Raw genomic sequence first — 57,671 nt, forward strand, 5'->3', positions numbered from 1 at the left:
GGATCATTCCCGCCATTACGGTGCCCGACCGCAACGGCCATCCCGCCAATGTGGTGCTTGGGTTCCCCACTCTGGAGGAATATGAAACGGACAGCGCCCACGCCAACATCTATTTTGGCGCCCTGATTGGCCGTTACGCCAACCGATTGGCCAACGGAACCTTTCCGCTGGATGGCCAGACCATTCATACAACCGTCAACAACCCACCTAACACCCTGCACGGTGGCCTGAACGGGTTTGACAAGAAAATATGGCATGTGCGCCAACTCTCTGGCCTCCCCCATGCAGTGGGGGCCGAACTGACTCTGACTAGCCCGGATGGTGAAGAAGGCTTTCCCGGCACGCTGCACACCACGGTGGATTACATTCTGGATGACAGTAACCGCCTGAGCATTCGCTATCGCGCCACCACGGATCGGCCCACCGTGGTAAATCTCACCAACCACAGCTATTTCAACCTCGCAGGTGAAGGGGCCGGGTCCATTGAAAACCATACGCTCCAGATCAACGCGGACTCCTTCACGCCGGTTGATCACGCAGCCATTCCCACCGGGCAGATTGCGTCCGTCGGCAATACGCCGCTGGATTTCCGCACCCCTCATCGAATTGGCGACCATCTGCGGAGCAACCATCCTCAAATGCTGATCGGTCGCGGGTATGATCACAACTGGATCGTGAATGGATATGATGGCAAAACCCAGCGCCTTGCCGCTACGGTAACTGATCCGGTCTCAGGCCGAACGCTCTCGGTATTCACCACGCAGCCGGGCATACAGGTTTACACGTCAAATTCGCTGGATGGCACCTATGCTGGCCCCTCAGGCCACGCGTACCGCCAGACGGATGCCATTGCACTGGAAACCCAGCACTATCCTGACTCTCCCAACCATCCTGCTTTTCCAACCACCACCCTGCGCCCCGGCGAGCAGTTTGACCACACCACCAGCTTCCAGTTTGGCATAGCGGGCACCTCCACAACGCCATAAAACGGGGTGCGAGAAAGAGGGAAAGAAAGTCCGTCCGTCCCGGGAAACGGACGGCGGCTTTTCTCTTCTGCTTTCTGGTCTCCAGATTTCTTTGTGGAGAAAACACCCGATGCGCCCCTGGAAGAGCCTCTGGGGCGGGCTTCACCCTCGCTTCCCTCCAAGCACAGCACAAAAAAAAACGGGGCCTCCCGAAGAAGGCCCCGTTCCTATCCGCCAAAAGGTCTGAAAAGACTGATCAGACGGAGTAGTACATTTCAAATTCAACCGGGTGCGGCGTGTGTTCGAAGCGATACACGTCTTCCCACTTGATGTTGATGTAGCTTTCAATCTGGTCCTTGGTGAACACACCGCCAGCCAGCAGGAACTCGTGATCAGCCTGCAGCGCTTCCAGCGCTTCACGCAGGGAGCCTGCAACTGTCGGGATCTGCTTCAGTTCTTCCGGCGGAAGATCATACAGATCCTTGTCCATGGCATCGCCCGGGTGGATCTTGTTCTTGATACCATCCAGACCAGCCATCAGCATGGCAGCGAAGGCCAGATAGGGGTTAGCCGTGGGGTCCGGGAAGCGGACTTCAACGCGCTTTGCCTTGGGGTTGGTTGCGTAAGGAATACGGCAGGATGCAGACCGGTTGCGAGCGGAATAAGCCAGCAGCACAGGTGCTTCAAAGCCGGGAATCAGACGCTTGTAGGAGTTGGTGGAGGGGTTGGTGAACGCGTTCAGCGCCTTGGCGTGCTTGATGATGCCGCCGATGTAGTACAGCGCGGTATCAGACAGGTCAGCATAGCCATTGCCAGCAAAGGTCGGCTTGCCGTCTTTCCAGATGGACTGGTGAACATGCATGCCGGAGCCGTTATCCCCATAAATGGGCTTGGGCATGAACGTTGCGGTCTTGCCGTAGGACTGCGCGACGTTGTGGATACAGTATTTGTAGATCTGCATGAAGTCAGCAGAACGCACCAGCGTATCGAACTTGGTGCCCAGTTCGTGCTGGGACTGCGCCACTTCATGGTGGTGCTTTTCGATCGGCAGGCCCATTTCACCCATGGTTGCCAGCATTTCCGCACGCAGGTCGGATTCGCTGTCCACCGGAGCAACGGGGAAATAGCCGCCCTTCACGCCCGGACGATGGCCCATGTTGCCTTCCGGGTATTCCTTCAGGGAAGCGCCAGGCCCTTCAATGCTGTCCAGCTGGAACTTGCCGAAGTTGGGGCCGGTGCCAAAGAGCACGTTATCAAAGATAAAGAATTCGGCTTCCGGACCAAAGAACGCTGTATCACCCAGCCCGGTGGACTTCAGATACTGTTCTGCCAGTTTGGCGGTGGAGCGCGGGTCACGGTTATAGGGCTGCCCGGTGGACGGCTCGATAATGTCACAGAACAGGATCAACTGCGGACGGGCAGAGAACGGGTCCATTACTGCGGTTTCAGGGTCCGGCAGCAGAACCATGTCGCTTTCGTTGATGGCTTTCCAGCCAGCAATGGAAGACCCATCAAACATGAAGCCTTCGGTAAAGGTATCGTCCTCAATCGTGGTGACGTACTGCGTGGTGTGGTGCCACTTGCCGCGCGGATCTGTAAAGCGCAGGTCAACCAGTTCAACCGAATTCTCCTGAATCAGGTCAAACACCTTGGCAATTGCTGCGGCTTTGGCATCACTCGCAGACGTTGTCTTTTTCACCATTCTCTCTTCACCTACAACCTGTTGCGCACCGGAACTCTTCCAGCACAGCTAGGATTATCAAACGCACGCCATGCCCTGCGGCATATCCTGAACCCGCACAAGGGCCGGACAGCCATCAGATGGCATCTTCTCCTCTTTCCCCCGTGCGGATTCGCACCACGTCTTCCACCGGAAGGATAAAGATCTTGCCATCCCCGATTCGTCCTGTGCGGGCCGCGGCGGATATCGCCTCAACCGCCCGTTCCACCAGACTGGCGGGGCAGACAACCTCAATTTTCATCTTGGGCAGGAAATCAACAATATATTCCGCGCCACGATACAGTTCCGTGTGCCCTTTCTGCCGGCCAAAGCCCTTGGCTTCGATCACGGTAATACCCTGCAGGCCGAGTTCATGAAGGGCTTCCTTCACTTCATCCAGCTTGAACGGCTTTATGATGGCCTCGATCTTTCTCATGTCACGTCATCAATATATCACTGCTGTACCCTGTTTGAGGGGTCCGTCTTCACTGCTGCCGCACCCGTGAGGGCATGGACGCTCAAGCCGAACGCATCCAAACTTGCACGGGTTGGCCACCGGAGCAATCGGGCAGATAGGAAATAGTATCGATAAAGCACTGACCTCCCCACCCTGATGCAGGCATGGCACCAGTTTTTCCCCCTTAATTTACCCTAGACCTCAACAAGGAACCCAGACATGACAAAACCGCTGAACAGACAGTTAGCGGCGCTGCCAACCACCATTTTTACCGTTATGTCTGAACTGGCCCGCCAGCACGGAGCCATAAATCTCGGTCAGGGCTTTCCGGATACGGAAGGCCCGCACGATATTGTGCAGGCTGCGGCAGACGCCCTGCTTGACCAGCGCAATCAATATGCGCCTCTCACAGGTCTGCCAGAATTACGCGCAGCCGTAGCCCATTCAAACGCCCGGTTTCAGAGAATCGAGGTTGATCCCGAGTCTGAGGTGGTCGTGACCTCTGGTGCGACGGAAGCGCTTGCAGCATCCCTCATGGCGTTGATCGAACCGGGCGATGAGGTGGTTCTGATCGAACCCCTTTATGATACCTATCTGCCTATGGTCCGCCAGCTTGGCGGGGTCCCCCGTATCGTGCGGCTGGAACATCCCGGCTGGACCCTGCCCAGGCAAGCACTGGCGGAGGCCTTTTCCGCCCGCACCAAGGCGATTCTCCTCAACACCCCCATGAACCCCACTGGCAAAGTGTTCTCCCCCGATGAACTGACGTTCATCGCGGGGCTGCTGAAGCAGCACGATGCCTATGCCATCTGTGACGAAGTCTATGAGCACCTGACCTTCAATACCCCTCATCTCTCCCTTATGGCCCTGCCTGACATGCGGGAGCGCTGCCTGCGCATTGGCAGTGCCGGGAAAAGCTTCTCCCTGACCGGGTGGAAAGTGGGCTACGTTACCGCCCCTGCCCCGCTTGCGGCGGTGGTGGCCAAGGCTCATCAGAATCTGGTGTTCGCCACGCCCCCCAATCTTCAGCGCGCGGTGGCCTACGGCCTGAACAAGGACGAACGCTATTTTGTCGAACTCTCGGCCGATCTGGCCCACAAGCGCGATCTTCTCTCCGCCGGATTACGTGGGGTTGGGCTGGACGTCCTGCCCTGCCAAGGCAGCTACTTTGTCATGGCGGACATCACCCCGCTGGCGAATGGGCTGGATGACATGGCCTTCGCCCGCCTGCTGACAGAACAGGCCGGTGTGACCACAATCCCGGCCTCCGCCTTTTATGAACCCTCCAATGGTGCTCCCCCCACACATCTGCTGCGCTTTGCATTCTGCAAGCAGGAAAGCGTGTTGCAGGAAGCCGTAAACCGTATTGAAGCGTGGCATAAACGCATCTGAAAAAATTTTGCGCTCGTCCCTCACTCTTGCATTGACGGACGGAGCGCATTTCTCTAAACGACCCCTAGCTGTGTGGCGGACGTAGCTCAGTCGGTAGAGCGCCGGTTTGTGGTACCGGTTGTCGCGGGTTCGATCCCCGTCGTTCGCCCCAGCTATATATTTCCCTTGAAAATTAACATTTTTGTTTATGGGCCACTCAGGTTCCTCTGTTTGCAGCATGCTGTGCATGCGGCCAGCAGCCCCTGAAGCAACTGTTCTGACTGCTGCTCCGGCCTTTGCGCTTCTTTAAAAGAAGGAGAACCGGGCAAAGCCAGTCTCACTCCTCACCGCGGCATCATAAAATTCAAATCTCCTGAACTCTCAGGCCATGGTGGCGTTGTAACACCCGAACTGTAACCAGACGTGATGCAACCCGTTTTGACAGGAGATGAACAGTGCCCTTGAAGAAGGACTGCTCGCGAGACGCCCTCCAGCAAAAACGCAGACATGAACTCTGGCGTAACAGTTTTCTGTTCACACGACCGCCGATCTCCCCATCGCTCATGACACCCGAGACCAGCGCCTGTTGTTCCGCGTCCTTGCCCGCTTCTCCGGCAAAGCTTCTTGCCCCTTCCGTAGCGGACGCTTCTGGCGCGCTTTCCCTTCATGCTGCTCGCAGGAAGGCGCCCCACGGATCGTAAACAGGTCACGGCCTGGCCCCACAAGACCTTCCTGCTGCACGATTTTCCAAAAATATCAGCCATCATGAACTGGTGGCCGTTCTGCGCGTCTTCACTCATGCCGTGAACAGACGGCGAAAGGATTGCATTCCGATGCTCATTACGGACACAGACGCCCAGACCCATCAGCTCACTACTTTTCAGCCTCTCTCTTCATCCTATCTGCAACGATCACGTATTGTCGCCATTCCGGCCTGTAATGAGGCCGAACATATTGTGCCCTGCCTTATGGCCCTTGCCCGGCAGGAAGACTTCCTGCCCCACAAAGTAATTGTATGGGTCAACAACACACAGGATGACACCCGGCAACAGATTCACGCCTTGCAGGATGCCCTGCCTTTTGCGGTAGAAAGCGTTTCTGTTTCCTATTCACCAGATCAGGCGCATGCAGGCCGTGCCCGGCATGATGCCATGGCCCATGCAGCCCAACACGCACCACCCGATGCCCTTCTTTTTACCACAGATGCAGATGGAGAAGTTGCACCAGACTGGATGAAGCAGACCCTTGAAGCGTTCATCCGCTACAATGTCGCCGCCGTTTTTGGGCGAGCCCTTCTCCTTCCTTCCGAATTTCAGAAAATTCCTTTGCATCTGCATCAGGATGACGAGAAGGAGCAAGCCTACGCGGCTTTACTGGAACACATCAAAGCCCTTCTGGTACCAACCCCCTATGACCCATGGCCCCGCCATAACGAACGCTCGGGTGCCAGTATTGCTGTAACCCGCGAAGCATGGCAGCAGGTGGGCGGTATTCCGCCTGAACCTTTGAGTGAAGATCGGGCCTTTTACACCGCATTAAGGCAGGCGGCCCTCCCCGTACGCCACGCCCCAGACGTGAAAGTCTATGTCTCCGCGCGTCTGGTAGGGCGCGCCCGTGGGGGCATGGCTGATACCATTGCCCGACGCATCATGCAGCAGGATGATTATCTGGATGACGCACTGGAACCCGTTTCCATATGCATGCTGCGGACGAGGCGTCCACTCAAAGAGAATAAGAAATATCTTGATATAAAAAATATTCTTTCAAATTCCCCAAAAAAACCTGTTCGCGTAAAGCGTGCTGACCTGCACCTGCATCTCCGCAGAGCCCAACGCGTCATTGATTTTCTGCTTCACAAACAGGCCTACTCGTTTTTTACGGTGCCGCATACCGCAGGCGATCCAGCCGGTAGGTCTCGCCCCGCTCAGTATGGTCGGTCACCCAATGATATTGATGACAAGCCTGAATAAAGCATTCGGCAGCTTCATCTCCAGTGCAAGGCGTATCTGTTTCGCCGGTCCAGTTAACCGTCATTAACGTTGCAGCCTGTGACAGATTTTCCATAATGCGTTCAACAAGTTTTTTAATATCGCCCGGTGCCATGAAATACAGAACTTCTGAAATCACGATCATATCGCAGCCACCTACCGCAGATATGGGGTAATCTTCGGGTAAAAACCCTTCAAAAAATTTTACGTTTTTCAAATCAGAACATCTGTTCCGGGCTATATGTAAGGCCGTGGAAGACGCATCCACCGCCAGAACGCGCCCACACCGTGCAGCAAGAGCCTTGGTGCCCACCCCTACGGCACACCCGAGTTCAACACAGAAATTGATCTGCTGCTTTGGTAGGCATGACAGAAGACGAGACAGTTTTTCCTGTTCATACAGACTATTTTCAAAATTCCACGGATCAGGATTTTTCTGAAACAGGGCATCAAAAATATCGGGAGACCATGTTTTCTTGGTCATGACAAAAGATAGATTTCATATGTCTGAATGATCTTTTCCAACAGATTTTCCGGCATGACAAATCCATCTGGATCATCCTGTATCACTAGCCCGCGCTGGCTTTCATGAGCCTCCACCGCATGCCGTTTTGTGGCCAGATGCGCGCCTATGTCTAACCGCCACCCTGCTGGAAAAGGTTGATCAAGAACACCGTCAGACGGCAGGGTAAGACCCCAGACCGGATAAGCCAGCAAGCGCAGATGGGGCAACATGGCTTTCAAAACTTTCCCCATCAGCCACACAGCTTCATGATCACAATGCGGATCATGCCGCCATGGCACCAGAAGCGTATTGCAATCATAATGGAGGGCCAATTCGGCCAAACGATCCACAGTGCTCCTGAATTCCTGCCCTTCTGTTGGAACCGCCGTATCACGCAGGCCCAGAAAATAAAGGCGTTCCGGGGGAAGGCCCAGAATTCTTGCAGCCTCGCGCGCCTCTTTCTCTCTTTGCTGCGTCAGGCGCTCCTCCGGCCACTCTCGTGATGCTGGATGAGAGCCTGACCCATCTGAAACGATCACCACCACTGGCGGGCGGCCTCTGGCCACAGCTTCAGCAATAAAGCCGCCACATCCCAGACTTTCATCATCTGGGTGCGGAGCAAGAATCAACGCCGTTCCTGGCGCTATTTCTTCAATATCCCTTACCGGAAGGCGGAAAAGTTCTGAAATGAGCTCTCCATTTTTCATGATCTATCTTCCGGCCATTCACGGTCTGCAAACCACGCTGCCGCTTCTGTCAGGGTTTCATCAGGGGCCGGTTGGCGCAGATACGTGGCCAAATCCCGTAGTGTCTGTTCAACACGCTTACCGTGAATAAATGCGGAAAGCCCCAGCGCCTGCTGAACCAGCGTTATAAGCTGCACGCCCGCCTGCTCAACAGCAATACGGGCCAGATTCACCATGGCTGCGCACTCCTCTGGTTCAGCAGGCGTGCCATAAACAGATCGGGCTGCACGATGCACCCACAGGCTTGCCGTCTCGCGCAGAATAAGCGCTTCACCAATACGCCGCTGTTGATGCGGATTTTCCGCCCGCCCCCGCGCCTGAAGCTCTTGACGCATCAGGTCCACCAGCACATCCATGCCGCCCAGCGCTACGGCTGACCCACGCCATGCCCCGGCAGAAAATTCCGGTTGCCGCAAATAATCACCAGGCCGGCCGATAATCGCATCGGGTGAAATCTCCATTCCGGAAAAATTGTGGGCGCCAGTTCCACTCCCTGCCATACCTGTCAGGTGGCCGGGCCCTTTGCCAATCCGCTCAGGCTCATCGGTAGAGACCAGAACCATGACGTCCTGCCCCAGTGCATTCCGTGCAGTGATCAGGGCCATACCCACCTGGCGCACGCCACTACAGAACCCTTTAGCTCCCTTTAACTGATACCCGGTTGCCGTCAGTTCCAACGTGACCGGCTGGGCACCGTCAGTCACCCAGATTCCGCCCAGAACGCCTTGTTTCACAAAAGCAGCCAAAGCGTTCCGTTGGGTGTCCGAACCATACAGGGACACAAGCCGCACAACATTGATATGCCCTTCCAGACATCGCCCCAGAGACAGGCTCAGTCGCCCCGAAATGCGCAGCAGATCAATCAGCCCTTGCATTCCCTCAGGCGATTCATGCAGCCCTAATCCACCATTTTTGACAGGCAACGCAGCAGACAATGTCCCCAGTTGCGTCAGTTGATCCAACAATACCGAGGGAAACGCGCCTTCTTCCCCTCCTGAAATGGTCGAAGGATGAGCCGCGCAAAGCCGCTTTAACGCGCTGCGGAAAGCGGCAATATCCTGCGTTTTTTCGGGCAGATAGCAAACGGGCATGACTGGCGTTCTCCCTGCTGACACCGGGTGCCAGAACACGCACCAAACGCATCAGAAAAGAAGAAGTTCATCTTTCGTCCTCTCTGCCAGGCACGGAACCAACGCGCAAAGACCCGTTTGAAAGGCTTCCGTGACCCTGTTTTTCTATAAAAAGAGAAGATCGGCTGGATAATATCTTGAGGGTCAGAGAGCAAGAACTGTTATTTTTGTGTCATATTTTTTTATTTTGTTTGTTTTTTAGATTAGGATAACTCTTATCCACCAGAGATAATATTGAAAAAGAGACGATCATGCTTGTCCCTAAAAGAATTTCCTGGCTTCATATATCATATACTTTTCTTGCAATTGCTGTTCTCTCTCTGTGGTCTGGATACAGTAAATCGCATCTTCCCATCAAAATTTTGTATTTTATTCCTATTTTCCTGTCTTTAAGAATTTTATGGAAATCAAGAAAAAATAAGTAACCCAATATTCTCTCGTTCTTTCATAAAATCATATGACCTGCCTCTTGATCAGGAACCATAGAAAAAGCCATGTTTTCCATCTGTGATTGGGAAGCTACGAGAACGCCTTAAGGAATGGCGAGTATTATCCTGAGCTTCTTTTCCATCGCCTCAATCATGATCTGGATGGTCTGAATGGCGATCAGAGCGAGAGGCTGTTTGAGCCGTTTGTCTGCTCAGCGTGATAGGTCTTTATATAGCGGAATAGTTTGGATTTTTGTGCCTATGGCCCGTAGTGCTCTCCCAATCCACCTGCCGGGTTCAAAACACCAATCACCAACTCGGAATTGATGGTGTTTCAAACAGGCTCTCAGCGGAAGAACCAGCGGGGCAGAAGAAAGGGGTAAAATCCCGTTTCTTCTACCCCGTTACCATAAATGTGCGGAAATTATTCCGCTTGCCGGGCTTCCTGCGCGGCACGATGCTGCGCATCCCACCGGCGGGTGAACGGCAGGCACAGTGCAAAAAGCAACGTGCAACCAACAGCCAACAAGAACAGGGTGCGGAACAACCCTGCATAGATAGGCAATGTTACAGATGGGTCCCCACCACTTACGGCAGACCCCATAGCAGCCAGATTGGCCATCATGCTGCCCAGATACATGGCGACCCCGTTTGATACACAATAACTGCCCATCATGAAGCCGCCCACATTGGCAGGCACATAACGCGCCACCACGGCCAGACCCAGAGCACTGATCAGCAACTCTCCAACAGACAAGGCACCGTAAGCCCAGAACATCACCCACGGAGACACAAGGGTTGTGCTTGTGGCCGCACTCCACCACCAGATCAGAAAGGCCAGTGCTACCAACGAGAACCCAACAATAAATTTCTCGGCAATGGGAAAACTCCATCCCCGATCTTCCATGGCTTTATACAGCCAGGACAGAACAGGGCTGGCAGCCATGATCCACACCGGATTAAGTGCCTGAAACTGCCCGGCGGACATGGAAAACAGCGGCACACCAAACAGCGTAAACTGAGACTGCACATCACGCAGCGCAAACAGCGTGAGTGACGTGACCATCTGCTGATAAAATACAAAATACAGCATGGTCTGCACAATCAACAGATAAGCCAACCGCAGGCCGGGCCGATGCGCTGGCGTTGCCCGCCGGTACAACAGAACCCAGATAATGCCGATAACCAACGCCGCAATCCAGACACAGGCCTTCCCTGCTGCGGGCACGCCCAGAATGCCCACCATGACCACAAGGGCCACCACCACCCCGGCCAGCACACCGGCAAGATGCCGGGGCACAATAAGCCGGAAATCCGGCGCGGAACCGATATTCCGCAAGCGGCTCCGGAAAATTCCATAGCAGACAAGGCCAAACACCAACCCGGCCGAACATACCAGAAAGGGCGGGCCCCACCCGTAATGCTGCTGCAACCACGGTGTTAACAGGAGCGAAAACGTGGAACCAACGTTGATGCTCATGTAATAAATGGTGAAAGCCACATCTATCCGGGCATCATCCCCTTCATAGATACGGCGTACCAGATTGGCGGCATTGGCCTTGAACAGGCCGTTCCCCAAGGCAATGACGGCCAGCGCCACGAACAGGGCAAACTGCCCACCCAGATCCAGCCCCAGCAGAGCATAGCCAATGGCCAGCACGGCGGCCCCCATTGTCATGGTGCGCCGGGACCCCAGCAGGGCGTCTCCAATCCAGCCACCAATAGCCGGGGCGGCATAGGTCACGGCGGAAAACGTGCCCCACAGCAGATTGGCCTGAGCATCATCAAACCCAAGGCGTTGCACCATATACAGCAGCAGGATGCCCTGCATGCCGTAGAACCCGAACCGTTCCCACAGTTCGATAGCCAGCACGACTGAGAAAGACTGCGAACGTGTTGGCGAAGAAGACAAAGATGCCGTCATAAAGTCCTGACCATATTGTGATAACACTCCCTAGAACAGATATGCCTACCCCGTGCAAGCTGCGGGAAACTGGCCTTTTATGAGCACACTCCGCCAAGGCAGGCACGCCTGCAACGGCTGTGCTGTCAGGAATGTGAATAGCCGCTGGCTCTCAAGGCTTTTAATTCGTTCATCCGCCTCTTGCATGATGCCCATACGCATTGCGCAAATTTTTCGAGATTTTTTCTGGAACGGATTTCAACCATGGCAAAAATCAAGGTCAAAAACCCCGTCGTAGAGATGGATGGTGATGAAATGACCCGTATTATCTGGCATTTCATCCGGGAACGGCTGATTTTGCCCTATCTCGATATTGACCTGAAATACTATGATCTGGGCATTGAACATCGTGACGCCACGGACGACAAGGTGACGGTTGAGGCAGCCGAAGCCACAAAACGCTATGGCGTTGCGGTGAAATGCGCCACCATCACCCCGGATGAAGCCCGCGTGAAGGAATTCGGGCTGAAGCGGATGTATCGCTCCCCCAATGGCACCATCCGCAACATTCTGGATGGCACCATCTTCCGCGAACCGATCATCTGCTCAAACGTGCCGCGTCTGGTTCCACACTGGACCAAACCGATTGTCATCGGTCGTCACGCCTATGGCGATATCTATCGCGCGGCGGAAACCAAGATCCCCGGCCCCGGCAAGGTTACCCTTACCTATGTGCCGGAAGGTGGCGGTGAAACCGTGACGCTGGATGTGCATGACTTCAAGGGCCCCGGTGTGGCCCTTGGCATGCACAACACCCGCGCCTCCATTGAAGGCTTTGCCCGCGCTTCCCTCTCCTACGGGCGGGATCGTGGTCTGCCGGTGTATCTGTCCACCAAGAACACCATTCTGAAAGCCTATGATGGCATGTTCAAGGATGTGTTTCAGGAAGTGTACGACAAAGAGTTCAAGGCAGACTTCGAAAAAGCCGGCCTGACCTACGAACACCGCCTGATTGATGACATGGTAGCCTGCGCCCTGAAGTGGAACGGCGGGTATGTCTGGGCCTGCAAGAACTATGATGGCGACGTGCAGAGCGACATTGTGGCACAGGGCTTTGGCAGCCTCGGGCTGATGACCTCCGTTCTGCTGAACCCCACGGGAGATGTGGTGGAAGCTGAAGCCGCCCACGGCACAGTTACCCGCCACTTCCGTGAACACCAGAAGGGCAAGCCCACCAGCACCAACCCCATTGCCTCCATTTTCGCATGGACACGCGGGCTGGCGTACCGTGGCAAGTTTGATGACACCCCGGACGTGGTGCATTTTGCTGAAACACTGGAAAAAGTGTGTATCGACACGGTGGAATCCGGCCAGATGACCAAGGACCTCGCCATTCTGGTTGGCAAGGATACAAAATGGCTGGACACGCAGCCTTTCCTTGATGTGCTGGATGCCGGGCTGAAAAAGGAACTCGCCAAATCCTGACCTGAAACATCCTTCAGGTAGCATGGCAGAGGGGGCGCTCCTGGGCGCTCCCTCTTTTTTATGGGTAATGTTGTAGGGCTACCCCATTGCGCCCGCCCGCGTGGTAGCGCAAAAAAACAGCTTTCATCAGCCGGACCAAAGGGGAGATCCGCCGCGCCATGACTGACATGCCGATTGAGACAGACGTCGCCATTATCGGCGCTGGCCCTGCCGGGCTTTTTGCCGCCTTTCAATGCGCCATGTTGCGCCTGCGGTGTTTGTTAATTGACGTTCTGCCGGAAGTAGGTGGCCAGTGCGTGGCGCTGTACCCAGAAAAACCCATCTATGATATTCCGGCCTGCCCGGCGGTAGAAGGGGCGCAGCTTATTGCCAATCTTGAAAAACAGATTGAACCTTTTGCCATCCCTCGCCTGCTGAAACACCGCATTGAAAGCCTGACCGGCCACCGCGGCGCCTTTACGCTGGGCACGGACAAAGGGGCGCAGGTCAACAGTAAGGCTGTTATCATTGCTGCCGGGGCGGGTGCTTTCGGCCCCAACCGGCCGCCACTTGATGGGCTGGATGCCTTTGAAGGCACAGGAGCCGTGCAGTATTACGTGCGCCGGAAAGCTGATTTTGAAGGCCGACGCATTGTGATTGCCGGCGGCGGCGATTCCGCACTGGACTGGGCTCTGGCGCTGAAAGACAAGGCGGAAAAACTGTATCTTGTTCACCGTCGGGATCGCTTCCGTGGCGCGCCGGAAAGCCTGCGCCTGTTGGATGAAGCTGTTGCCGCAGGGCAGATTGAAAAAGTGGTGCCTTATCAGCTTCATGCCCTGCGTGGGCAGAACGGCGTGCTGGAAGCTGTGGAGGTTGCAGATCTGGATGGCGCAACCCGTGCGCTAGAGGCCGATACCCTTCTGCCCTTCTTCGGGCTGGCAACAGACCTTGGCCCCATTGCCCGTTGGGGCGTGGATACCGTGCGTTCCACCATCCCGGTTGTGCCCTCAAGTTGTGAAACCAACATGCCCGGCGTGTTCGCCATTGGCGATGTGGCCACCTACCCCGGCAAACTGAAACTCATTCTGCAGGGCTTCAGTGAAGGGGCCATGGCTGCGCATGCCATCTACCCCATTGTGAACCCGGATCAAGCGCTGCATTTTGAATACTCCACCAGCAAAGGGGTTCCCGCTGCCTGAGACCGACCTTTGCGTCCTTTTCACTCTTATGGATAATAAGGTCTCTTGAACGGAAAGAGGGAAAGCAGCCATGCATATGATAAGGCCAGACCGCCTTCTTCTGCTTTCCCTCCCCCGAATCCCCTCGGCCTCATGAGCATACCGCCGCAGAATGGATGGGAAGGTGGCCGCCTGCTGATTGATCTGGCCGCCATTGCCGCCAACTACATGATCCTTCACTCTCTTGCGGGGCCGCAGACAGAAGCTGGCGCGGCAGTGAAAGCCAATGCCTACGGGTTGGGCCTGGCTGAAATTGCGCCTGTTTTATACGAGGCTGGCTGCCGCACTTTCTTTGTGGCGCATCTGGCCGAAGGCGTGGCCCTGCGGAGCCTGATTGCCCCGGACAGCCGTATTTTCGTGCTGCATGGCCCACCACCCGATACCGCACCCGCATTTCTGGCCCATAATCTGCTGCCCGTGCTGAACAGCCTGCCGCAGATTCAGGAATGGCAGGCTCTTGCCCAAAATGAAAAGAGTGCCCTCCCTGCGGCCTTGCAGCTGGATACCGGTATGTCCCGTTTTGGGCTGACAGAAGACGACGTGAACGCACTCAGCCACAATAACGGGCTGGCCGGAATTGAAACCATACTGGTGATGAGCCATCTGGCGTGCGCTGATACACCAGAGCACCCGCTGAACCGGCACCAACTGGACACTTTTGAACGCTTGCGTAAACGGCTGCCACCGGCTCCGGCGAGCCTCTCCGCCTCATCCGGCATATTTCTTGGGCCGGAGTGGCGGTTTGACCTCGTGCGACCAGGGGCTGCCCTATACGGAATCAATCCCACACCGGGGCAACCGAACCCAATGCAGCCCGTCATTCGGCTGCAAGCCCGTGTGATCCAGACGCGCCACGTACCGGCTGGAGCCCATGTTGGCTATGGCGCGACCTTTGTGACCCAACGCCCCACTAACATCGCATTGTTGGGCATTGGGTATGGAGATGGCTTTCCGCGAAGGCTTGGCGGAAAAGGTGTGGCCGTTTTTCCTGAACAGCCTGACATCAAACTGCCAATAATCGGGCGTATCTCCATGGACTCACTCGCTGTGGATATTACGGATCTTGCAGGGCTGCCCCCCGCGCCCGGCGTAGCTTTTGATCTGATTGGCCCCCATAACCCCCTTGATGAAACGGCTTTTCTGGCAGACACCATCGGCTACGAATTGCTGACAGATCTCGGTTCACGCTACCACCGCACCCACCACGATCCCCGGAAAGGATGACACCGTGAAAATCATCGTTCTCGGCGCCGGCGTCATTGGCACCACCTCTGCCTGGTACCTGTCCAAACTGGGCCATGAAGTGACCGTGGTGGACCGCCAGCCTGCACCCGGGCTTGAAACCTCTTTTGCCAATGCAGGGCAGGTTTCGCCCGGATATTCCACGCCCTGGGCAGGACCATCCTTGCCGTTACAGGCCATGAAGTGGATGCTCCAGCGGCACCATAGTCCGCTTGTTATCCGCAAGCGGTTTGATCTGGCCATGTTCCGGTGGATTGAGCAGCTTCTGAAAAACTGCAACGCCCATGCCTATGACATCAACAAATCCCGCATGTTGCGCGTTGCTGAATACAGCCGTGACTGTCTGGACGCGCTGCGTGAAGAAACCGGCCTGACGTATGATGACCGCCAACGCGGGCTGATCCAGCTTTTCCGCACCAACAAACAGGTGGACAAGATTCAGCGGGATATGCGCCTGCTCTCTGAAAGCGCCATTCCCCATACGCTGCTGACGGTAGACCAGATTCTGGAACACGAACCCGGCCTGGCCCATGCACGACACCTGTTGAAAGCAGGGCTGTATCTACCGGGAGATGAATCGGGCGATGCCCACGTTTTCACGCAACGCCTTGCCAAGATGGCGGAAGCTCAGGGCGTCACCTTCCTTTACAATACCACTATCAAAGGAATGGATGCCGCTGCGGATGAGATCATGTCTGTCCGCACCAGCGCTGGCCATCTGCGGGCAGATGCCTATGTCGTGTCTATGGGCAGCTACAGCCCATTATTGCTGAAACCATTGGGAATTCACCTGCCTGTTTATCCGGTAAAAGGCTATTCCCTCACGCTGCCCCTGACAGATGAAAGCCACGCCCCTTCGTCCACTGTGAATGATGAAACCTACAAGGTTGCCATCACGCGGCTGGGCAACCGTATCCGGGTAGGCGGCACGGCTGAATTAACGGGCTATAATCTGCGCCTCAGCCCGGACCGGCGCGAGACACTTGAGCTCTCGTTCTCTGAACTGTTTGGCGGGGGAGATCTGTCAGCCGCAACATACTGGACAGGCCTGCGCCCCAACACACCAGACGGCACACCCGTTATCGGCCCGGTATCCGCATTCAGAAACCTGTGGCTCAATACGGGTCATGGCACCTTGGGCTGGACCATGGCCTGTGGGTCAGGCCGTCTTATTGCTGATCTGATTCACGGCAGGAAGACCGATATCCCGGCTCTGGATCTTTCCCTCAGCCGTTACGCCTGAAGGTTTTCAAAGCAGCCCCTTAAATGCCCATAAAAAACGGGGCCGGAGAAATTCCCGGGCCCCGTTTTCTGAATCAACCCTGTTCAGGCCAAAGACAGGCGGACCTTAAGCCCGCATTGCCTCCAGATTACTGAGCAGAAGAATCGGTCCCTGAAGCATCGCCTTCAGCAGCCTTCTTGGTCTTCTTGTGACCATGATGGTGCTTCTTGCTGTGGTGCTTCTTGCTCTTCTTTTTGGTGCCTTCTTCCTTGCCGGTTTCAGCAGCACCAGAAGGAGCCGGAGCAGCTTCCGGGGTGGTCGGGGCTTCAGCGGTCGGAGCAGAAGGCGCAGCCGGTGCCGTAGCAGGCGCTTCCTGAGCAAAAGACGGAGCAGCCGCGCCCAGCAGAGCAACAGTGGACAGAGCTGCGAGAAGACGACGAGAAATCATGAAAAATGTCTCCAAGAATAATCAGGCCCATCTAGACCATGATTTATAATGCCAGAGCGGTGTATGAGATCATGCATACGGCTGGCTTGGCATGAATCATATCATGCTGCAAAACGCGCGTCTCGCACTATAATTCTAAAAAACAGAAGCGTGCCGTGAGTTTGACGCAAGGCCACCTAACTCCCGACACAATCTCCTACAAGAGGGAAACCGGGCAGATGCCTGATTCCCCTCCTTCTGGCGAAGCACCCTGTTTTCAGGCGGCAAATACTTTGGATATCGCTGCCTGAGCTTCATCCTGAATCGCTTTCAGATGCGCTTCACTTTTGAAGCTTTCGGCATAGATCTTGTAAACATCTTCCGTGCCGGACGGACGTGCTGCAAACCATCCATTTTCGGTCACAACCTTAAGGCCGCCAATCGGCGCATCATTCCCCGGCGCCCGTGTCAGCTTGCTGATGATCTTGTCCCCTGCAAGGGTTTCCAGCGGAAACTGCTCGGGTGTCAGCTTGCTCAGCTTGGCTTTCTGTTCGGGGGAAGCCGGAGCATCAATGCGGGCGTAGTAAGGTGTACCCAGACGCGCGATGATCTCATGATAATGCACGCTCGGGTTCTTACCCGTTTTGGCCGTAATTTCCGCCGCCAGCAGGCCGAGAATGATCCCGTCCTTATCCGTGGTCCAGACCGTGCCATCACGCCGCAGGAAGGTGGCACCAGCACTTTCTTCCCCCCCGAAACCGAGGGAACCATCAAGCAGGCCGGGCACAAACCATTTCAGCCCAACGGGTACTTCCACCAGTTTACGCCCGATATCCTTGGCAACACGGTCAATCAGGCCACTGCTGACCAGCGTTTTGCCAATGCCCAGATCCTTGCCCCATTCCGGACGATTCTGGAACAGATAGGAAATTGCTACAGCCAGATAATGGTTGGGGTTCATCAGGCCATCCGGCTGCGCCACAATACCGTGCCGGTCTGCATCCGTATCGTTAGCGAAAGCCACATCAAAACGGTCACCCATCTCGATCAGGCGCGCCATGGCATAAGGAGAGGAGCAGTCCATGCGGATCTGTCCGTCCCAGTCGGCCGTCATGAAGGAAAATGTCGGGTCCACTTCCGTGCTGACAACCGTGGCGTTCAGGCCGTAGCGGTCAATAATCGGCTGCCAGTACCCCACAGCAGCGCCACCCAGCGGATCAATGCCAATCTTTACCCCGGCATCCCGAATGGCCTTCATATCAATAACGGCGTCCAGATCTTCCACATACGGGGTCACGTAATCATGGCCCTTGATGCAGGCGGCTTTTTTGGCCTCTTCATACGGCAGGCGTTTTACATCTTTCATGCCATCAGCAAGAAAGCCGTTCGCCATATCCTGAATGGCCTTGGTAATGCTTGTATCCGCCGGGCCGCCATTGGGGGGATTATATTTAAACCCGCCATCAGAAGGCGGGTTGTGGGAAGGCGTGATCACCACCCCATCGGCCAGCCCCGTGGTGCGGCCTTTGTTATAGGTCAGAATGGCATGGGAAATAACGGGCGTGGGTGTGTAACCGCCTTTTTCATCAATCCGCACATCCAGACCATGTGCGGCAAAAACCTCGATAGCGGATTTCTGGGCCGGGCCGGAAAGAGCATGGGAATCCATGCCGATAAACAGCGGTCCATCAATACCTTCCGCCTTCCGGTGGCGGCTGATGGCCTCGCAAATAGCCAGAATATGATTTTCGTTAAAGCTCGTATGGAATGAAGAGCCACGATGCCCGGATGTACCAAAGGACACACGCTGCGTTGGGATCGAAACATCAGGCTTGCGATCATAATAGGCAGCAATCAGTGCTGGAATATCCGTCAGTTGAGCAGAAGGAAGAGTCTTGCCGGCCATAGGGCTGATCTGAACCATTACTGTAAAAATCCTTACATCTCTACGGGCTATCGGCTAACGCCCGAACTCCTGAATGGCATGCAGAAAACCATGGATTGTGCTGGATGCCCAGAGAGGAGTGGCCCGACAGCAGGAAAAAGCGGGCAGACTAGTGCCCCTTGCCATCACCTCATGCTTTACGAATCACCGTCGCGGTAATGGTCTGGTGCGGTTCAAACCCGAGCGCAGCATACAGAGCGATAGCGGCCGTATTGCTGGAATAGGAATGGAGGAATGGCTGCTCCCCCCTGGCCAGAATACGGCGGGCCACCACCCGCATGAGGAACCGTGCATAGCCACGGCCCCGATAGTCAGGATGCGTGCAGACCCCGCTGACTTCCGTAAAATTTCCGGGTTTCAGCCGCTCACCCGCCATGGCGACCAACCGCCCCTGATCGCGAATGCCCACAAATGCCCCCAGCCGATACGTCTGAGGCAAAAACGGACCGGGAGCCGTCAGTCTGGCAAGGGCCAGCATATCAGCGGCATCCACCTTCCCCAGATCACAGTATGAAAGAGTGCTGTCTTCAGCAGGCACATCCCGCGCCACCATCTGAAGGCATTCCGCCGAACGCACTTTTCTGATCTGGGGAGGAAAAACCGCTTGTTCCTTTTCCATCACCCAGAGTTCTGCGCCGTCCGCCAGAGCCACCAGCGCGTCCCAGTTTTGCGCACTGTCCTCCCTGACGGCGCCAAACGGACTGATAGCCGGGTCAAAACAGCGCACGACGTCATTGCCCTTTGAGAGCGCAGCCTGCCGCCCCGTGAGCGCGTTCCAGACAGGCCTGTCCAACACGTTCCGGGCCGCACGCGCTTCACCCGCGGGAGAAGAGGCTTCTGACAGCAGCCGTCTGGCTGTGGTGAGTGCTGATGCCAGTTCCTGCTGCCCTGCTTTATCCAGACGGGTAAGAACGGCCGCAATTTCATCATGCTGGCGTTGATCAATATCCGAGAAAAGCGCCCACCCCTCCGCCGTCAGACTGATGGGGCGGGAGCGTCCATCCTGGCCGGAGCGATCGCGCGAAACCCAGCCGTGCTTTTCAAAACGACTGATCATCCGGCTGAGGTACCCCCGATCCAACCCAAGCATGGCCTGCAAGGCGCTGGCCTGCACCGGTTCATTCCCGGCTATTTCCAGCAGCAGGCGGGCTTCTGAAAGGCTGACCCTGCTTCCCAGAAAATGGGTATCCAGCGCGCCAATAAAACGCGTGTAAAACCGATTGAATGTCCGGATGGCGTCTATTGTCTGCTGCATTTCGGCAGGATGCAGGCAATTAGTTGCTAAAGTCAACTATATATCCCGTCATTTCCTTTCCGCCCTACGTGGCTGAACTGCCCACACACATCCCGCACAGGATGATGTCACTCTTCCTTTGACAAAACCTGCTCATCGGAGGGCTGATAAAGAGAGAATAAAGCAAGGAAAGGCACACCATGAGGAGACGACATTTTTTATGGGGCAGTTCCGCCTTGCTCGCCACACCCGCTATCGCTGGCACATCAGCGCCCATCGTGATCTCGCAGTATGAGAACGAGACCGGTGGTCACGTTGGTTTCTACGCAGAAAATACAAAAACCAGAGCAACTCTTGGCTGGCGGACAGACGAACGCTTTGTCATGTGCAGCACATTCAAGGCCTCCCTTGCGGCTTGTGTGCTGGCCCGCGTTGACAAAGGACTGGATACTCTTGAACGCCCGCTCTCTTACACTGCGGCGGATATCGGGGATCTTTACGCGCCTGTCGCCAAGGCCAATCTGGCAAAAGGCCAGATGACCATCCGAGAACTCTGTGCTGGCGCGGTAGAGCAGAGTGATAACACCTGCGCCAATCTGCTACTGGCCCACATTGGCGGGCCTTCTGCTCTAACGGCTTTCTGGCGGCATCTTGGGGACAAAACAACACGCCTTGATAATGTGGAGCCCTACCTGAACCGCACTCCACCGGGCGGCATACAGAACACCACCACCCCGCGCTCCATGGCTTTTATTCTACAGCATCTGGTGTCGGGACCGGTTCTGTCCGCTCCCTTCCGCACTATCCTGACAGACTGGCTCATCAGATGCCGGACGGGCGAGCACCGGCTCCGCGCAGGGCTTCCGAGCGCATGGAAGATTGGAGATAAAACAGGCAATAATGGCGAGGATGCTGCAGGAGATATTGCCGTTATCTGGCCGCACCCTGAAACCAGCATTGTTGTCTGCGCCTACACTCGGGGCGGCCACCCGACGGAACAGCAGCTTTCCTCTGTTTTTGCGGGGATAGGCAAACTGGTGGCAACACGGCTGACAGCCTGACACATCGCGGCAGGCCTCCCGATACAAAAAAACCTGCCTGCATTTTCATGCAGACAGGCTTCCTTCGGGCAATTACCCCGTTCCTTTTACAAGACGGCTACGCCTTGCAATCAGACTGACGCTTAGGACGCATCACCCTTACGTTCACGCTTCTTGCGTTCGTTCGGGTCCAGATAGCGCTTGCGCAGACGGATGGCAGATGGTGTCACTTCCACCAGTTCATCGTCTTCGATGTAGGCAATCGCCTGTTCCAGAGACATACGGCGCGGCGGGACCAGCAGCAGAGCTTCATCCTTGCCTGCGGCACGAATGTTGGTCAGCTTCTTTTCACGGACTGCGTTCACTTCCAGATCATTTTCACGGGAATGCTCACCGATGATCATGCCCACGTAAACTTTTTCACCCGCATTCACAAACAGCGTACCACGGTCCTGCAGAGAGAACAGGGAATACTGGGTGGTTGAACCATCTTCCGCAGAGATCAGAGACCCGTTACGGCGGCCTTCAATGGTGCCAGCATAAGGCTGATACCCATAGAACAGGCGGTTCATGATACCCGTGCCGCGCGTGTCGGTCAGGAATTCGCCATGATACCCAATCAGCCCGCGAGACGGGATGATGAAGGTCAGACGCACCTTGTCCCCACCAGACGGACGCATATCCTGCATCTGCCCCTTACGCTGAGACATCTTTTCCACAACCACGCCGGAATAGGGCTCATCCACGTCAATGGTGACTTCTTCGAACGGTTCTTCCCGCTCACCCGTTTCCTCGTTCGTGCTGAACAGCACGCGCGGACGGCCGATGGTCAGTTCAAACCCTTCACGACGCATGGTTTCAATCAGCACGCCAAGCTGAAGTTCACCACGGCCAGCCACTTCAAAAGCTTCGCTTTCCGGGCTGTCAGTCACGCGGATAGCAATGTTACTTTCCGTTTCCTTGAACAGACGGTCACGAATCTGGCGAGACGTCACCTTCTTGCCTTCACGACCACCCAGAGGGCCGTCGTTCAGACGGAACGTCATGGACAGGGTCGGCGGATCAACCGGAATGGCTTCAAGCGGTGCAGCCACTTCGGGGGACGCGATGGTGTCAGGAATAGTGGCTTCGGACAGACCGGCCACGGCCACAATGTCCCCAGCTTCCACTTCATCAACTGCCACACGGTCCAGCCCACGGAAGGACAGCAGCTTGGTCAGACGGCCAGTTTCCACCACAGAGCCATCAGCCCGCAGCACCTTTACCGGCATGTTGACCTTGGCGCGGCCCTGTTCCACACGGCCCGTCAGCACACGGCCGAGGAAGTTGTCGTTTTCAAGGATGGTGGCCGTCATGGCGAACGGCTTTTCCTTGTCCAGCTTGGGTGCGGGAACATGCTTCAGGATCAACTCGAACATCGGGCTGAGGTCCTTGCGCGGTCCATCAAGCTCAACATCGGCCCAGCCCTGACGGCCAGAAGCGTACAGCATGGGGAAATCAAGCTGTTCATCATTGGCGCCAAGAGCCGCGAACAGATCAAAGATTTCGTTATGCACTTCGTCCGGGCGGGCATCGCCACGGTCAATCTTGTTCACAACCACAATCGGCTTCAGGCCACGGGCCAGAGCCTTGCCCACCACAAATTTGGTCTGCGGCAATGCGCCTTCAGCGGAGTCGACCAGCACAATCGCGCCGTCCACCATGCTGAGAATACGTTCCACTTCTCCGCCGAAGTCGGCGTGTCCGGGAGTATCGATAATGTTGATCCGGGTGTTCTGCCACACAACGGAGGTGCACTTGGCCAGAATGGTGATGCCCCGCTCACGTTCCAGATCATTGCTGTCCATGGCGCGTTCAGCAACCTGCTGATGCTCATGGAATGAGCCAGACTGCTTCAGCAGTTCGTCAACGAGAGTGGTCTTGCCATGATCGACGTGTGCAATGATGGCGATATTACGGATATCCATGAAAGGTGCCTGATTGTCCCTGCGCGTTCTGCCGCCACCAGTCATGCAAACGGGGCGGTTGAGTTGCGGTATAAAGAATGCTGGCCCCGTTGATAAGCGCCAGCGTGCAGAAATGCACGTAAAATCCTCACAAGGCGCCCAGAACCTGCCAGCAGGCCTTGCTGCTACGGGCCATAACTGCCCCCTGCCCCACACATTGGACACCCGGCCAGCTTGGAATTAAGGATCATTCTCAATATATACGTGACTCCTTAGTCCGTCTGAGCAGGATGACCAAGCCTTGCGCCTGAACCAGCTTTCCCTTCGCGCCGCCGGTGTGATTGACCATATAGAAGCCCTCTCCACGCACGATGCCATTGCCCAGCGTCTGGGTGAGCTGGGCTTTGTGCCGGGAGAACCGGTGAAGGTCATTGCGTTCGGCCCGCTGGGGGGAGACCCGATGGCGGTGGAAATCGGTTTTACGCGTTTCGCCCTGCGGCGCTCGGAAGCACACCGTATTGTGTTGCGGGACAACACAGCAGCCACCGCACCATCCTGCACAGCCCAACCCCATGAGCAGGCAGACCCTGCTGCATCCTCCCGCGCTGCCAGCACAGCAGACAGTTCCTCACATCAGGCCCCCGTGGCTGGTCCCTTTGCATGACTGATCTCCCCCCTCTACGCGTCGCGCTGGTTGGCAACCCCAACTGCGGAAAAACGGCCATTTTCAACCAGTTGACGGGCAGTCGCCAGAAGGTTGCCAACTACGCAGGCGTGACGGTTGAACGTAAGGCAGGCCGTCTTGTCACTCCGGCAGGACGCCGCGTGCAGGTGCTTGATCTGCCCGGCACTTACAGTCTGGCAGCCACCAGCCCGGATGAAGCCGTAACCCGCGATGTCTGCCGTGGCGTCTACAAAGGCGAACCCGCGCCAGATCTGCTGGTAAGTGTTGTTGCCGCCACCAACCTGCGCCTGCATCTGCGTTTCATGCTGGAATTACGGCAGCTTGGTCGCCCCATGATTGTGGTGCTCAACATGATTGACGCCATTCGCAAACAGGGGCTCACCATTGATATCCCCCGCCTGCAGGCGGAACTTGGCGTGCCGGTTGTTAGTGCTGTGGGGATCAAGCGTGGCGGCTGCCAGAATATTCTTGCAGCCCTTGATGCGCCTGCGCCCACGCCCCCAACGCCCCTGCCTGAGGGCACGGACCTGCATGCGGAAGTACGGCGGCTTCTGGCGCTGTGTGTCGCCCGCACAACCGAACGCACACAGCTTTTTGAAGACAAGCTAGACCGCTGGGTGCTCCACCCCGTATGGGGCATGCTCATCCTGTTTGTGCTGCTGTTCATCATGTTTCAGGCCGTGTTCTCCTGGGCACAACCTTTCATGGACATGCTCGATAACGGCATGAAATCTCTGGGGGACCACGTGGGAGCCCTGCTGCCAGACGGCGTTTTGCGCAGCCTTGTGGTGGACGGCATTATTGCAGGCGCAGGGACGGTTATTGTGTTCCTGCCGCAAATTCTGATTCTGTTTCTCTGGATTCTGGCACTGGAGGAATCCGGGTATCTGCCACGCGCCGCCTTCATGCTGGACAAGCTGATGGCCTCGGCAGGGCTGAGCGGACGCTCCTTCATTCCCCTGCTATCCAGCTTTGCCTGCGCCGTGCCCGGCATCATGTCCACCCGCACCATCCAGAACCCACGAGACCGGATGGTGACCATCATGATCGCGCCGCTCATGACATGCTCGGCGCGGTTGCCGGTCTATGCGCTTCTGATTGGGGCGTTCATTCCTGCCCGGCATATTGCAGGTCTTTTCAACCTGCAGGGGCTTGTTCTTTTCGGGCTGTACGCCGCCGGAATCCTCAGCGCGCTGGTTGTGGCGCGTGTGTTGAAGCGGCGTGCCACCACAGATGAGCACCCGTTGCTGCTTGAACTGCCCAACTATCGTCTACCCGGCCTGCAAAGCCTGTCTATTGAACTGTGGCAGCGCGCACGCATTTTTCTATCCCGTGTAGGCACCATTATTGTCACGCTCAGCGTGCTGATGTGGGCGCTTTCCAGCTTCCCTGCTCCCCCAGCCGGTGCCACAGGGCCAGCCATTGACTATAGTCTGGCTGGCCGCATCGGCCACCTGATGCTGCCCTTCTTCCAGTTCATTGGCTTTAACTGGCAGATCTGCGTGGCGCTTATTCCGGGCCTTGCCGCGCGTGAGGTTGCTGTCAGCGCGCTTGCTACCGTGTATTCGGTCGGTGCATCGGAAGCCGATGCCGCGTCCCAGCTTGCGCCCCTGCTTTCGGCCCAATGGAGCCTTGCAACAGCGTTCTCTTTGCTGGCATGGTATGTTTACGCGCCGCAATGCTTCTCCACTCTGGCCGTTATTCGCCGGGAAACCGGTTCCTGGCGACTGGTCTGGATCTCTACAGCCTATCTGTTCGGCATGGCTTACGCGGCCTCTTTTCTGGCCTATCACATCACCCGACTGATCAGCGGATAACAACAGGAGACGTCCTGTGACACAGATTCTACTTGTCGGCCTTGTTGTCCTTCTCTGTGCCGCCTACTGGCTCCAGAGACTTGCACCTTCCGCCATGATCCCTCTCTGGCGTGCCCTCGCAGGGCTGCTGGCCGCCACACAGGCGCTTCCCGGCCTCCGCACCAAAGCGGAACGACTTGCCACACCTTCCGGCGCAAGCCCCGGCTGTGGCGGGTGCAAAGGCTGTGATGATAAAAACGGCGGGTGCCACTAGAACAGCGCCTCTTCTAGCGTTGCAACGCCGTCGCCCCTGAAAACCTGCCTAGCTGACAGATCAAAAACGGTCTTCAGAATAAAATCAAAGCAAACAGCCTTCATTGTGGCTCTGACACGCTGGTAGCCTGCTAAAAGCGCGCTACAAAGGGTCATGTCTTCTTCCTCACAGGGGCGCATAAAACCCCTCTCCGCCACGCCCGTTCTACCCATCGCATGCTTGCTGGCGGTGGGTATGATTTTCGGTCTGACCTATGGGCTCAGCGCGCCCTTATTCACGCTGGAACTGTTTGACCGGGGTTACGGCGCACAGATCATTGCCGCCAATGCCATGATGCACGCCGTTGGGGTTCTGAGCATTGCCCCGTTTCTGCCGCGCATTGCAGCCCATTTTGGGCCACGCCGCCCTCTGATCCTTGCCCTTGGGGTCATCGCTTCTGTGCTCTTGCTTCTGCCAGTGGTGCCCTCCATCTGGTTCTGGTTTCCCCTGCGGCTGGCTCTTGGCTGCGCCACGGAAATTCTGCTCATCCTGTCTGAAAGCTGGCTGAACCAGATCACAGCGGATCAGACCCGCACACGCACCATGGGCCTCTATAGCTCCATGCTCTCATTAGGATTCGCACTGGGGCCCCTTATTCTTGCTGTGGCCGGGCGACACGGATTCACGCCCTACGCCATAAGTGCAGGCTTTGTCCTGACAGCACTGGTGCTGGTCTGCATGCCCTGGATGCACGCGCCCGCGCTGAAACGGGCAACCCATTCGGGGTTGTGGCGCTATATCACCCTCGCGCCTATCGCCATCGGCATTACGTTGCTCATGGCCATGCTGGAAGCCGCAGGGTCCTCCTTCCTGACACTTTACGCCATTCGTAACGGCTGGACCGAGCAGGCCGCCACGCTGCTGCTGTCTGTCATGCTGCTTGGGGCCATTACCCTCCAGTTTCCACTCGGCTGGCTGGGGGACCGTATGAACCGCAGGCACCTGATGATCGGCCTTGGCGTTGCCTCCTGCCTCGGCGCGTTGCTCTGGCCGCTGGGGATCACGCATCAACCATGGGCCTATGTGCTTCTGTTTGTGTGGGATGGTCTTTTTGCAGCTATTTATACGCTGGCCATGTCCGTCGTCGGCAGCCGTTTTTCTGGTGGAGACCTTGTCTCAATCTACGCGACAACCTCCGTTGCGTGGGGCCTGGGTGCCTTCATCGGCCCAGAAATGGCGGGCACGGCCATAGACATCAGCCGCCACGGCCTGCCTTACTTTGTCTCTCTGGCCTGCGGCCTGTTCACGCTCCTGCCCATTTTCCTCAGGAAAAGTGCTTAAGGCGCTCAGTAACGCACTGGACTGCCGCCTGAGGAGTCTTCTTCCCTACCAACGGAATAGAAGACTGAGACCTCGCGCCCTCTTCTTCCCCCATCCCTTAGTCGCAGGCAGTCACTCAGCACTCAGCACTCAGCACTCAGCACTCAGCACTCAGGCAGGAGCAACGCCCTGTGTGTTCACCTGCAAGCGGTAAAGGGATTCCCCGGCGCACATGAACAACCAGTTCCGCTTGGGACCGCCAAATGTGAGGTTGGAGACTCCATGTGGCAGGCGAATGCGGCCGATCAGATGCCCTTCCGGATTGAACACGAACACACCGCACAGACCCAGTGGTCCCCCGGCCCCGCACCACAGATTGCCGAAAATGTCGGCCTTCATGCCATCTGGCCCCATCTGCACGCCCTGAAACCGCATGTTGGTAAACAGGCGCGGATTGGCCAGTGTGTTATCCTTCTGGATATCAAACACATGAATGGCCTGATCGCCATCATGCCCATTCCCTCCGGGCTGCCGACCTGAGGAGATAGCGTAAAGACTTTTATGATCGGGCGAAAAACACAGTCCGTTGGGGTTAGGCAGTTGAGCCTGTGTCAGCACCGCTTCAATCCGGCCTGAAGGATCCACACGGAAGGTATGATCCGCCTGCCGTTTGTTGCCGCCAATCTCGCCAATCAGTTCTTCACCCAGACGCCAGCGTATCTTGCCATCCGGGTTGGCTTCACCGCCCGGTTCATCCGCATGGCCCTCGGTAAAGCCATCCCCATAACCGGGGTCTGTAAACCAGATGCCGCCATCCGGATGCACCACCACATCATTAGGGGAATTCAAGGGGCGACCTTCATAATGGTCCGCAATCACGCGCACGGACCCATCATGCTCCCATCGGATCACACGACGCAGGAAGTGCTCGCAAGAGATCTGGCGCCCCTGATAGTCAAACGTATTGCCATTGGAGTGGTAGGATTCCGGGCGGAAAACCGTTACCTCTCCCGTCTCCCACAAATAGCGGTACTGACGGCTGGTTACGGTATCACTGAACAGCAGATAACGCCCTTCAGAAGACCAGGCAGGCCCTTCCAGCCATGTTCCCTGATCCCACACCCGATGAATGGTGGCGGCACTGAACAGCAAATCCCGGAAAGAGCGATCAATAATCACCACATCCGGGTCTGGCGTATAAGACGGCGGCGCGCCCGGCCCCCACTGGCGGGGAGGGTTGGTCGTGACATCCGGTGGACGCACATTTTCCGTGACATCCGCCACCGGTGCAGCCCCGGTTGCAGCCAGCCCGGCAGAAAGGCACCCCAGCCCCTGTAATAATTTACGGCGCGGCAAGTGTCCGTTGGCTGGCTTCATCCGTTATCTCTCCTGCCTTGTACCATCATGCTGGCGGGGAAATACCGTGTCATACACCCCCTGTCATCCGGTGGTTCCGCACCGCTTCCCAGACCATAGAGCATGGAAAGCCATGCATTTCCCATTATCAGGGAATTTTTGCCACCCGCAACAGATTGGTGGACCCTGCAACACCAAAGGGAACCCCTGCGGCAATGACAATAGAATTGCCAGAGCTGCCCACCTTGGCCTGTGCAACTACTTCCTGCGCGATCGTCACCATTTCTTCTACACTGGTGCCGTTGCGCCGGTCATCGCTCACAAAAGCTCGCACACCCCATACCAGCGCCATGCGCCGGGCGGCTTCCTTAGTGGGGGTAATGCCCAGCACGAGGCAGAGCGGGCGTTCGCGCGCAATACGGAACGCCGTAGCCCCCCGGTGTGTGTACGCCACAATAGCGGAAGCCTTGAGCGTGTCCGCCACCTGCTGGGCAGCGCTGGCAATGGCGTCCACCACGTAATCTTCTGGCGCAAGGCGGGCAACGGCCATCATGGACTGCCATTCCGGGTCCTGCTCAATGCGCCAGATAATCCGGTTCATGATCCGTACGGCTTCCCGCGGATACTGCCCCGCTGCAGATTCAGCAGAGAGCATGACGGCATCCGCCCCATCAAACACCGCCGTCGCCACGTCCGATGCTTCGGCACGGGTGGGCGTGGGGGAAGAAATCATGCTTTCCAGCATCTGGGTGGCAACAACCACCGGCTTGCCCAATTTGCGGGCCAGACGAATAATCCGTTTCTGGGCCAGCGGTACGTTTTCTGGCGGAAGTTCCACGCCCAGATCTCCACGGGCCACCATAACGGCATCTGTCAGCTCCAGAATAGCTTCCAGATTATCCATAGCCTGCGGTTTTTCCAGCTTCACCAGCAGGTTGGCCCGATCCCCGATCAGGGCGCGCGCCTCGCTCACATCTTCCGGCCGCTGCACGAACGAAAGCGCGACGTAGTCCACTCCAAGCCCCAGCGCGAACGCCAGATCACGCCGGTCCTTTTCTGTCAGGGCAGGAATAGGCAGCGTCACATCCGGTACGTTGACGCCTTTGTGGTTGGAGAGAACACCCCCAATCTCAACCCGCGTATCCAGCCAGTCCGGCCCCACCTGCTCCACAATCACGGCCAGCTTGCCATCATCCATCAGCAGGCGGCTGCCGGGCTTGGCGACAGCAATAATTTCCGGATGGGGCAGACGGACGCGCGTTTCATTCCCCGGTTCATCCGAGAGGTCAAAACGGAACGGGGCCCCCGGCTTTAGCGTCACCTTGCCTTCAGCAAAATTTCCTACACGCAGCTTAGGGCCCTGCATGTCTGCCAGAATGCCAATGGGTTCCCCCAGTTCCGCTTCCACCCGCCTTACAATGGCATGGCGGGCGGCATGGTCCTCATGCGTGCCGTGGGAAAAGTTGAAGCGAAACACATCTGCCCCGGCCTGAGCCAGGTCACGGATTGTCTCATAATCGGAAGAAGCCGGGCCGAGCGTTGCCACAATCTTTGTACGGCAATGCAGCGCGTTTGTTGTAGGCATGATTTATCTTTTTCCTTATCCGCCCGCCACCGGTCTTCAGGAAGGTGAGATCGCTTCCTCTGCGTCCACACCCCAGATCGCACGACGGGATATCCAGCCGGTGTACTGCTTGACCGAAACCTTGCACCAGTCCGCACCAGCCGCACACTCTTTAACTGAGCCGACTGTACCCGGTTTCAGGATCGCCACAACCGGGGCATCAGTCCGGGCGCTGGCATAAAGCGGTACTGCTCCGGCAATAGATTTGGCATCATCAGCCGTCGCCACAGTGCCCAGCACGCGCGTATCCATATGACCGGAGGGTGGGATTTTCACGCCATTTTTATCCGTTTTTTCGGGAATAGGGCTTTCATCGCCGGGCGCCTCACCCGGAATCAGGAAGTCCCGACCACCAGAGATGGTTGCCTGCTGAACCCAGCCTTTCTGCCCGGTAGGATCTTCAACCAAGCGCCACACGTCAAATTCGCGCTCAATACGCATGGGCATGCCACGGCGATGATACACCCACAGAATGGGGAAGCGACGGCCCGGCCCGGCCCGCATATTCACTTCATCCGCCCGCAAGGAGGCATAACGGGGCAGAGGTAGCCCTGTTACAGAACCTTTCGGGGGTTCAGGCGGTGTTGCCTCGGGTGATGGTGCGGCATCTGCGGGAGCCGGTGCGGCAGTGGCCGCAGCCCCTGCGGCTACACCAGCGGCTCCGGCTGCAATGGCGGCCTTGTGTTTGTCCGCACCATGATGAACTGCCGTTGCGTGATGGGCCTTGGCCTTTGCATCATGCGTTTTGGTCTCATGATGTGCCGCTGCGCTGTGCGCATGCTTGGCTGACGCCGCCTTCTGAGCAGAGGCATCCTTCGCTACTGCCTTTTTAGCCGCCGCTTTTTTTCTGGCAGCAGCATCATGGGCGGTAGAAGCCACATGCGCTGGGTGTTTATGGGGGGCTGGCTTTTTTTCAGCCGCCACGGCACCAGACAATGCAACCATGCAGCCTGCAGCGCAGGACAGCAAGTGAAGCCGGAACATTGAAGACAATCTGAACATCATGGCTGCATCCCTGCCAAGAGCGGGCCATTGCGGCAAGAGGTTTGCACATCTCCCCGCTCTGACACCCTCCTCCAAACCCTGTTGGTCCCTTAGAAAACAGCCAAACGGGCTGCACCGGCCTGATCCAGAAAAGTAGGAAGCCCAACCACGGCCACACCCGCCAGAAGAGCCTGCTCAGACACAGACATGGCTTTCAACCCGGAGTCGCACACCATCAGGGTGACATCCTCAAGGTCATTCAACGCGGTGCGCAACGTTTCCAGCCCGGCAACCCCGGCTTCCTGCCGCGCTGCATCGCGCTCGGGCTGTTCAAGACCATCCCATTGCTCACAAAAGGCTGTCACCCCGGCACCCATGCCAAACAGAAGAACCGCCTGCCCCAATGCACTGGCTGTAACCGCCAGCATCAGCGCAGCATGCACCCGCTCGTATCGCGCCTCCACGATCATGATGGCCAGATCACACACCCCTCCTTCCGCATAGGCCGCCGCTGCGGACAAGCCGGACACCCCTGCAAGTGGCCCAACGGCCCCGGAAGCATGAGAACGGGGCGGCGTGTGGGAACCGGTAGAAGACGTGCTCATGCGGAAACATCCTGCTCGGCGCTGCAAACGGGGCATGTGGGGTCCCTTTGCAGGGCAATGGTGGTAAAGCGCGTGGCAAGAGCATCCCACATCAGAAGGCGTCCGGCCAGTGACGTGCCAAGCCCTAGCAGTTCTTTCAGGGCTTCTGTGGCCTGCAACGTTCCCATCACCCCTGTAACGGCGCCAAAAACTCCGGCCTCCCCGCAGCTCAGCCCGTCTGCCACCTCGTCTGTTTCCGGATAGAGACAATGATAACAGGGGCCACCCTCCCACGGACGAAAAGTGGAAAGCTGCCCCTCAAACCGCTGCACGGCAGCGGACACCAAGGGCTTGTACGCCCGCACACAGGCGGCGTTCACCAGATAGCGGGTGGCGAAATTATCGCATCCGTCACACACCAGATCATACCGTTGCACCAGATCATCCACCACGTCAGCCGTCAGCCGCATGGGCCACGTTTCAATGGTGACTTCCGGATTAAGGGCTTCCAGCCGGGCGCGGGCGGAGTCGACCTTCCGTGCCCCGACCGCGTCAGTCACATGCACAATCTGACGCTGAAGATTGGAAAGTTCGACGACATCATCATCCACAAGGCCAATCCGGCCCACCCCGGCCGCAGCCAGATACAGCGCTACGGGAGAACCCAATCCGCCCGCGCCGATAATGAGCACGGAGGCCGCACGCAGGGCCGCCTGCCCCGTTCCGCCCACTTCGGGCAGCAGAATATGCCGGGAATAGCGCTGAATTTCGGCTTCAGTAAATTCAAGCGCCATCAGTCTGTTTCCTTTCCAGAACAAGGTCATGGGCCCTGCAACCCGAGTTTTCCCGCGTTTTAAGAGGTCAGGACGGCTGTGTCATATCTTGAAAGAAATATGACAAATTAGTCATGAAACTATGCATGGGTGACATGCGTCTGCTATATGTGAATTACCAATTTAGCATACGAGGATTGCATAGCATGATTGCCCTCACCACATCCGGACGCCCTGCCCGGTTAGCCAGTCTGCCTTCGCGCCAGACCGCGCGAAAAGTGTGTGTTGGTGCCTCAGCGGCAGCCTTTGGTCTTTATCTTGCATCCCCTTTCGTCACACTCTGGACGATTGGAACATCCCTCCAGTCACATGACATGACCTCCCTTGGTCAGGTTATCAACTGGGGATCACTTGATGCGTCCATCAAGCATCAGGCGCTCTCCGGTCTCAACCTGCTTCAGTCTGCATCGGATGATCTGCCGGAATTTGGCTCGTCCTTCGCCACCACGGCCGTTTCCAACGCAGTTGATATCAATGTCTCCCAGGCCAATCTGGGCACGTTGGTAGATGAAGCCATGCCCGCGGCTCTCCCCGCCAAGCAGGCTGCGCCCTCATTGGGCACGTTGATCAGCAAAACCTCGTTCCGCTTTGCACGGCTGGACCAGTTTGAGGCCTCCGTGCCTCTGCCTGGTCATGAACGGGAAACGCCCCTGAAAATCGAAATGCGGATTCAGGGCTGGCGCTGGAAGATCACAAAAGTGGACTTCCCCGTAGCGCGGCAACCCACCATGACCGCCTCGGCCACGCCCTCCAACGCCTGAGACCACCGCTTTCCTGTAAGGGCGGTTCAGCCGGGCGTTCGCATAACGCCGTCTGATGACCTCATTAAAAAAAGGCTGCACGCTCTGAAGCCATGCAGCCTTTTTTGCCTCTGGTGCCTGCACACCCTGCCTCAGCAGGGTGAAAGCCTCATTTTTCGGCCGGAAGATCTTCTTCAAGCAGAACCATGTTGATGGCGTAAGAGACTTCACCTTCATCATCATCGCGATGAATGGTACCAATCACTTCACCATTTACAGCCAGCTCAACAGACATGCCGGCACGCGGGGGCTTGTTGACCGTAAGTCCGGCAGATCCCAGCAGACGGCGCAGGGCAGTTTGCAAACGGGCGATTTCAGAAGGAGAAGGTGTGCTGCCGCTCATGGGGACTCAATCCTTGGGGTGGGGTTTAGAGTTCAAAGTCAGATCATACACAGCTACGGCAGAAACCACCGCGCCGCCATGGTCGGGAGGTTACCCTGATCTCTGACGAATTGCGCCTGCTATAGAATAGCCTGCCCTCCTGCCGCAACCTTTCCGTTTGAGCGCCTTCTCCGCGCCATTTTCCGGCGGCTATTCTTTCTCAAGTGTTTCATCGGGCCCTGAGCAGTTTTCCCGCCGTCAGCGCCCTCACGTTCAGGAAAGGAGACCGGTATCATGCGTCTTGCCCGTTTCTCGGCCCTCCTCCTGCTTCTTGCCGGAACAGCCGGGGCCTTCTCCCTCACCCTTCAGGATCGCCCTCTTCAGGCTGTCCCGCATCAGACACCCGATTCCTCTTCCACCCAGCTATTGCACATGATTGAAACGGATGGCGCGCGCCAGACTGCGGAGACCCTGAACAAAACGCACAAATGGTCTGAGGTGAGGCAGGCCGTCAGCAGCGGGCAGCCTGACAGTGCCCGCGTCATCCCGGCCCTCATGCCGCTGGCGGACCCTTCCACAGCGCACTCCCTGCGCTTGGCCCTGCGTTACGCCCTGCCCGCGCATCCGGCTGCTGTACTGGCCTCCACCACACAGGCCAGAGACCCCAATTTCAGTACTCAGGCCGTCTGCTCGCCAGAGGGTATGCCGCGTAGCTGGCGCATGCGGGCCAGACAGGCTGTGATGGCTATGCATGACATTCACTTTTCCGTGCGCGCCGATACATGCCTGAAGGCCTTGGATGGCCCTATCACCCCATAGAAATTACTATCGGGCTTACGCATTCCTTTGTCCTTTTTTTGCCCCCTATCCGCAGAAGAGTGGGCTTTCCGGGCTGCATTCTCTGTCATGCTGGTATCGGAAAATTCTCTTTGAATTTTATTTTCACACGTAAACGCGAGATGACATTCTGCTCATATAGTCATACCTATTATGCAGATCAGAAAAAACCAAAGAGCATAGCCGGTGTTTTCACCTCACTATGCCACCCCATTCTAAGGTCATCGTGATGCACAGCGTTTTCTACCAGATTGAACGGGCTTTTCCGCCCGCTTTTCCTTCTTTTTCCCCGCTGTCTTTTTCTCGCGCTGTCCTTTTCCATGCATTTGCGCGACTTACGCCCCTCAGGCCCAGAAGCCTCCGGGCACACGTCTGACAGCCGCACAGGCTACCCAGACCGTACAGAGCCAGTTCCTTCAATAAACAAGCAAAAATACGGAACGGCTCTTTCTTCCAAACATGTCAGTTCAAAGTTACGAACCATGGAAAATATCGGCTACGCGATTCCAAAAAAGACTTTTTGGAGTGTGATGTCCTCTTCCCTCACGCCAGCGCCTCTCACATCTTTTGGCTTTCTTGCGGCCATGGCCTGCATTCCGGTTGCGGCACATGCAGCGCATGCGCCAGAAACGGCGCCTAATGCCGCCATCATGCAGCACCCCCATACCCCCACGTCTCATCCCGCCAGTAAAACAAGCACGCTGGCAGCCCCCCATGGGACCACGCCAGAACATGAACACCCAGAGCCCATGAAAAAACCGGGCTTTTGGGACAACATGCTCCTGCCTCCGCTGACCAGCCGACCGGAAGCCTACGGCCAGCCGCAGTCTCTGGAACTCAAACCTCTGCCCTCCGCATTGCTGCATCAGGGGCCGTGGGGGGTATTCAATGCCAATACGGGCGCTGCGGCAGGCTTTGGCACCGTGGGCTATTATGCTGTCTCCCGCTGGGCAGAGGATTGGTCCTCCCTGCGGAACAAGCGTAACCGTATCGATGCGCTGGACCCGCTGAAATATATCCCGTTCAATGATAGCGGCTCCATCTATCTGAGCCTGAGCGGTAACTTCCGCCATCACGGGTTTTATGACCAGAAAGCGGGGTTTGGTACGCTGCGCACCAGCCCGGCCTATCGGTCCAACCTGCGCTGGAACGCCGGGGCAGACCTGCATCTGGGCGAGCATGTACGGCTATATGGTGAACTGATGAGCGCCCAGGCGGGCGGCATAAACTACTTTGGTTATGCTGGTGGCCGCTGGCGGAGCAAGCTGGATGCCCAGCAGGCGTTTGTTGAAGTGCGCGGCCACATGCTGGGGGCCACCATGGGCGCCATGGTGGGGCGCATGACCTTTCTGGATGCCCCGCCATACGTGACCGCTGGCGCTGTATACCCCACGCTTCCCTACTCCTGGAACGGGCTGCGCGGTTATGCCTTCTGGAAGCGTTTCCGCTTTGACATCTTTGACCTCAGCCTCACGAACAACGCCCCGCCCGTTGCCTTTCATGATCAGGTGGGGTGGAGATCCCGGCTGTTTGGGGCGTACACATCCTACGCGCTGCCCAACTTCAAGTTCATGAACAGAAACAGCCAGGTTTTTGTTGATACATTTTATCTGGGCTATCTGCTGGCCAGCAACCCGATTGCCGCGCGCCAGGGCACCATTGCAGGGTCCACCCATCGCGATACCCCCGGCATGCGCCTGTGGGGCAATGCTGGCCCCATTGAATTCTCGCTGGGCGGCATGTGGCAGGGCGGCGAATTTCGTCCCGCCAACAATGGTCGCACCCGCCCGGTATCAGCCTACTCATTCAACGCCACTGTTTCATGGCGCTTTGCCAACTGGTGGGGGCGGCCAGCCATCGGGATTCAGGCGGACGATATTTCCGGCGGAGACACCCGCAAAAGCCAGACCAGCAGTTGGGGCAACTTCCTCTCTCCATATGTGCCTAGCGCGTACTATCTGGATCTCAGCACGTATATCGGCAACTCGAACCTCATTGATGTCGGCCCGATCGCCACAATCGCGACCAGCCGCAACACATCCTTGCTCATGAAAGTGCCCGTTATCTGGCGCAGCAGCGTTCATGACGCCATTTATTCCAACCCCACGGCACCTTACTCTTTCCGGCCAAGCGGCGCTTACACTGCCACCATGCCGCAGGCCAGCTTTACGTGGCGTGCCACCCGGCACGTCACATTCAGTATAGACGGAGAATATGCCTTCGCCTCCAAATCCCTGATCAAGGCAGGGGCATCGTCAGGTGCTTTTGTGCAAACCAATCTGGAACTGACATTCTGATCGTATCAGCCTGATACACACCAGACTTTCCTCTAGCGGTGAGACCAGAAAACCAGAGGACCAACTCATCGGGGTTCCTCCGGTTCTCCCTATCCGCAAAGACCTGCAGGCTCTGCTTGCAGGTCTTTTTTTGTGAAAGAAAACGTCCTCCCTCGTATCAAGGGTACGCGGGGTCTTACCTCAGTTTCTCCTCCAGCCAGTTGCCTTCGCGTTTCATTCAGGGGCAGACAAGCCCGCTCAGGCATCGTATCGAGAAGGTTATGAAAAACGGCCAGCAGTCTGCCGCTCACTCATGCAGGAGCGGAGAGGCGGCTCCAGCCGTTCACTCCATAACGACCATACGAGGCCTTCGCGTATGACGCACTCTTCCCCCCTGAGAGAACTCACCCTGCGCGGGCTTATTCTCGGGGCCCTGATTACCGTCGTTTTTACGGCGTCAAACGTTTATCTGGGGCTACGCATAGGGCTTACCTTCGCCTCTTCCATCCCCGCAGCCGTTATTTCCATGGCTGTGCTGAAAGCACTGGGCAAAGGCACCATTCTTGAAAACAACATGGTGCAGAGCCAGGCCTCCGCCGCAGGCACACTTTCCTGCGTGTTCGCCACTTTTCCCGGCCTGATCATGACCGGCATCTGGAGCAGTTTTCCATTCTGGCAGACCGCAGGGCTTTCACTGGCTGGTGGCATTGCGGGGGTCTTGTTTACCATCCCCCTACGTCGCGCGCTGGTGACGGAAAGCAGCCTCCCTTATCCGGAAGGTGTTGCCGCTGCGGAAATTTTAAGGGCCGGAGCAGAAGATGGAAACAGCCGGAGCCTCGGCGCGCTGATCAGCGGCAGTGTGGTCGCAGCCCTGTTTACATTTGCCAGTAACGGTTTGCGGGTGCTGGCCGATACGGTCACCGTCACCACCAGCGCAGGTGCTGCAGTGTTTCAGGCCAGCGGGGGTCTTTCCCTCGCGCTGATCGGGGCCGGATATCTGGTTGGGCTGGCGGGAGGGCTGGCCATGCTGCTTGGATGCATACTGGCCTGGGGGCTTGGCGTGCCATGGCTGACAGCCTACATGCCCAACCCGGACCATCTGAGCGCGGCCGACTTCGCGCAATCCATGTGGCTGCATAAGGTGCGCTTCATCGGGGCGGGTGCCATCGCCATGGCTTCTGTCTGGACGCTTGTGGAACTGATGGGGCCTGTGGCGCGCGGTTTGCGCTCCATGATTATGGCCAGCCGCGACCCACTGACCACCGATCGGGACCGGGATCTCTCTCCGCGCATGCTAGGGCTTCTGCTATTGGTAACCGTGCTGTTGCTGGGCGGGTTTTTTGCAGCATTTCTGGCCCCAGTTGCTCATGGTATTTGGCCTGCCGTCATTGCTGCCGTGGCGTTCTGTGTGGTGTTCGGGTTCATCATGGCCGCTGCATGCGGCTACATGGCCGGAATTGTGGGGTCATCCTCATCCCCCATTTCCGGCATTGTCATTATTGCCGCTGTTCTTTCTGCCCTGATGATTATGGGGCTGGAAACCCTGGGGCTGATGCCTGCGGAACTTATGGCCAACAACCAGAAGCTGGCCATTGGTTTCACCATCCTGCTGCTCTCCGCCATTACCGCTATTGCCGCCATTTCCAATGATAATCTTCAGGATCTGAAAACCGGTCAACTGGTGGGCGCATCGCCCTGGAAACAGCAGGTCGCGTTGATTGCAGGGTGTGTTGTGGGGGCGGCCGTCATTCCGCCCGTACTCAATATTCTCTATCAGGCTTATGGGTTTGCTGGTGCCATGCCCCGGCCCGGCATGGACCCCAGCCATGCCCTTTCCGCCCCGCAACCGGCATTGATCTCCCTGATTGCCAAAGGCATTTTCACCCAGTCTCTGGACTGGAGCATGCTCTCCGTGGGCATCGGGCTGGGCATAGGTCTGGTTATTCTTGATCTGTTGCTGCGCCGCCGCAAACTTTCCCTGCCACCATTGGGTGTGGCTGTAGGGATTTATCTGCCGCCATCTGTCAGCGTCACGCTGGCTGTGGGCGCGATCATGGGCTGGCTCCTGAAACGACGCATGGCGAAAAGCCACGCACAAACTGTGTCTTCTTCCGGCACGCAGACAGAAGCTGCGACTGAACATGACACCAGCGTTGGCACCATGTTAGCCTCCGGCTTTATTGTGGGCGAAAGCCTGACCGGGGTCGCACTCGCCATCTTTTCTGGCGCGTTGGGGAAAGACGATGCTCTCTCCATCGCCTCATGGTTGCCCACCTCTACCACAACCTTGATGGGCTTTCTTGTTTTTTGCGGAATTTGTTTCTGGTTCTCCCGCATGGTTCTGAAGACCGGACCATCAAGCTGAGTCAGCCGCTTATTCTCTTACACTCCCTGTGGTGTGGTGCAAAACCATACCACAGGGAAATTGCCGCTCTCGCCATTTGCCATACCGTTCTCCGGCGGACAAAGGACGCTGGCAAAAAGCCCCTCCACCGCCTTCTTTCTCACTCAACACCATCCATAGGTATGATGAGCATTGGTGTGGAACAATGGTTTTCAGAACCACGCTCTACCAGACTGTTCAAACAGCCTCTTCATACGCCAGCCAAAGAAAGATCGTGACGCGGCTCAATCTGAAAAGCGCATTTGAAATGTAGGGGGCAAGGAAAGAGACTAAGAGCAAGCTTGGCCAAGCCTTGCTCTCCCTCTAACACATCACAAACAAAAAAGCGCCAGACACAAACATCTGGCGCTTTTTCCATAATCAAACCTGAAGAGAGACTCATCAGGTTTGATAGAAGACTTTAGTAATTAGCGGAAAGCTGGAACAGAAATGCGCGCCCGATAGAGGGGGTAACACGGTTGCTGAACAGGTTGCCGTAGTTCAGGCGATTGGCAAGATTGTAGCCATTCATAGCCACTCGCCAATGAGAACCGAATTCGTGAGAAACCACGGCATCAAATTCCACATTCGCCGGAACACGTGCCGTATTGGCCGGATCAAGGAACACACCTTCGCGCCATGTCACACCCCCACCAACAGTCAGGTTATACGGTGTTTTGGGTGCAATTTCGTAAGTGCTCCATACAGTCGCCTGATTCCGCGGAACATACTGAATCTGCTTACCAATATCGGCCAGCGTCCCCCCTGTGGTCTTGCTGTCATACCGCGCATAGGTGGCAATCATGTTCCAGTTTTTCAAGATCTGCCCTGACACACTCAATTCCAGGCCCTGGTTCCGCTGAGTATCACCAGAATCCGTCACCTCTCCGCTGCTGGGGTCAGTCAGCATGGAGTTCCCTTTTTCCAGACGAAAAACAGATGCTGTAAAGCCAATCCGGTCATGAAAAGCTGAATACTTGGCTCCAATTTCGTAAAGTCTGCTGCGTTCGGGTTTGAACTTGGAGTTTTTGGGAGACAAAGGTTCGGAACTGTTGGTCACATACAACCCAAGCGGCGTCGTGGACTCAGCCCAGTTGAAATACACCATTGTATGATCATTCGGTGTGTACATCAGGCTAACATTGGGGTTGAACGTATCCTGCTTCTGGCCCAGATGCGTGTCAGGTGTGCTCGCAACACCGCCGGTGGCGTTATAATTGCTGCTCCAGTGATCCCACCGGAACCCTGCCTTGATAGAGAACCACGGCGCCAGCCATGCCTGTTCCGAGAAGAACGCTCCCACATCTGTTGCGGCACTTGTCTTCCATTCCTTGCGGCCTACACCGTTTGGAATATTCACAAGATTTCCGGGGTTCAGTGATCCCACACCCACATCCAGACCCGGAATATAAGCCACAGGATTCAGCAGGTTCGCCCAGCGGCGGATAGCCGGATTATTATAGGCGTAATTCTGGCGGCGATCATAAATATGCTCAATATCAAAACCACCAATCATCTGGTGCTTGATACTGCCCGTGTTAAAATTGGCAACTGCCGAGGCCACATTCTGCACGGACCAGTCATTCTGCTGGTAAGGGTTCGGGCCGCCTACCCCACCAATACGGGAAACCACTGCATTTTGTGGGTTGGATGAAAACAGTGCCGATGTACACGTTGCATCACAGGATTCCTGCGAGGCAGAGAAGTAACGGCTGTAAAGACCGCCGCGCGTATCATTATACACCGTAACGTATTTGTTGAGCTCCCAATGCAGGCGGCCAGTCAACATATCAACGTTGGAGGCGTCCTGATCAAATGTGGTGCCATACCAGTTGGTACGGCGCACGCCATATTCCGTAACCGGCTTGCCATAACTGGCACCCGGTTTTGTCACAACCGGCACACCATAATCAGGAATACGGTTATCGGTCTGGTGCATATACTCAATGGTATAATTGATCTTTTTACCCAGACCAAAAATGATGGACGGCGCGATACCCCAACGGTGGGAGTACACGGCATCACGCCCCACCATATTGCTTTCATTGCCCATACCTGTGATGCGGAACGCAATGCTGTCTGTAATCTTGTGATTAAAATCCAGCGTGCCACGATAATAGGCCCCGCTCCCGCCGGAGAAGCTGGCACTAACATGGTTCGCGGCAGTAGGTGTTTTGGTTGTAATATTGATCGCACCCCCTGTGGTGCCATTACCAAACACCTGTGAAGACGGCCCTTTGATGACCGTCACATGGTCATAATCAAAGCTGTCACGGGTATAAACACCAAAGTCACGCAAGCCATTTTCATAAATATCGTTCTGCGCTGCAAAACCACGGATAAGGAACTGGTCCCCCGCCATGCCGCCTTCACCTTCCCCAACGGAAGCAGTAATCCCCGGCACATTTTTCAGCGCTTCATCAAGAGATTTCACGTTCTGCTGCTGCATGAGGATCTGCGGCACAACATCAATGGTCTGCGGCGTGTGCAAAACGTCCTGCGGCATACGGCTCAAGCCAATAGGGGTCCGCAACGTGTTCATGGGAGACGCCGTTACTGTCCATTCTTCAGCTTCAGCGCCGTCCTGCCCTGCAATCAGGGTCGGACCATTCCCCTTTGCGTTGGCAAGCGTGGCTTTTGTACCCTGTGCAGCAGCAGGAGGCGTTGCGGCAACCGGCGTGGCTTTTACGCTGGCATCAGCATGCTGATGGTCCCTTTTATGATGCCGGTGGCCATGAGTTTTTGCATCTGTAAGGGAGTGATCCGCTGTTGCTGCGCACGCCTGATCTTCAGCCACACCAAACGCCGCAGTACATCCCAAAGTCAAACCCACCGCCAACGGCGCGGGCCGAAGACGCCGACGAACACTATATACACGCATGAACCGCACTACCTGCTTTAGGAAAATAGAATAGTGCTGTTATCCATAAATGATAATTATTCGCAAGTTCATTTAGGGAATACCAGAAACTGATTCCTATTCTCATTCTCATAAAAAATTTTTTACTTTATCGGAAAACCTTTTTATTTCCTCAATTTCTCGGGATATCTGGTATCAAATCCGTTACAAAGCATATCTAACCGTCAAATACTGCATAGCTCCCTCAAAAACGCTTTCCAGAAGAGCATTACTCCGCTTTCGAAATGAAGAGGAACTGACGTTTTCTATGCGCAACGCATGAGATCTCACCTGTCTCAGACCTGTTTGAAAAGACAGCGATTAAGGGCACGGCACAAAACTTTTGAACCTGAACAGACCGATATGTAAGCCCCTGTGCGGGGCCCTTAAAACGAAAAAAGGACGCATTTTACGTCAAAGAAGACCGGTTATGCCCATACCGAGGCGTTTCAACCAGGCTGCTGTACATACGCCCTGTCCTCAAAGTCCAATCCTCATTCTTGTGTCCGCCGCTCCATGCCTTCAAAGCGGCGCTCCATCTCAGATGAATCAGGAGGCCCTCTTTCCTCCCTTTTCTGTTCAGGACGGTCGGCGCTGCGTGTTTTGCCCCGTCTCTCCGTAAGGTGACAAAGGGGCGACCTGTTAGCCTCTCGCCTTTCGGGCCAGGATGCGCGAAAACCAAGACAAAGACCTATCCGTGCATAGCCAGTATCAAGAGAAACAAGGACCAGAAAAAACCGTGCTGCTGAATGTGATTGAACGAGGCCCCGAAAACCCGACAGAAGCCCCCCATCTGCCGCCGATTGCACTATTGCATGGCATGTTCGGGCGCGCGCGGAATCTGGGCTTTGTGCAACGGCGGTTGGCCACCACACGCCGCACACTGGCGCTTGACCTCCGCAACCACGGAGAAAGCCCTCATGGGCCAGTCACCTATCAGGCCATGGCGGATGATGTGCTGGAAACATTGCAACACCACAATGCTTTACCCGCCATGATACTGGGGCATTCCATGGGCGGCAAAACAGCCATGATGCTGGCCCTGACACACCCCACGCAGGTTCATAGTCTGGTGGTGGTTGATATTGCCCCCGCGCAGGGTGGTTTTACCCGCATGGATATTCCGACCGGGCTGGAAAATCTGGAATTCCCCCCCACGTTGGACCTTGCCGGGGCAAACGCGCTGCTGCGCCCCCTTATCCCGAATGAGTCTGTCCGGCAGTTGATGATCCAGAACATGCGGCTGGGAGATCACCCTGGCTGGCAGATCGGTCTGCACGACATCATGGCCGGATTACCCGCCATCATGGGGTGGCCAGATCTGCCGGAAAACTGCGTTTATAACGGTCCGACACTCTTTATCCGGGGGGAAATCTCTCCCTATATCCAGCCCCGCAACTATCCCATCATGCGCAAACTTTTTCCGCACCATACGCTGGAAACCATAAGTGGCGCGGGGCACTGGGTCCATGCCGACGCACCAAGACGGTTTGCTGAACTGGTGGAAGAGTTCTCAAAGCTCTAAAGGGCGAATTTCTCCTTTACAGCCCTAAGCCTTCCACCGTGCGGCCAGCCATATCCAGGGCAACCGCTTCTGCAATGCGGATACCGTCTATTCCGGCGGAAAGAATACCACCTGCATATCCGGCGCCCTCCCCTGCTGGGTAGAGGCCCGGTGTGCCTATGGATTGCCCATCTTGCCCGCGAGGCAGGCGCACGGGAGAGGACGTACGGGTCTCGACACCTGTCATAACCGCGTCTTCCATAGCGAACCCGCGCAGCTTCCGATCAAAACGCGGCAACGCCTCCCGCAGGGCTTCCACTGCAAAATCAGGCAGGCAGGTTGAAAGATCCGTGGGCGTTACGCCGGGTTTGTAGGATGGCACAACATTCCCCAATGTGGTGGAGGGTCGTCCGGCCAGAAAATCCCCCACACGCTGGGCGGGAGCGTTGTAATTGCAGCCGCCAGCCACAAAGGCCTGTCGTTCCCAATGGCGCTGGAAATCAATGCCTGCCAGCGGATCATCCGGATAATCCTCACCGGGGCGCAGATCCACCACCATGCCGGAATTGGCGTTTCGTTCCGCACGGGAATACTGGCTCATCCCGTTGGTGACCACCTGCCCGATTTCGGACGTAGCGGCCACAACCGTACCACCAGGGCACATACAGAAAGAATACACCCCGCGTCCGTTACTGGCATGATGCACCAGCCTATATTCTGCGGCCCCCAGAAGCTTGTTGCCTGCACTCGGCCCGAACTGGGCGGTATCAATGACCGATTGCGGGTGTTCAATCCGCACCCCGATGGAAAACGGCTTGGCCTGCATTTCCACACCTGCGTCCCGCAGCATGGCAAACGTATCACGGGCACTGTGGCCCACGGCCATGACCACGTGATCCGCCTCTATCACGTCACCAGCAGCCGTGCGCACCCCTTTTATCCGGCGTGTTCCATCCTTCAGAACCAGTCCGTCCACACGGGTGCCAAAGCGATACTCCCCTCCGGCGGCTTCAATCTCTGCACGGATATGCTCGACCATGGAAACCAGCCGAAACGTGCCAATATGCGGGTGCGCCAGATAGAGAATTTCCTCCGGGGCTCCGGCTTTTACAAATTCCTCCAGCACGCGGCGGCCCAGAAAGCGTGGGTCCCGCACCTGACTGTACAGCTTGCCGTCCGAGAACGTTCCTGCCCCGCCTTCTCCAAACTGCACGTTGCTTTCCGGTGTCAGCTCCCCGCGCCGCCACAGGGCAAACGTATCCACGGTGCGTTCGCGCACCACCTTGCCACGCTCCAGCAGCAAAGGCCGCAACCCCATGCGCGCCAGCATCAGCGCGGCCATGAACCCGCAGGGGCCAGCGCCTATCACGATTGGCCGTTTATATTCCGCCTTGCCCGCCAGTTCTGCGCCCTGCTCCACCGCCACCGGCTGCCGCCAGGACATATCCGGCGCTATGGTCACATGGGGGTTGGTCGGGTGGGCCGCCTGAAAACGTGCCAGAACGGCAGCTTCGTTCTTCACCACGCAGTCAACAGTGTACACAAGCTTGATGGCGCTCCGCCGCCGCGCATCATGCCCGCGCCGAAACACGCTAATACTTTCCAGCTCATCCGGAGCCAGCGCAAGGCGCTCGCGCACCGCATCCTCCAGCGCCTGTGGAGGATGATCAAGTGGAAGCCGCAGTTCGGTCAGTCGAAGCATGGCGTGACCTTCATCAGATGTGATAGGACAAAACTCAGAATAAGGGAGCCCGGGCTTCCTATGCCGGACAGCGTCTGAACGCAACGGCATGGTGGCACTCCAGCCCGCAAGGATGCAGCGTTTCATGGCCGACACCACTCCACAGAACCCGCACAACACGGACAGAACCGCCCCCGCCGCAACTCCTGTACCTGAGGATTCTGGTCACACGCCCCACACAGATCACGCAGGCTACCGCCACGGAACGAAACAGACCGCTGACGGGCCTCAGGACTCCTTAGGGGCGCCAACAGGCACTGAAACGCCAGCCCACACACACACTGGCCATCAGGATGAGTCTGATCATCTGGACCACGGGCATGAGGCCTGCGCGCACGATCACCCCGAAGCAGAACAGCCCCATGGCTCGGCTGATCTCCATACCCATGATCATACGCATGACGCGCATGCTACCGGGAGCGATCATGATGATGATCACCATCATGATCATGCTGGCCACGACCATCACCACCACGGATTTGGCCATCATCATGTTCATGCGCCTGCTTCCTTTGGCACAGCCTTTGCCATCGGCATCACGCTAAATCTGGTCTATCTGGCAGCCGAAGCCCTGTGGGGCATATTCTCTCACTCTCTGGCGCTGCTGGCCGATGCTGGGCATAATTTGTCCGATGTGCTGGCATTGGCCGCTGCATGGTTGGCAGAAAAACTGTCCCAACGGTCCCCATCCGCCCGTTTCACATACGGGCTTCGGCGCTCTTCTATTCTGGCAGCACTTTCAAACGCCGTGATCCTGCTGGTTGTGACGGGAGGGGTAGCGTGGGAATCCGTTGGTCGCCTGCTGGAACCCGGCCCTGTGGCGGGCAAGACCGTCATGATTGTGGCGGCTGTTGGCATTCTGGTGAATGGCGGCACCGCCATGCTGTTCGCCTCCGGCCAGAAAGATGACCTGAACATTCGCGGCGCTTTTCTGCATATGATGGCAGATGCCGTCACCTCTCTGGCGGTGGTGATTGCTGGCGGTCTGGTTCTGCTGACCGGCCTGAACTGGATAGACCCTGCCGTCAGTCTGGCCATTTCCGCGCTGGTAGTACTGACTACCTGGGGCCTGCTCCGCGATTCCGTGGATATGGCGCTGGATGCCGTGCCCCGCTCTATCGACCATGCTGCGGTAGAGGACTTCTTGCGGACTGTTCCTGGTGTTGCCGATCTTCATGACCTGCATATCTGGCCCATCAGCACCACCGAAACCGCGCTTACGGTTCATCTGGTGCTGGTCTCTACGCCTCTTCCCACTGCCTCAGCTCAAACGGCCCTGTTGCAGGATGTGGTCGAGGGGCTACGCTCTCGTTTCAGCATTGCCCATCCAACCGTGCAGATCGAGGAAGCCTGCTACGCTCCTTCCTGCCATCTGATAGACCCGCATACCGTCTGAATGCCTTGTTCCGCCCTACCGGCTCCCGTTCTCGTTTCGCATAAAAGGTTCCGCCTGTTTTGACCTTGCGTCTCCCTCTTCCTGAAAGCAACAAAGGCATTGCAGCGTGCAGCCTTGTTATCAGTCTTGTCGCGCTGGGGCTGAAATACGCCGCATGGGCCGTTAGCGGCAGCGTGGCGCTGTATTCCGATGCCGTGGAAACCATCATCAACGTGGTCGCAGCGGTCGGGGGACTGTGGGCTCTGGCTGTGTCTGAACGTCCGGCTGACCACAACCATACCTATGGCCATTACAAGGCCGAATATCTTTCCGCCGTGGCGGAAGGTACACTGGTTCTGGTGACAGCGTTCATTATCGGGCGGGAAGCTGTGGAGGGGTGGTTACACCCTCATCCCGCACTGGCTCCTTATGCAGGTGTGGCGCTGAACGGCATTGCCACCTTGGTCAATCTGGGCTGGGGCCTGACCATGCTTCAGGCAGGGCGCGCTCGCCGCTCCCCTGCTCTGGTGGCAGGCGGCCAACATGTGCTTTCTGATGTGTGGACAGGCGTTGGGCTTGTGGTCGGTATTTTGCTGATTCCGCTGACAGGCTGGGTACGGCTGGATGCCGTTCTGGCAGGGCTGATTGCCCTGAACGTGCTCCGCGTAGGCTGGAACGTGATGAAAGACTCCATTGCCGGGCTGATGGATCAGGCTCCAGACCCTGAGACACTCGATCAGATCCGTGAAGTCATTGCCGATAACGGGCGCGGAGCCATAGAAGCGCATGATATCCGCACCCGTGTGGTCGGAGCCATGACCTTCCTTGATTTCCACCTGGTCGTGCCCGGCAGCATGAGCGTGCATGATGCGCACGAGATCTGTGACCGGATTGAAAACGCCCTGCGTGGCAAGATGGGCAATACCTTGGTGCATATTCATGTAGAGCCAGACAACAAGGCAAAGCATGAAGGGATTGTGTTCTGGCCCCGGCCCGAAACACCCGCCAGTAACAAAGCTTAAGTTGCGATTGAGAACAGTCTCTCCCGACGGACTGACGGTTCGTCTAGCGTCTATATGAGGCTGATATGCGCCTCTATGGTCTCGCTGGGTCTGTCAGGTCCATCTGGACGGTTCAAAAAACCCGTCCTTTTCGGTCACTTCAGAATCATAACCGATTGATGTTGCTCCTGACAGAAAAGTCCGGACAGGAAGCCTTCGCCCCCTCCTGTTGTTCAGCCGCAACAACTCTTCCCCATCTGACTTTTTCAAACGCCTCTTGAGCGCCGTTTTCTGCGATGGTTAGCGAAATTCCCCTCTCTGACCGCATGTCACGGCGGGCACCATGCATTTCCCTCATGAACAACCATTATAAAGAAAGACTTTGCTTTCTTCACAAAAGGAGCGTGTTACAAGGCTTCTAATATTTTCTCGGACTTTCAGGATAGTCTCATGCCCGCCAGCGTGACAGTCACCACTGCTCATCTTCGCCATATCCGTGAGCAGACCAAAGCCGGCACCGTCAACTGGCGGCGCAAGCTCATCTACTGGTCCGGTGGCGTCATGGTGGGGATTGTGGCCGTTGCCTTCGCCGCGTTGGCGGACAAGGCGGCTGATCTACGCAACCACATTATCGCCCTCAGCCCCTGGCTGATGCTGATTGTCACCCCAGGAGGGCTCGCGCTCTCCACGTGGCTGACGCGCAAATGGTTCAGAGGCGCGCAGGGAAGCGGTATTCCTCAAGCCATTGCCTGCATGCATCTGCACGATTTCCGTGTGGTTGACCGCGTTCTTTCTCTTAAAATCGCCATCGCCAAAATTTTTCTGACCACTCTTGGGCTTCTCTCAGGCGCATCCATCGGGAGAGAAGGTCCCTCCGTGCAGGTCGGCGCAGCCATCATGCATACGGTCGGCCGGTTTATTGGTGTTAATGACCCTACACGCCAGCATGCGCTCATCAAGGCTGGCGGGGCAGCGGGGGTTGCCGCCGCATTCAACACACCACTGGCCGGAATTGTATTTGGTATTGAAGAACTGGCCCATTCCTATGAACAACGCACCAGTGGCACCATGCTTACCTGCGTGGTTCTGGCCGGTGTGACAGCCATCGCGCTGGTGGGAAATTATACCTATTTCGGCCACACAGATTCCGTGGTGCCAGTTGGCATCAGTTGGCTTGCGGTTCTGGCATGCGGGATCATGGGCGGCGTAAGCGGCGGCATGTTCTCCGCCCTGCTCATCCGCATTTCACGTGGCATTCCAGGCAAATTCGGAAAATTCGTTGCCACCCGGCCCATCACCTTTGCCGCCCTGTGTGGTCTGGTGCTTGCCATTATTGGTCTTCTCTCCGGTGGCATGACCTACGGAACAGGCTACCTTCAGGCCCGTGACATCATTATGGGGGATGAGCACTACCCGGCTTCCTATTTTGTGCTGAAATGTCTTGCCACCATTGTTTCCTATTGCTCTGGCATTCCGGGCGGTCTTTTTGCCCCCTCTCTCTCCGTGGGCGCGGGCATGGGCGGCTGGATTGCACAGTTCCTGCCCCACACCACCCCAGGCGCAGTTGTGCTACTGGGAACGGCGGCCTACTTCGCGGCTGTCACCCAATCTCCCCTAACGGCAACCGTTATTGTGATGGAAATGTGTGACAACCAGCAGGTCACTCTCGCTCTGCTGGCCAGCGCGTTTCTGGCGTTTGGTGTCTCCCGCGCCATTTGCAGCCACGCCCTTTACGGCGCACTGGCGGTCAAGTTCCTGCGGTCTGCCAACCCACGCCCCGGTATGTCCACCCGCCCCGCAACAGCCACGGATACCGCACGCTGATTTCAGCTTCTGGAACGGAACAAGCGTCTACAAACAAAAAGGGAGCGCTGCATTAACAGCACTCCCTTTTCTGTTTTAGTGTGAAACGGTTACCAGGTTTTACAGGCTGGCAACTTTCTGTTCCGTCTGCTCGCCTTCCAGCACGTAGGGACCAGCGGCAATAATCTGCACACTCAGCATGGCCAGCGCACCCGGCGTACGCTCAACCAGCGGAATTTCAGCATGCCCTGCTGTCCAGCGCATGCTGTGGCCAGCGTCCACACCATGCCAACCCTGCAAGTTTGCATCCTGCATGATGTTTTCCAGATTGCGGGCAGCACCGACCCCTTCCTGCAGGCTCATGTTGCTCACCAGAACACCCAACTGACGCCGGTCATCCACAAACGGACCAATTGTATCAGCCGGACGGCTGGTACGAGACACCAACCACACGCGATCAATACCCGGCGGCAGCATGAAGAACACCTTGCCGTTCTGTTCACGAGCCTTGCGAATAATCGCGCCGCTTTCTGTCACCAGATGCACGTCAGCATCATTGGTCACAACACGTGCGGGGGTAACAGCTTCAATTCCGGCATGCTTTGCGCGGGCTTCAATCTTGCGGAAAATCGGTTCCACAACAGCCTGAGCCACAACCAGTGGCGCAGCAGCATCTTCCGCCCATGTACGAGCGGTCTTGTGGGAACCAGCGTTGAGGCTGACAACAGTACCTTCCTGCCGGAAAGAACCTCGGTTGCCGGTATCCAGATAGCTTTCCGTCATCACACCATCCGCCACAATAACGGAATGCTGCTCGGTTTCGATGTGATAGTAATCGTAAGATGTAATGGAGTGATCATAGAAAATGGATGCACCATTCACCAGCATGCGCACAGGCGTAAACAGACCATTGAAGAACAGGCAATGTTCTGGTGTCACCAGCATGTCCTTGTAGGGGACACCTTCCGCCAGCGCGTCTTTTAGAATACGCACCGGATACCCGGCTTCATCGTCCGGCAGACCAGCCTTGACCGCAACACGCGTCTTGCCAGCCCATACCACTTTCCGAACCACCTGCTGCCCATCCACGTAAGCGACAACACTGTCTCCCACCTGAATATCCTGAACAGCAACATCCCCTTCAGGAGTGCGGATCATGGAGTCAGAGAGGAAGCAGGCACCGATATAAGTATTGCCGTTTGCATAAGTAATTTTAAGGGGATTTGTTGCCAAATCTTGTGAGTTTACAGAATTATTATACGTTCCCACAGGAACATTAGCACCACTTGCGATCGTTACAGAGTAATTTGCAATGGTGCTACCATCGTTTCCTATAAGGGTAATTGTACGAGACGTACCAGAACCCGAAATTACATAACCTGAAACGGGAGCAACAGTATTCTCAAGTTCAATTGTATCTTTTGCTGGATCGTAGCCAGTAATTGACTTTGTCCCCAAGTCAATCAACGTCCCACCAGCGTTAAGAACTAGCGTTCCACCACCAGTAGTAAAATTGATTGTTGATCCACCAAGAATGGTGGCCAAATTAACGCCTGATGAATAAGTGCCGCCATATCCAATATTAATTGTACTTCCGGACAACGCTGATGCGACCAGTCCGCTAGATGCTGTTAATGTTCCTCCGTAAACATTAAAAGTTTGCCCAGAAATAGCATTAACCGCAAACGTAACTGTTGTATCACCTCCAATGTAAAATGTATTTACTGCAAGCGCATTAACTAAAATACTAATATCCCCCGTTGAACCGGGAACGGTCACAAAGGTACTACCCAAGAGGTCCGCCGCGACCACATCATCATCAGAACCAGTAATAATATTTCCAACTAAAGGAGAAGGAGATGCTATCGTATTACCAGATGCATCTTTGATCGTTACTGTTTGGGTAACCCAGCCAGAACCAACACTCCAAGTGGTCACCACATTTCCATCTGCATCGTACGAGTAATAATCTGCCATGCTGCCATTCCCTTTTATCAGGACACGTCACTCACGATGTGTCGATAATTATCAAAGGAGCCGCCTCCTCTTCTTTGAGTTACATAATTCCAAATAATTAATTTAAAGTTACTGAAATCCCTAATATTGCGATTCGCTTTGATTTTTTCTAACGCGTTTTTCTTTACTTCTTCTGCGCCTCGGCAAAACGCTGGTTACACAGCAAACAGGCCGCCTTCCTCCGCCCTGTCACGCAGCTTTCTTCCCTACTCTGGTGTGATACGGCACCGCGCCCTATATGAGAGGCACCTGTTTCTGTTAACGGAGGCCCTGTTATTCATGTCTGATGCGCCCCTTCCTTCTGATACTCAGGACGCACTTGTTCCTGTTACCGTGCTCACGGGTTTTCTGGGTGCTGGCAAAACCACCCTGCTCAACCATATTCTGACCGCCGAACATGGCCACAAATATGCTGTTGTGATTAACGAATACGGTGAACTCGGTGTGGATAATGACCTTGTGGTCGATGCCGATGAAGAAGTGTTCGAGATGAACAATGGCTGCATCTGCTGCACCGTGCGCGGAGACCTGATCCGTATTCTGGGTGGTTTGATGAAGCGCCGTGGCAAGTTTGACGGCATTATTATTGAAACCACGGGCCTGGCAGACCCCGCCCCCGTAGCCCAGACCTTCTTTGCGGATGAAGACGTACGCGCCAAAACACGGCTGGATGCTGTGGTGACGGTGGTGGATGCCCTGAATATCCTGCAAACCCTGAAGGAAAGCCCGGAAGCGCATCAGCAGATTGCATTTGCCGATGTCATGATTCTGAACAAGACAGATCTGGTGGATGATGCACAGTTGAAACAGGTGGAAGACACCCTGCGCAGCATCAATGCCATTGCCCCCATCCATCGTGCCCAGAAAGGCAATGTGAAGCTGACGGACGTTATGGACCGCGGTGGCTTTGATCTTCAGCGCGTTCTGGAACACATGCCGGACTTTCTGGAAAACCCGGAACACCACCATGAAGAGGATCTGAGCAGCGTTTCCCTGACGGTGAAGACCCCGCTGGATGCAGGCAAATTCCAGATGTGGATTGGCGCACTGCTTCAGGAAAAAGGAGCGGACATTCTGCGCACCAAGGGAATTCTGAATTTTGAGGGCCAGCCTGACCGCTTTGCCTTTCAGGCCGTGCACATGATGGCGGATGGCAATAACATCGGCCCATGGAAAGAAGGTGAACCCCGCGAATCCCGTCTGGTGTTCATTGGCCGCAACCTCAACCGGCCCCAGCTCCGCCGTGGGCTTGAAAGCTGTGCCGTAGCATGAGCGAGACCCTGACCCTGCGTGGCCTGATTGAAAAACGGGGCGCATCCCGCGTGGTGGAAGGCCATATCACGTCTTGCGCTGCCTCCCGCGATCATCAACGCTTCGCCTTCACCACAGGCGAAGGGGATGTGATTGTCGCCCATCGGAGCGATCTGACCGATGCGGCAAGCTGGAATACCTATGCGGTGCATGATGGCCCAGCCCTCTCCGTAGCACCTGACACCGACCCGCATGGTTTTTTAACGGGTGGTGATGATGGGCGCCTGTGCCGTCTGGACATGCACGGGGAGATTGAGGAACTGGGCAAAAGCCGCCGGTGGGTGGAACATGTGCTCAGTTATGTGGACGGCAAAGCGTCCTACATTGCTGCCGCCATGGGCAAGCAGGTTGAACTGCGGGACGCTACCGGACGCACCGTGTTAAAAACGTTCGAGCATCCCTCCTCCGTGTCCGGCATCACGTTTGACGCCAAGGGCAAGCGGCTTGCGGCCTCACACTATAACGGCGCTTCGCTGTGGTACACGCAGTCCAAGAGCAACAACCCGCGCCTGCTGGAATGGAAAGGCAGCCATATTGGTATTGCCATGCACCCGCAGGGCGAAGCGTTGGTGACTGCCATGCAGGATAATGATCTGCACGGCTGGCGGCTGTCTGATGGCCACAACATCCGCATGAGCGGCTACCCCACCAAGGTCCGCTCGCTCTCTTTTTCGGCCAACGGTAAGTGGTTGGCCACCAGTGGGGCGGATGTGGTTGTCATGTGGCCGTTCTTTGGCGGTGGCCCCATGGGCAAACCGCCAATGGAGCTGCCCGGTGCCGGTGGCGCGCTGTGCACCCGTGTGGCGTTTCACCCGGAGCAGGAAGTTGTTGCAGCAGGATTTGCCGATGGTACGGTGCTTATGATTGAACCTGCCACGGAACGAGTGCTACCAGTCTCCTTGGGCGGTAATGGTCCCATAAGTGCTCTGGCCTATAGCGCAGATGGCTGCATGCTGGGTTTTGGCACGGAAGAAGGACTGATCGGTCTGGTCGATCTGGCCGCTGCCTGACGCAGGTCTGCCAGACCGTGTGCGTCTGGCAGACAACATTTGCGTGACCTCAAGAAGCAGTGCGTTGCGTCTATCCGCTTCTCGCCAAATAGGTGAGAAGCAATGGAGGGTTAATTTGGTATGAGTGATCAGTTTCGGTTGGTGATTGTGGGTGGCGGTATTGCCGGGCTCGCTCTGGCCACGCGCTTGGGCAACAGCCTTGGCCGTGCGGGCAAGCTGGATATTACCCTGGTGGACAAAGGCTTTGCCCATGTCTGGAAACCCATGCTCCATTGCTTTGCCGCTGGCACAGCCCGGAACGAGAATGATCGCATAACCTTCATCTCCCATGCGGCGGGGCATGGCTTCCGCTTCTGCTATGGTGAAATTGCCGGGCTGGACCGTACCAACCGCCGCATCACGCTCGCGCCGCTGGTAGAGCAGGATGATGAAGACGTCATTCTGGAAGAACGGTATCTGGATTATGATGCCCTGATCTTTGCCATCGGCAGTCGCGCCAATGATTTTGGCACCCCCGGCGTGGAACAACACTGCATCTTTCTGGATAACGTGGTTGAAGCAAACAACTTCAATGAACGCTTCCGCCATGCGCTGCTCCAGTCCTACGGGCGCGGCACACCGCTTGATATTGCCATTGTGGGCGGCGGCGCGACCGGCGTGCAGTTGGCGGCGGAACTCCACAAGGCGTTAGAGATGGGCTCCCTCTACAACTTCACGCCCCAGACGCCAGAAATGCGTGTCACGCTGCTGGAAGCCGGACCGCGTATCCTGCCTTCCTTCCCGGAAGATGTATCGGAAGGTGCCCGTAAACAGCTTGAAGCACTGAAAATTTCCGTGCGCACGGGTGCCATGGTCTCCGGTGTGGATGAGAAAGGCTTTATCCTCAAGGATGGCTCACGCGTGGATGCCCAGTTCCGTGTCTGGGCCGCCGGGGTGAAAGCACCGGATGTCACCCGCGTTCTGGATGGTCTGGACTGCGCCCGTGGCGGGCAGCTTGTGGTCAAACCCAATCTCCAGACCACACAGGATGATCGGATTTTTGCTGTCGGGGACTGCTCTTTCATTACTGAAAATCCGTTCCCGCCCACGGCACAGGTTGCACGGCAGGAAGCGCATCATCTGGCAAAATATCTGCCGGACTGGATTTTGCACCAGAAGCCGGTGCCGCCCTTCAAATTCCATAACAAGGGCGCCATTGTCGCCTTGGGCAGCTACAACGGCTGGGGCGCTTTTGCCGATGGCAAAACGTTTGGCGGCGGAGCCCTACGCGGCCTGAGTGCGCGCCTGGGGCATACAGCGCTCTACCGCCAGCATCAGATTGAACTATACGGTGTGACACGCGGCCTGATTGCCTGCTTTACAGACTGGCTGGATGGATTTGTGCGACCGCCGGTACGAATGGACTGACGCACCCCCTCCCCCATTCGGGCGAGGAAGCACTCATGACTATGTGTTCTACAACCATGCGCTTTTCAAACCGCATGGTTCCATAAAAAGAAAACCCCTGCGCGAACACATCACGCAGGGGTTTTCTTTAGAGAGTCTTTACCAACAGGCTGGATCAGTTCAGTCGAGATACTTTGCTGTGCCTTTATTCAAACCTTCAATAAAGTGTTCGCACAGCATTTCCACAACTTCTCCCTTGGTGTTTTTCAACCGCACCTTGCACTCTCCGTCATTGACGGTGCCCAGCATGGTGTAATGGGTTCCAGAAACTTCAACCTTGCGGCCTTTTACAGTCATTTTCCACTCGTCCTTATTCGGCCTTGATGGCAATATGCCGTTCAGCCGGTTTGCTTTCTGCCTTTTTGGGCAACGTAATAGTCAACACACCCTGCTTGAGAGCGGCAGAAATCTTCTCCACATCCACATCTTCCGGAAGCGTGAATGTTTCCTCAAATGCTGCAAACTGACGCCCGCTAACGTGATGCTTCACGGGCTCTTCCGTGACTGGCTTTTTCTTTTCACCGCTGATTGTCAAAACACCATTGGATGTGCCGAGCTTGATATCTTCCTCGGAACATCCAGGCACTTCCGCAACAATCTGATAGGCTTTTGCTGTTTCTGTAATGTCAGTTGCCCCAAAACGGTGCGCTGCACTGGCATCGGGTGCCTTGTAATCTTCAAACAGGCGGCTCATCTGGCGCTGGAGCGCTGTGAACGGATCAGCCACGCGTACGCTCCCAACCGGAACACGCACAACAGGGGAACGACCATTTGCTGAATACGTCATCTCATCCTCCTCTTTCCAGAGGCGCTACCATCCGTAGCCTCTGAACAGGGCGCATGATTTCGTGTTTCCGCTCACTCTCCTTTGATCCAGATCAATTAATCCGGAGAACAGTCAGAAACGCCGCAATGCGTATATCGCATGGCATGGGTCTTCATTGTTTTATGAAAAACTCTTCCATTTATATGAATAAATCAAAACACCCATCCAGACCCACGGCACCGTACAGCAAAAGAGGATAGTACGCCTCCACCCCCTACCAGCTTCAATGACGACCCTCGCGCGCTGACAGTTGCCTCTTCCCGTTCTTCCTCTTCCACAAAAAAAGACGGCAGAGCTTTTCACTCTGCCGTCTCCAACCTGACCTTCCGTGAAGACAAAGAAGGCATCCTGACCGAATGCCTCCTGTGCCCTAATCAGGCAGGCACACGTTCCTTCAGGAACTCTTCCGTCTCTTTATTGACCTCTGATGCTTTTTCCAGCTGAGGCAGATGCCCCACGCCCGGCAGAATATGTTTCTTTACAGAGGAAGGAACATTATCGGCACCTGCTACAGGCAGCACCTCATCGGCCTCTCCCCAGAAAAGCTGTACGGGCACTTTCGCCGCATCCAGCACAGGGCGCAGATCATCACCCTGCTCCCCATTGGGGAAGCAGGCCGCAGCAATGGTGCGCAGGGCGTCACGCGCCCCATCCAGACGGCGGGCACGCATGACGCTATCCACCATCTTCCGGCCTATCAGGCTTTTGTCATGCACCAGCTTTTCAAGTTCCTGCTGCATGGCGCGGTTCCGGTCCGCTTCAATAAAGCCGGTAATGAACGCCATGTTCACAGCCTTCTCCAGCCCGGCTGGCGCCAACAGGGAAAGAGAAGCGACTTTATCCGGGTGCTCACGCAGCAATGTGAGCGCAATACCCCCGCCCAGAGAGTGCCCCATAACATGCGCCTTGGGAATGGAGAGTGCCTCCAGCAGATCCCCCACAGCGCGCGCCAGACCAACAAGAGAACCGTCCTTCACCGCTTTGGTCGATGCACCATGGCCGGGCAGATCAAAGGCTATCACCCGGCGGCCAGAGGCAAGAGCATCCTGCGTTAAAAGCCAGTTGCTGATATCACCGCCAAACCCATGAATGAGCAGAAGCGGTAGGTCATCTCCAGTCCCGACATCGCGCACGTTCAGACTATACTCACCAGCCTGCACCTGATGAGGTTCCGTATCGGCAGAGTTTGCTCCCTCCGCTTCTTCACCCGTGCTCTGTTCTGCCTGGAAACGGGTCACAAAAGCCTCGATATCCGCATCAGACACAGCAGGGTCAGCCAATACGCCAATCAGCGCACCAACGGGCAGCGTTTCACCGGCTGGTGCCACCTGCTTGCGCAGCACCCCTGCCGTGGGGCTTTCATATCCGCTGGTAATCTTGCTGGTTTCAATATCAGCCAGTTCATCACCCTGCTTCACGCTCTGCCCCGGTTCCACCAGCCAGGAGGCAAGTTTGCCTTCTGTCATGGCCAGACCGAATTTGGGCATTGTCAGGGGTACAATGGTATTTGTCATGGTTCAGGCAACCTCACGCGCATGCTGTTTCATGACGTTTTTCACAGCAGCTTCAATTTTTTCTGCACTGGGCATATAGAGTTTTTCAAGCGGTGTAGAAAATGGCACTGGCGTATGCGGTGGCACAACCCGCACAATCGGAGCCTTAAGCGCCCCAAAGGCACGTTCCGCCACAAGGGCTGAAATATCGCAGGCCATGTT

The 57,671-nt window shown here is 56.3% G+C and carries 45 protein-coding genes, 1 tRNA gene and 1 pseudogene (1 of these 47 running past the window's edge); 24 read left to right on the forward strand and 23 right to left on the reverse strand.

Going from position 1 to position 57,671, the window contains the following annotated elements:
• A partial coding sequence (locus AD948_RS12860) for an aldose epimerase family protein (protein ID WP_061472280.1) occupies positions 1–986 on the forward strand: 986 nt, incomplete at its 5' end.
• 235 nt (positions 987–1,221) lie between these two features.
• On the opposite strand, the gene glnA is transcribed toward AD948_RS12860, so the two are convergent.
• A complete protein-coding gene (gene glnA, locus AD948_RS12865) occupies positions 1,222–2,667 on the reverse strand; it encodes a type I glutamate--ammonia ligase (protein WP_006557469.1) in 1,446 nt (481 codons plus the stop codon).
• Positions 2,668–2,782: 115 nt separating this feature from the next.
• Positions 2,783–3,121, reverse strand: a complete 339-nt coding sequence (locus tag AD948_RS12870) for a P-II family nitrogen regulator (protein WP_006557470.1) — start codon at positions 3,119–3,121, stop codon at positions 2,783–2,785.
• A gap of 240 nt (positions 3,122–3,361) precedes the next feature.
• Between AD948_RS12870 and AD948_RS12875 the strand changes: the two genes are divergently transcribed.
• From AD948_RS12875 to AD948_RS12885, 3 genes are all read left to right on the forward strand, one after another.
• Positions 3,362–4,534 (forward strand): aminotransferase, encoded by a 1,173-nt coding sequence (locus AD948_RS12875; protein ID WP_061472281.1) that lies wholly within the window; start codon positions 3,362–3,364, stop codon positions 4,532–4,534.
• Between the two features lie 75 nt (positions 4,535–4,609).
• A tRNA-His gene (locus AD948_RS12880) sits at positions 4,610–4,685 on the forward strand.
• A 661-nt stretch (positions 4,686–5,346) separates the two neighbouring features.
• A complete protein-coding gene (locus AD948_RS12885; protein WP_061472282.1) occupies positions 5,347–6,483 on the forward strand; it encodes a glycosyltransferase in 1,137 nt (378 codons plus the stop codon).
• Here AD948_RS12885 and AD948_RS17850 read toward each other — a convergent pair.
• From AD948_RS17850 to AD948_RS12900, 4 genes are all read right to left on the reverse strand, one after another.
• Complete coding sequence (locus AD948_RS17850; RefSeq protein ID WP_082782443.1) at positions 6,389–6,985, reverse strand: class I SAM-dependent DNA methyltransferase; 597 nt, start codon at positions 6,983–6,985, stop codon at positions 6,389–6,391. The two genes, AD948_RS12885 and AD948_RS17850, sit on opposite strands and share 95 nt — an antisense overlap.
• Complete coding sequence (locus AD948_RS12890) at positions 6,982–7,713, reverse strand: PIG-L deacetylase family protein (RefSeq protein ID WP_061472283.1); 732 nt, start codon at positions 7,711–7,713, stop codon at positions 6,982–6,984. Before AD948_RS12890 ends, AD948_RS17850 begins: the two co-directional genes overlap by 4 nt.
• Positions 7,710–8,843 carry an acyl-CoA dehydrogenase family protein gene (locus tag AD948_RS12895; RefSeq protein ID WP_061472284.1) on the reverse strand — a complete coding sequence of 378 codons (1,134 nt, stop codon included), beginning with the start codon at positions 8,841–8,843 and terminating at the stop codon, positions 7,710–7,712. Before AD948_RS12895 ends, AD948_RS12890 begins: the two co-directional genes overlap by 4 nt.
• 891 nt (positions 8,844–9,734) lie before the next feature.
• On the reverse strand, positions 9,735–11,234 hold the full coding sequence (locus tag AD948_RS12900) for a peptide MFS transporter (RefSeq protein WP_061472285.1): 1,500 nt from the start codon (positions 11,232–11,234) through the stop codon (positions 9,735–9,737).
• 243 nt (positions 11,235–11,477) lie between these two features.
• Between AD948_RS12900 and AD948_RS12905 the strand changes: the two genes are divergently transcribed.
• The 4 genes from AD948_RS12905 (at position 11,478) to AD948_RS12920 (ending at position 16,400) form a co-directional block, all read left to right on the forward strand.
• Complete coding sequence (locus AD948_RS12905) at positions 11,478–12,698, forward strand: NADP-dependent isocitrate dehydrogenase (protein WP_058988418.1); 1,221 nt, start codon at positions 11,478–11,480, stop codon at positions 12,696–12,698.
• A gap of 158 nt (positions 12,699–12,856) precedes the next feature.
• Complete coding sequence (locus tag AD948_RS12910; RefSeq protein WP_035378025.1) at positions 12,857–13,876, forward strand: NAD(P)/FAD-dependent oxidoreductase; 1,020 nt, start codon at positions 12,857–12,859, stop codon at positions 13,874–13,876.
• A 132-nt stretch (positions 13,877–14,008) separates the two neighbouring features.
• Complete coding sequence (gene alr / locus AD948_RS12915; RefSeq protein ID WP_061472286.1) at positions 14,009–15,139, forward strand: alanine racemase; 1,131 nt, start codon at positions 14,009–14,011, stop codon at positions 15,137–15,139.
• A 4-nt stretch (positions 15,140–15,143) separates the two neighbouring features.
• Positions 15,144–16,400 (forward strand): D-amino acid dehydrogenase, encoded by a 1,257-nt coding sequence (locus AD948_RS12920; protein WP_006557483.1) that lies wholly within the window; start codon positions 15,144–15,146, stop codon positions 16,398–16,400.
• Between the two features lie 127 nt (positions 16,401–16,527).
• On the opposite strand, the gene AD948_RS12925 is transcribed toward AD948_RS12920, so the two are convergent.
• The 3 genes from AD948_RS12925 to AD948_RS12935 form a co-directional block, all read right to left on the reverse strand.
• Positions 16,528–16,827: a hypothetical protein gene (locus AD948_RS12925; RefSeq protein WP_061472287.1), complete on the reverse strand. Its 300-nt coding sequence runs from the start codon at positions 16,825–16,827 to the stop codon at positions 16,528–16,530.
• A gap of 256 nt (positions 16,828–17,083) precedes the next feature.
• A complete protein-coding gene (pgm, locus tag AD948_RS12930) occupies positions 17,084–18,730 on the reverse strand; it encodes a phosphoglucomutase (alpha-D-glucose-1,6-bisphosphate-dependent) (RefSeq protein WP_061472288.1) in 1,647 nt (548 codons plus the stop codon).
• Between the two features lie 151 nt (positions 18,731–18,881).
• A complete protein-coding gene (locus tag AD948_RS12935; protein ID WP_248846023.1) occupies positions 18,882–20,042 on the reverse strand; it encodes a GNAT family N-acetyltransferase in 1,161 nt (386 codons plus the stop codon).
• A gap of 143 nt (positions 20,043–20,185) precedes the next feature.
• Here AD948_RS12935 and bla point away from each other — a divergent pair, with 143 nt between their 5' ends.
• Positions 20,186–21,046, forward strand: a complete 861-nt coding sequence (gene bla / locus AD948_RS12940) for a class A beta-lactamase (protein WP_061472289.1) — start codon at positions 20,186–20,188, stop codon at positions 21,044–21,046.
• Positions 21,047–21,168: 122 nt separating this feature from the next.
• On the opposite strand, the gene typA is transcribed toward bla, so the two are convergent.
• The gene (gene typA / locus AD948_RS12945; RefSeq protein ID WP_045543003.1) at positions 21,169–22,992 is read right to left on the reverse strand and encodes a translational GTPase TypA; all 1,824 of its coding nucleotides are present in this window, start codon (positions 22,990–22,992) and stop codon (positions 21,169–21,171) included.
• A gap of 280 nt (positions 22,993–23,272) precedes the next feature.
• Between typA and AD948_RS18755 the strand changes: the two are divergent.
• From AD948_RS18755 to AD948_RS12965, 4 genes and pseudogenes are all read left to right on the forward strand, one after another.
• Positions 23,273–23,500 (forward strand): annotated as a pseudogene (locus AD948_RS18755) (FeoA family protein); the annotation flags it as partial.
• 131 nt (positions 23,501–23,631) lie between these two features.
• Positions 23,632–25,473 (forward strand): ferrous iron transport protein B, encoded by a 1,842-nt coding sequence (feoB, locus tag AD948_RS12955; protein WP_061472291.1) that lies wholly within the window; start codon positions 23,632–23,634, stop codon positions 25,471–25,473.
• Positions 25,474–25,489: 16 nt separating this feature from the next.
• Positions 25,490–25,726 (forward strand): DUF6587 family protein, encoded by a 237-nt coding sequence (locus AD948_RS12960; protein ID WP_061472292.1) that lies wholly within the window; start codon positions 25,490–25,492, stop codon positions 25,724–25,726.
• A gap of 153 nt (positions 25,727–25,879) precedes the next feature.
• Positions 25,880–27,046 carry an MFS transporter gene (locus tag AD948_RS12965; RefSeq protein WP_082782444.1) on the forward strand — a complete coding sequence of 389 codons (1,167 nt, stop codon included), beginning with the start codon at positions 25,880–25,882 and terminating at the stop codon, positions 27,044–27,046.
• 150 nt (positions 27,047–27,196) lie between these two features.
• On the opposite strand, the gene AD948_RS12970 is transcribed toward AD948_RS12965, so the two are convergent.
• From AD948_RS12970 to AD948_RS12990, 5 genes are all read right to left on the reverse strand, one after another.
• Positions 27,197–28,402 carry an SMP-30/gluconolactonase/LRE family protein gene (locus AD948_RS12970; protein WP_035378008.1) on the reverse strand — a complete coding sequence of 402 codons (1,206 nt, stop codon included), beginning with the start codon at positions 28,400–28,402 and terminating at the stop codon, positions 27,197–27,199.
• Positions 28,403–28,529: 127 nt separating this feature from the next.
• A complete protein-coding gene (gene pyk, locus AD948_RS12975) occupies positions 28,530–29,966 on the reverse strand; it encodes a pyruvate kinase (protein ID WP_061472293.1) in 1,437 nt (478 codons plus the stop codon).
• Between the two features lie 36 nt (positions 29,967–30,002).
• Entirely contained in the window at positions 30,003–31,010 is a 1,008-nt protein-coding gene (locus AD948_RS12980; protein ID WP_061472294.1) for an SH3 domain-containing protein, read from the reverse strand.
• Positions 31,011–31,099: 89 nt separating this feature from the next.
• Complete coding sequence (locus tag AD948_RS12985) at positions 31,100–31,594, reverse strand: DsrE family protein (protein WP_061472295.1); 495 nt, start codon at positions 31,592–31,594, stop codon at positions 31,100–31,102.
• On the reverse strand, positions 31,591–32,367 hold the full coding sequence (locus AD948_RS12990) for a HesA/MoeB/ThiF family protein (RefSeq protein WP_061472322.1): 777 nt from the start codon (positions 32,365–32,367) through the stop codon (positions 31,591–31,593). The genes AD948_RS12985 and AD948_RS12990 overlap by 4 nt, the downstream gene beginning before the upstream one ends.
• 185 nt (positions 32,368–32,552) lie before the next feature.
• Between AD948_RS12990 and AD948_RS12995 the strand changes: the two genes are divergently transcribed.
• Complete coding sequence (locus tag AD948_RS12995) at positions 32,553–33,167, forward strand: DUF2939 domain-containing protein (RefSeq protein ID WP_061472323.1); 615 nt, start codon at positions 32,553–32,555, stop codon at positions 33,165–33,167.
• 148 nt (positions 33,168–33,315) lie between these two features.
• Here the strand turns inward: AD948_RS12995 and AD948_RS13000 are convergent, their stop codons facing one another.
• The gene (locus tag AD948_RS13000; RefSeq protein WP_006558600.1) at positions 33,316–33,549 is read right to left on the reverse strand and encodes a DUF3126 family protein; all 234 of its coding nucleotides are present in this window, start codon (positions 33,547–33,549) and stop codon (positions 33,316–33,318) included.
• A 273-nt stretch (positions 33,550–33,822) separates the two neighbouring features.
• On the opposite strand from AD948_RS13000, the gene AD948_RS13005 reads away from it, so the two are divergent.
• The 3 genes from AD948_RS13005 (at position 33,823) to AD948_RS13015 (ending at position 39,006) form a co-directional block, all read left to right on the forward strand.
• Positions 33,823–34,347 (forward strand): hypothetical protein, encoded by a 525-nt coding sequence (locus AD948_RS13005; RefSeq protein ID WP_061472296.1) that lies wholly within the window; start codon positions 33,823–33,825, stop codon positions 34,345–34,347.
• 548 nt (positions 34,348–34,895) lie between these two features.
• Complete coding sequence (locus AD948_RS13010) at positions 34,896–36,662, forward strand: alginate export family protein (protein WP_408736071.1); 1,767 nt, start codon at positions 34,896–34,898, stop codon at positions 36,660–36,662.
• A 355-nt stretch (positions 36,663–37,017) separates the two neighbouring features.
• The gene (locus AD948_RS13015; RefSeq protein ID WP_061472297.1) at positions 37,018–39,006 is read left to right on the forward strand and encodes an OPT family oligopeptide transporter; all 1,989 of its coding nucleotides are present in this window, start codon (positions 37,018–37,020) and stop codon (positions 39,004–39,006) included.
• Positions 39,007–39,445: 439 nt separating this feature from the next.
• Here AD948_RS13015 and AD948_RS13020 read toward each other — a convergent pair whose 3' ends face one another.
• Positions 39,446–41,905 carry a TonB-dependent receptor gene (locus AD948_RS13020; RefSeq protein WP_061472298.1) on the reverse strand — a complete coding sequence of 820 codons (2,460 nt, stop codon included), beginning with the start codon at positions 41,903–41,905 and terminating at the stop codon, positions 39,446–39,448.
• A gap of 757 nt (positions 41,906–42,662) precedes the next feature.
• Here AD948_RS13020 and AD948_RS13025 point away from each other — a divergent pair.
• Positions 42,663–43,448 carry an alpha/beta fold hydrolase gene (locus AD948_RS13025; RefSeq protein ID WP_061472325.1) on the forward strand — a complete coding sequence of 262 codons (786 nt, stop codon included), beginning with the start codon at positions 42,663–42,665 and terminating at the stop codon, positions 43,446–43,448.
• Between the two features lie 16 nt (positions 43,449–43,464).
• On the opposite strand, the gene AD948_RS13030 is transcribed toward AD948_RS13025, so the two are convergent.
• Positions 43,465–45,129, reverse strand: coding sequence for an NAD(P)/FAD-dependent oxidoreductase (locus tag AD948_RS13030; RefSeq protein ID WP_061472299.1), 1,665 nt, complete (start codon positions 45,127–45,129; stop codon positions 43,465–43,467).
• Between the two features lie 124 nt (positions 45,130–45,253).
• Here AD948_RS13030 and AD948_RS13035 point away from each other — a divergent pair, with 124 nt between their 5' ends.
• The 3 genes from AD948_RS13035 to AD948_RS13050 all read left to right on the forward strand — a co-directional run bounded on the left by AD948_RS13035 (position 45,254) and on the right by AD948_RS13050 (position 49,368).
• Entirely contained in the window at positions 45,254–46,564 is a 1,311-nt protein-coding gene (locus AD948_RS13035; RefSeq protein ID WP_248846024.1) for a cation diffusion facilitator family transporter, read from the forward strand.
• Between the two features lie 59 nt (positions 46,565–46,623).
• Entirely contained in the window at positions 46,624–47,565 is a 942-nt protein-coding gene (locus AD948_RS13040) for a cation diffusion facilitator family transporter (protein ID WP_082782446.1), read from the forward strand.
• A 429-nt stretch (positions 47,566–47,994) separates the two neighbouring features.
• Entirely contained in the window at positions 47,995–49,368 is a 1,374-nt protein-coding gene (locus AD948_RS13050; protein WP_006558586.1) for a chloride channel protein, read from the forward strand.
• Positions 49,369–49,467: 99 nt separating this feature from the next.
• On the opposite strand, the gene AD948_RS13055 is transcribed toward AD948_RS13050, so the two are convergent.
• A complete protein-coding gene (locus AD948_RS13055; RefSeq protein WP_082782447.1) occupies positions 49,468–51,324 on the reverse strand; it encodes a Hint domain-containing protein in 1,857 nt (618 codons plus the stop codon).
• A 318-nt stretch (positions 51,325–51,642) separates the two neighbouring features.
• Here AD948_RS13055 and AD948_RS13060 point away from each other — a divergent pair, with 318 nt between their 5' ends.
• From AD948_RS13060 to AD948_RS13070, 3 genes are all read left to right on the forward strand, one after another.
• On the forward strand, positions 51,643–52,635 hold the full coding sequence (locus tag AD948_RS13060; protein ID WP_061472300.1) for a CobW family GTP-binding protein: 993 nt from the start codon (positions 51,643–51,645) through the stop codon (positions 52,633–52,635).
• A complete protein-coding gene (locus tag AD948_RS13065) occupies positions 52,632–53,684 on the forward strand; it encodes a WD40 repeat domain-containing protein (protein WP_006558113.1) in 1,053 nt (350 codons plus the stop codon). The genes AD948_RS13060 and AD948_RS13065 overlap by 4 nt, the downstream gene beginning before the upstream one ends.
• A 120-nt stretch (positions 53,685–53,804) precedes the next feature.
• Positions 53,805–55,091 (forward strand): NAD(P)/FAD-dependent oxidoreductase, encoded by a 1,287-nt coding sequence (locus tag AD948_RS13070; RefSeq protein ID WP_006558112.1) that lies wholly within the window; start codon positions 53,805–53,807, stop codon positions 55,089–55,091.
• A gap of 159 nt (positions 55,092–55,250) precedes the next feature.
• On the opposite strand, the gene AD948_RS18415 is transcribed toward AD948_RS13070, so the two are convergent.
• From AD948_RS18415 to AD948_RS13085, 4 genes are all read right to left on the reverse strand, one after another.
• Positions 55,251–55,427 carry a hypothetical protein gene (locus tag AD948_RS18415; protein ID WP_006558111.1) on the reverse strand — a complete coding sequence of 59 codons (177 nt, stop codon included), beginning with the start codon at positions 55,425–55,427 and terminating at the stop codon, positions 55,251–55,253.
• Between the two features lie 13 nt (positions 55,428–55,440).
• On the reverse strand, positions 55,441–55,917 hold the full coding sequence (locus AD948_RS13075) for an Hsp20/alpha crystallin family protein (protein ID WP_006558110.1): 477 nt from the start codon (positions 55,915–55,917) through the stop codon (positions 55,441–55,443).
• A gap of 413 nt (positions 55,918–56,330) precedes the next feature.
• On the reverse strand, positions 56,331–57,470 hold the full coding sequence (locus AD948_RS13080) for an acetoin dehydrogenase dihydrolipoyllysine-residue acetyltransferase subunit (protein ID WP_061472301.1): 1,140 nt from the start codon (positions 57,468–57,470) through the stop codon (positions 56,331–56,333).
• Positions 57,471–57,473: 3 nt separating this feature from the next.
• Positions 57,474–57,671: the 3' portion of an alpha-ketoacid dehydrogenase subunit beta gene (locus AD948_RS13085; protein WP_006558107.1), read on the reverse strand. Its footprint extends 831 nt past the window's final position; only the last 198 of its 1,029 coding nucleotides appear in the window; its start codon lies beyond the right edge, outside the window; its stop codon occupies positions 57,474–57,476.

This window comes from Acetobacter senegalensis (assembly GCF_001580995.1).
In the GTDB taxonomy this organism is placed as follows: Bacteria; Pseudomonadota; Alphaproteobacteria; order Acetobacterales; family Acetobacteraceae; genus Acetobacter; species Acetobacter senegalensis.

Coding starts and splice junctions, on each gene's coding strand:
- glnA (WP_006557469.1), bottom strand. CDS start 2,667: ATGGTGAAAAAGACAACGTCTGCGAGTGATGCCAAAGCCGCAGCAATT.
- AD948_RS12870 (WP_006557470.1), bottom strand. CDS start 3,121: ATGAGAAAGATCGAGGCCATCATAAAGCCGTTCAAGCTGGATGAAGTG.
- AD948_RS12875 (WP_061472281.1), top strand. CDS start 3,362: ATGACAAAACCGCTGAACAGACAGTTAGCGGCGCTGCCAACCACCATT.
- AD948_RS12885 (WP_061472282.1), top strand. CDS start 5,347: ATGCTCATTACGGACACAGACGCCCAGACCCATCAGCTCACTACTTTT.
- AD948_RS17850 (WP_082782443.1), bottom strand. CDS start 6,985: ATGACCAAGAAAACATGGTCTCCCGATATTTTTGATGCCCTGTTTCAG.
- AD948_RS12890 (WP_061472283.1), bottom strand. CDS start 7,713: ATGAAAAATGGAGAGCTCATTTCAGAACTTTTCCGCCTTCCGGTAAGG.
- AD948_RS12895 (WP_061472284.1), bottom strand. CDS start 8,843: ATGCCCGTTTGCTATCTGCCCGAAAAAACGCAGGATATTGCCGCTTTC.
- AD948_RS12900 (WP_061472285.1), bottom strand. CDS start 11,234: ATGACGGCATCTTTGTCTTCTTCGCCAACACGTTCGCAGTCTTTCTCA.
- AD948_RS12905 (WP_058988418.1), top strand. CDS start 11,478: ATGGCAAAAATCAAGGTCAAAAACCCCGTCGTAGAGATGGATGGTGAT.
- AD948_RS12910 (WP_035378025.1), top strand. CDS start 12,857: ATGACTGACATGCCGATTGAGACAGACGTCGCCATTATCGGCGCTGGC.
- alr (WP_061472286.1), top strand. CDS start 14,009: ATGAGCATACCGCCGCAGAATGGATGGGAAGGTGGCCGCCTGCTGATT.
- AD948_RS12925 (WP_061472287.1), bottom strand. CDS start 16,827: ATGATTTCTCGTCGTCTTCTCGCAGCTCTGTCCACTGTTGCTCTGCTG.
- pgm (WP_061472288.1), bottom strand. CDS start 18,730: ATGGTTCAGATCAGCCCTATGGCCGGCAAGACTCTTCCTTCTGCTCAA.
- bla (WP_061472289.1), top strand. CDS start 20,186: ATGAGGAGACGACATTTTTTATGGGGCAGTTCCGCCTTGCTCGCCACA.
- typA (WP_045543003.1), bottom strand. CDS start 22,992: ATGGATATCCGTAATATCGCCATCATTGCACACGTCGATCATGGCAAG.
- feoB (WP_061472291.1), top strand. CDS start 23,632: ATGACTGATCTCCCCCCTCTACGCGTCGCGCTGGTTGGCAACCCCAAC.
- AD948_RS12965 (WP_082782444.1), top strand. CDS start 25,880: ATGTCTTCTTCCTCACAGGGGCGCATAAAACCCCTCTCCGCCACGCCC.
- AD948_RS12970 (WP_035378008.1), bottom strand. CDS start 28,402: ATGAAGCCAGCCAACGGACACTTGCCGCGCCGTAAATTATTACAGGGG.
- pyk (WP_061472293.1), bottom strand. CDS start 29,966: ATGCCTACAACAAACGCGCTGCATTGCCGTACAAAGATTGTGGCAACG.
- AD948_RS12980 (WP_061472294.1), bottom strand. CDS start 31,010: ATGATGTTCAGATTGTCTTCAATGTTCCGGCTTCACTTGCTGTCCTGC.
- AD948_RS12985 (WP_061472295.1), bottom strand. CDS start 31,594: ATGAGCACGTCTTCTACCGGTTCCCACACGCCGCCCCGTTCTCATGCT.
- AD948_RS12990 (WP_061472322.1), bottom strand. CDS start 32,367: ATGGCGCTTGAATTTACTGAAGCCGAAATTCAGCGCTATTCCCGGCAT.
- AD948_RS12995 (WP_061472323.1), top strand. CDS start 32,553: ATGATTGCCCTCACCACATCCGGACGCCCTGCCCGGTTAGCCAGTCTG.
- AD948_RS13000 (WP_006558600.1), bottom strand. CDS start 33,549: ATGAGCGGCAGCACACCTTCTCCTTCTGAAATCGCCCGTTTGCAAACT.
- AD948_RS13005 (WP_061472296.1), top strand. CDS start 33,823: ATGCGTCTTGCCCGTTTCTCGGCCCTCCTCCTGCTTCTTGCCGGAACA.
- AD948_RS13010 (WP_408736071.1), top strand. CDS start 34,896: ATGTCCTCTTCCCTCACGCCAGCGCCTCTCACATCTTTTGGCTTTCTT.
- AD948_RS13015 (WP_061472297.1), top strand. CDS start 37,018: ATGACGCACTCTTCCCCCCTGAGAGAACTCACCCTGCGCGGGCTTATT.
- AD948_RS13020 (WP_061472298.1), bottom strand. CDS start 41,905: ATGCGTGTATATAGTGTTCGTCGGCGTCTTCGGCCCGCGCCGTTGGCG.
- AD948_RS13030 (WP_061472299.1), bottom strand. CDS start 45,129: ATGCTTCGACTGACCGAACTGCGGCTTCCACTTGATCATCCTCCACAG.
- AD948_RS13035 (WP_248846024.1), top strand. CDS start 45,254: ATGGCCGACACCACTCCACAGAACCCGCACAACACGGACAGAACCGCC.
- AD948_RS13050 (WP_006558586.1), top strand. CDS start 47,995: ATGCCCGCCAGCGTGACAGTCACCACTGCTCATCTTCGCCATATCCGT.
- AD948_RS13055 (WP_082782447.1), bottom strand. CDS start 51,324: ATGGCAGATTATTACTCGTACGATGCAGATGGAAATGTGGTGACCACT.
- AD948_RS13060 (WP_061472300.1), top strand. CDS start 51,643: ATGTCTGATGCGCCCCTTCCTTCTGATACTCAGGACGCACTTGTTCCT.
- AD948_RS13065 (WP_006558113.1), top strand. CDS start 52,632: ATGAGCGAGACCCTGACCCTGCGTGGCCTGATTGAAAAACGGGGCGCA.
- AD948_RS13070 (WP_006558112.1), top strand. CDS start 53,805: ATGAGTGATCAGTTTCGGTTGGTGATTGTGGGTGGCGGTATTGCCGGG.
- AD948_RS18415 (WP_006558111.1), bottom strand. CDS start 55,427: ATGACTGTAAAAGGCCGCAAGGTTGAAGTTTCTGGAACCCATTACACC.
- AD948_RS13075 (WP_006558110.1), bottom strand. CDS start 55,917: ATGACGTATTCAGCAAATGGTCGTTCCCCTGTTGTGCGTGTTCCGGTT.
- AD948_RS13080 (WP_061472301.1), bottom strand. CDS start 57,470: ATGACAAATACCATTGTACCCCTGACAATGCCCAAATTCGGTCTGGCC.